This window comes from Hydrogenophaga aquatica (assembly GCF_054780915.1).
This window is the reverse complement of sequence record NZ_BAAGVK010000011.1, coordinates 56,789-113,585: the sequence shown is the minus strand read 5'-3', so window position 1 is coordinate 113,585 and position 56,797 is coordinate 56,789. Positions and strand designations below refer to the sequence as shown.

General features: G+C 64.1%; 51 protein-coding genes and 3 tRNA genes (2 of these 54 cut by a window edge). 15 read left to right on the top strand and 39 right to left on the bottom strand.

Going from position 1 to position 56,797, the window contains the following annotated elements; all coding sequences use genetic code 11:
• Positions 1–408: the end of a bifunctional methylenetetrahydrofolate dehydrogenase/methenyltetrahydrofolate cyclohydrolase FolD gene (folD, locus tag ACYVHH_RS07995; RefSeq protein WP_460564606.1), read on the top strand. 453 nt of this gene lie to the left of the window's left edge; the window shows 408 of its 861 coding nt (coding positions 454–861); its start codon lies off the left edge, out of view; the stop codon is at positions 406–408.
• 7 nt (positions 409–415) lie between these two features.
• Here the strand turns inward: folD and ACYVHH_RS07990 are convergent, their stop codons facing one another.
• From ACYVHH_RS07990 to rpsB, 21 genes are all read right to left on the bottom strand, one after another.
• A complete protein-coding gene (locus tag ACYVHH_RS07990) occupies positions 416–3,280 on the bottom strand; it encodes a sensor domain-containing protein (RefSeq protein WP_460564605.1) in 2,865 nt (954 codons plus the stop codon).
• A 341-nt stretch (positions 3,281–3,621) separates the two neighbouring features.
• Entirely contained in the window at positions 3,622–4,077 is a 456-nt protein-coding gene (locus ACYVHH_RS07985; protein ID WP_460564604.1) for a DUF4149 domain-containing protein, read from the bottom strand.
• Positions 4,078–4,088: 11 nt separating this feature from the next.
• Positions 4,089–4,565, bottom strand: coding sequence for a transcription elongation factor GreA (gene greA / locus ACYVHH_RS07980; RefSeq protein WP_460564603.1), 477 nt, complete (start codon positions 4,563–4,565; stop codon positions 4,089–4,091).
• Between the two features lie 114 nt (positions 4,566–4,679).
• Entirely contained in the window at positions 4,680–7,949 is a 3,270-nt protein-coding gene (gene carB, locus ACYVHH_RS07975; protein WP_460564602.1) for a carbamoyl-phosphate synthase large subunit, read from the bottom strand.
• 1 nt (position 7,950) lies between these two features.
• Positions 7,951–9,117: a glutamine-hydrolyzing carbamoyl-phosphate synthase small subunit gene (gene carA / locus ACYVHH_RS07970; RefSeq protein WP_460564601.1), complete on the bottom strand. Its 1,167-nt coding sequence runs from the start codon at positions 9,115–9,117 to the stop codon at positions 7,951–7,953.
• 120 nt (positions 9,118–9,237) lie between these two features.
• The gene (locus tag ACYVHH_RS07965; protein WP_460564600.1) at positions 9,238–10,008 is read right to left on the bottom strand and encodes a TrmH family RNA methyltransferase; all 771 of its coding nucleotides are present in this window, start codon (positions 10,006–10,008) and stop codon (positions 9,238–9,240) included.
• Positions 10,005–10,658 (bottom strand): ribonuclease HII, encoded by a 654-nt coding sequence (gene rnhB, locus ACYVHH_RS07960; protein ID WP_460564599.1) that lies wholly within the window; start codon positions 10,656–10,658, stop codon positions 10,005–10,007. The genes ACYVHH_RS07965 and rnhB overlap by 4 nt, the downstream gene beginning before the upstream one ends.
• A complete protein-coding gene (gene lpxB, locus ACYVHH_RS07955; RefSeq protein WP_460564598.1) occupies positions 10,630–11,799 on the bottom strand; it encodes a lipid-A-disaccharide synthase in 1,170 nt (389 codons plus the stop codon). Before lpxB ends, rnhB begins: the two co-directional genes overlap by 29 nt.
• A complete protein-coding gene (gene lpxA, locus ACYVHH_RS07950) occupies positions 11,799–12,593 on the bottom strand; it encodes an acyl-ACP--UDP-N-acetylglucosamine O-acyltransferase (RefSeq protein WP_460564597.1) in 795 nt (264 codons plus the stop codon). Before lpxA ends, lpxB begins: the two co-directional genes overlap by 1 nt.
• A gap of 16 nt (positions 12,594–12,609) precedes the next feature.
• A complete protein-coding gene (fabZ, locus tag ACYVHH_RS07945; protein WP_460564596.1) occupies positions 12,610–13,050 on the bottom strand; it encodes a 3-hydroxyacyl-ACP dehydratase FabZ in 441 nt (146 codons plus the stop codon).
• Positions 13,047–14,078 (bottom strand): UDP-3-O-(3-hydroxymyristoyl)glucosamine N-acyltransferase, encoded by a 1,032-nt coding sequence (gene lpxD, locus ACYVHH_RS07940; protein WP_460564595.1) that lies wholly within the window; start codon positions 14,076–14,078, stop codon positions 13,047–13,049. Before lpxD ends, fabZ begins: the two co-directional genes overlap by 4 nt.
• A 16-nt stretch (positions 14,079–14,094) precedes the next feature.
• A complete protein-coding gene (locus tag ACYVHH_RS07935; protein WP_460564594.1) occupies positions 14,095–14,613 on the bottom strand; it encodes an OmpH/Skp family outer membrane protein in 519 nt (172 codons plus the stop codon).
• Positions 14,613–16,934 (bottom strand): outer membrane protein assembly factor BamA, encoded by a 2,322-nt coding sequence (gene bamA / locus ACYVHH_RS07930; protein WP_460564593.1) that lies wholly within the window; start codon positions 16,932–16,934, stop codon positions 14,613–14,615. Before bamA ends, ACYVHH_RS07935 begins: the two co-directional genes overlap by 1 nt.
• Before the next feature lie 12 nt (positions 16,935–16,946).
• Positions 16,947–18,314, bottom strand: a complete 1,368-nt coding sequence (gene rseP / locus ACYVHH_RS07925; RefSeq protein WP_460564592.1) for an RIP metalloprotease RseP — start codon at positions 18,312–18,314, stop codon at positions 16,947–16,949.
• A 10-nt stretch (positions 18,315–18,324) separates the two neighbouring features.
• Positions 18,325–19,533, bottom strand: coding sequence for a 1-deoxy-D-xylulose-5-phosphate reductoisomerase (gene ispC / locus ACYVHH_RS07920; RefSeq protein WP_460564591.1), 1,209 nt, complete (start codon positions 19,531–19,533; stop codon positions 18,325–18,327).
• A gap of 19 nt (positions 19,534–19,552) precedes the next feature.
• Positions 19,553–20,374 (bottom strand): phosphatidate cytidylyltransferase, encoded by an 822-nt coding sequence (locus ACYVHH_RS07915; protein WP_460564590.1) that lies wholly within the window; start codon positions 20,372–20,374, stop codon positions 19,553–19,555.
• Entirely contained in the window at positions 20,356–21,126 is a 771-nt protein-coding gene (gene uppS, locus ACYVHH_RS07910) for a polyprenyl diphosphate synthase (protein ID WP_460564589.1), read from the bottom strand. Before uppS ends, ACYVHH_RS07915 begins: the two co-directional genes overlap by 19 nt.
• A 34-nt stretch (positions 21,127–21,160) precedes the next feature.
• Entirely contained in the window at positions 21,161–21,721 is a 561-nt protein-coding gene (gene frr, locus ACYVHH_RS07905; protein ID WP_460564588.1) for a ribosome recycling factor, read from the bottom strand.
• A 51-nt stretch (positions 21,722–21,772) separates the two neighbouring features.
• Positions 21,773–22,483 carry a UMP kinase gene (gene pyrH / locus ACYVHH_RS07900; protein ID WP_460564587.1) on the bottom strand — a complete coding sequence of 237 codons (711 nt, stop codon included), beginning with the start codon at positions 22,481–22,483 and terminating at the stop codon, positions 21,773–21,775.
• A gap of 126 nt (positions 22,484–22,609) precedes the next feature.
• A complete protein-coding gene (gene tsf / locus ACYVHH_RS07895; protein WP_460564586.1) occupies positions 22,610–23,506 on the bottom strand; it encodes a translation elongation factor Ts in 897 nt (298 codons plus the stop codon).
• A 106-nt stretch (positions 23,507–23,612) separates the two neighbouring features.
• Positions 23,613–24,356 carry a 30S ribosomal protein S2 gene (rpsB, locus tag ACYVHH_RS07890; protein WP_460564585.1) on the bottom strand — a complete coding sequence of 248 codons (744 nt, stop codon included), beginning with the start codon at positions 24,354–24,356 and terminating at the stop codon, positions 23,613–23,615.
• Positions 24,357–24,473: 117 nt separating this feature from the next.
• On the opposite strand from rpsB, the gene ACYVHH_RS07885 reads away from it, so the two are divergent.
• Complete coding sequence (locus tag ACYVHH_RS07885; RefSeq protein WP_460564584.1) at positions 24,474–26,084, top strand: NAD(P)H-hydrate dehydratase; 1,611 nt, start codon at positions 24,474–24,476, stop codon at positions 26,082–26,084.
• 22 nt (positions 26,085–26,106) lie between these two features.
• Here ACYVHH_RS07885 and ACYVHH_RS07880 read toward each other — a convergent pair whose 3' ends face one another.
• The gene (locus ACYVHH_RS07880; protein WP_460564583.1) at positions 26,107–26,655 is read right to left on the bottom strand and encodes a YggT family protein; all 549 of its coding nucleotides are present in this window, start codon (positions 26,653–26,655) and stop codon (positions 26,107–26,109) included.
• Positions 26,656–26,658: 3 nt separating this feature from the next.
• The gene (gene rnr / locus ACYVHH_RS07875; RefSeq protein WP_460564582.1) at positions 26,659–28,923 is read right to left on the bottom strand and encodes a ribonuclease R; all 2,265 of its coding nucleotides are present in this window, start codon (positions 28,921–28,923) and stop codon (positions 26,659–26,661) included.
• A 51-nt stretch (positions 28,924–28,974) separates the two neighbouring features.
• On the opposite strand from rnr, the gene ACYVHH_RS07870 reads away from it, so the two are divergent.
• Together ACYVHH_RS07870 and ACYVHH_RS07865 are read left to right on the top strand one after the other, a co-directional pair.
• Positions 28,975–29,059, top strand: a tRNA-Leu gene (locus ACYVHH_RS07870).
• A 133-nt stretch (positions 29,060–29,192) separates the two neighbouring features.
• Positions 29,193–29,277, top strand: a tRNA-Leu gene (locus ACYVHH_RS07865).
• 105 nt (positions 29,278–29,382) lie between these two features.
• Here ACYVHH_RS07865 and rimO read toward each other — a convergent pair.
• The 5 genes from rimO to ACYVHH_RS07840 form a co-directional block, all read right to left on the bottom strand.
• Positions 29,383–30,780 (bottom strand): 30S ribosomal protein S12 methylthiotransferase RimO, encoded by a 1,398-nt coding sequence (gene rimO / locus ACYVHH_RS07860; protein WP_460564581.1) that lies wholly within the window; start codon positions 30,778–30,780, stop codon positions 29,383–29,385.
• A 54-nt stretch (positions 30,781–30,834) separates the two neighbouring features.
• Positions 30,835–31,329: a polyhydroxyalkanoate synthesis repressor PhaR gene (phaR, locus tag ACYVHH_RS07855; RefSeq protein ID WP_460564580.1), complete on the bottom strand. Its 495-nt coding sequence runs from the start codon at positions 31,327–31,329 to the stop codon at positions 30,835–30,837.
• Positions 31,330–31,506: 177 nt separating this feature from the next.
• Positions 31,507–31,583, bottom strand: a tRNA-Val gene (locus ACYVHH_RS07850).
• A gap of 46 nt (positions 31,584–31,629) precedes the next feature.
• On the bottom strand, positions 31,630–33,891 hold the full coding sequence (locus ACYVHH_RS07845; protein WP_460564579.1) for a RelA/SpoT family protein: 2,262 nt from the start codon (positions 33,889–33,891) through the stop codon (positions 31,630–31,632).
• The gene (locus ACYVHH_RS07840; protein WP_460564578.1) at positions 33,888–34,829 is read right to left on the bottom strand and encodes an alpha/beta fold hydrolase; all 942 of its coding nucleotides are present in this window, start codon (positions 34,827–34,829) and stop codon (positions 33,888–33,890) included. The genes ACYVHH_RS07845 and ACYVHH_RS07840 overlap by 4 nt, the downstream gene beginning before the upstream one ends.
• A gap of 156 nt (positions 34,830–34,985) precedes the next feature.
• Between ACYVHH_RS07840 and ACYVHH_RS07835 the strand changes: the two genes are divergently transcribed.
• Positions 34,986–35,756, top strand: coding sequence for a 3-hydroxybutyrate dehydrogenase (locus ACYVHH_RS07835; RefSeq protein WP_460564577.1), 771 nt, complete (start codon positions 34,986–34,988; stop codon positions 35,754–35,756).
• Positions 35,757–35,765: 9 nt separating this feature from the next.
• Here ACYVHH_RS07835 and ACYVHH_RS07830 read toward each other — a convergent pair whose 3' ends face one another.
• Entirely contained in the window at positions 35,766–36,404 is a 639-nt protein-coding gene (locus ACYVHH_RS07830) for an SIMPL domain-containing protein (protein ID WP_460564576.1), read from the bottom strand.
• 261 nt (positions 36,405–36,665) lie between these two features.
• On the opposite strand from ACYVHH_RS07830, the gene ompR reads away from it, so the two are divergent.
• Both ompR and ACYVHH_RS07820 read left to right on the top strand, forming a co-directional pair.
• A complete protein-coding gene (gene ompR / locus ACYVHH_RS07825; RefSeq protein ID WP_460564575.1) occupies positions 36,666–37,403 on the top strand; it encodes an osmolarity response regulator transcription factor OmpR in 738 nt (245 codons plus the stop codon).
• The gene (locus ACYVHH_RS07820; protein WP_460564574.1) at positions 37,384–38,718 is read left to right on the top strand and encodes a sensor histidine kinase; all 1,335 of its coding nucleotides are present in this window, start codon (positions 37,384–37,386) and stop codon (positions 38,716–38,718) included. The genes ompR and ACYVHH_RS07820 overlap by 20 nt, the downstream gene beginning before the upstream one ends.
• Before the next feature lie 3 nt (positions 38,719–38,721).
• On the opposite strand, the gene ispF is transcribed toward ACYVHH_RS07820, so the two are convergent.
• Positions 38,722–39,228: a 2-C-methyl-D-erythritol 2,4-cyclodiphosphate synthase gene (ispF, locus tag ACYVHH_RS07815; RefSeq protein WP_460564573.1), complete on the bottom strand. Its 507-nt coding sequence runs from the start codon at positions 39,226–39,228 to the stop codon at positions 38,722–38,724.
• Complete coding sequence (gene ispD / locus ACYVHH_RS07810) at positions 39,225–39,998, bottom strand: 2-C-methyl-D-erythritol 4-phosphate cytidylyltransferase (RefSeq protein WP_460564572.1); 774 nt, start codon at positions 39,996–39,998, stop codon at positions 39,225–39,227. Before ispD ends, ispF begins: the two co-directional genes overlap by 4 nt.
• Positions 39,999–40,087: 89 nt before the next feature.
• Between ispD and mfd the strand changes: the two genes are divergently transcribed.
• The 4 genes from mfd (at position 40,088) to ACYVHH_RS07790 (ending at position 46,290) form a co-directional block, all read left to right on the top strand.
• Positions 40,088–43,570: a transcription-repair coupling factor gene (mfd, locus tag ACYVHH_RS07805; RefSeq protein ID WP_460564571.1), complete on the top strand. Its 3,483-nt coding sequence runs from the start codon at positions 40,088–40,090 to the stop codon at positions 43,568–43,570.
• Between the two features lie 88 nt (positions 43,571–43,658).
• Positions 43,659–44,177 (top strand): DUF4405 domain-containing protein, encoded by a 519-nt coding sequence (locus tag ACYVHH_RS07800; RefSeq protein ID WP_460564570.1) that lies wholly within the window; start codon positions 43,659–43,661, stop codon positions 44,175–44,177.
• An 87-nt stretch (positions 44,178–44,264) separates the two neighbouring features.
• Positions 44,265–44,987, top strand: coding sequence for a phosphoserine phosphatase SerB (serB, locus tag ACYVHH_RS07795; RefSeq protein WP_460564569.1), 723 nt, complete (start codon positions 44,265–44,267; stop codon positions 44,985–44,987).
• A 19-nt stretch (positions 44,988–45,006) separates the two neighbouring features.
• Positions 45,007–46,290 carry a DEAD/DEAH box helicase gene (locus ACYVHH_RS07790; protein WP_460564568.1) on the top strand — a complete coding sequence of 428 codons (1,284 nt, stop codon included), beginning with the start codon at positions 45,007–45,009 and terminating at the stop codon, positions 46,288–46,290.
• A 22-nt stretch (positions 46,291–46,312) separates the two neighbouring features.
• On the opposite strand, the gene ACYVHH_RS07785 is transcribed toward ACYVHH_RS07790, so the two are convergent.
• The 3 genes from ACYVHH_RS07785 to ACYVHH_RS07775 form a co-directional block, all read right to left on the bottom strand.
• Complete coding sequence (locus ACYVHH_RS07785; RefSeq protein ID WP_460564567.1) at positions 46,313–46,648, bottom strand: DUF6172 family protein; 336 nt, start codon at positions 46,646–46,648, stop codon at positions 46,313–46,315.
• A gap of 85 nt (positions 46,649–46,733) precedes the next feature.
• Positions 46,734–46,898 carry a LiaI-LiaF-like domain-containing protein gene (locus ACYVHH_RS07780; RefSeq protein ID WP_460564566.1) on the bottom strand — a complete coding sequence of 55 codons (165 nt, stop codon included), beginning with the start codon at positions 46,896–46,898 and terminating at the stop codon, positions 46,734–46,736.
• A gap of 11 nt (positions 46,899–46,909) precedes the next feature.
• The gene (locus ACYVHH_RS07775) at positions 46,910–48,100 is read right to left on the bottom strand and encodes an aminotransferase-like domain-containing protein (RefSeq protein ID WP_460565259.1); all 1,191 of its coding nucleotides are present in this window, start codon (positions 48,098–48,100) and stop codon (positions 46,910–46,912) included.
• Positions 48,101–48,133: 33 nt separating this feature from the next.
• Here ACYVHH_RS07775 and nth point away from each other — a divergent pair, with 33 nt between their 5' ends.
• From nth to ACYVHH_RS07755, 4 genes are read left to right on the top strand one after another with little or no spacing between them, the layout of a single operon-like run.
• The gene (gene nth, locus ACYVHH_RS07770) at positions 48,134–48,766 is read left to right on the top strand and encodes an endonuclease III (RefSeq protein ID WP_460564565.1); all 633 of its coding nucleotides are present in this window, start codon (positions 48,134–48,136) and stop codon (positions 48,764–48,766) included.
• A gap of 14 nt (positions 48,767–48,780) precedes the next feature.
• On the top strand, positions 48,781–49,551 hold the full coding sequence (gene aat, locus ACYVHH_RS07765) for a leucyl/phenylalanyl-tRNA--protein transferase (protein WP_460565258.1): 771 nt from the start codon (positions 48,781–48,783) through the stop codon (positions 49,549–49,551).
• A complete protein-coding gene (locus ACYVHH_RS07760; RefSeq protein WP_460564564.1) occupies positions 49,548–50,309 on the top strand; it encodes an arginyltransferase in 762 nt (253 codons plus the stop codon). Before aat ends, ACYVHH_RS07760 begins: the two co-directional genes overlap by 4 nt.
• Before the next feature lie 41 nt (positions 50,310–50,350).
• On the top strand, positions 50,351–51,145 hold the full coding sequence (locus ACYVHH_RS07755) for an IclR family transcriptional regulator (RefSeq protein WP_460564563.1): 795 nt from the start codon (positions 50,351–50,353) through the stop codon (positions 51,143–51,145).
• A gap of 45 nt (positions 51,146–51,190) precedes the next feature.
• On the opposite strand, the gene ACYVHH_RS07750 is transcribed toward ACYVHH_RS07755, so the two are convergent.
• The 5 genes from ACYVHH_RS07750 to ilvN form a co-directional block, all read right to left on the bottom strand.
• The gene (locus ACYVHH_RS07750) at positions 51,191–52,264 is read right to left on the bottom strand and encodes a D-alanyl-D-alanine carboxypeptidase family protein (RefSeq protein ID WP_460565257.1); all 1,074 of its coding nucleotides are present in this window, start codon (positions 52,262–52,264) and stop codon (positions 51,191–51,193) included.
• A gap of 260 nt (positions 52,265–52,524) precedes the next feature.
• Complete coding sequence (locus ACYVHH_RS07745) at positions 52,525–54,066, bottom strand: 2-isopropylmalate synthase (protein WP_460564562.1); 1,542 nt, start codon at positions 54,064–54,066, stop codon at positions 52,525–52,527.
• A gap of 259 nt (positions 54,067–54,325) precedes the next feature.
• Positions 54,326–55,138 (bottom strand): CDP-diacylglycerol--serine O-phosphatidyltransferase, encoded by an 813-nt coding sequence (gene pssA / locus ACYVHH_RS07740; RefSeq protein ID WP_460564561.1) that lies wholly within the window; start codon positions 55,136–55,138, stop codon positions 54,326–54,328.
• A 103-nt stretch (positions 55,139–55,241) separates the two neighbouring features.
• Positions 55,242–56,258 carry a ketol-acid reductoisomerase gene (gene ilvC / locus ACYVHH_RS07735; RefSeq protein ID WP_460564560.1) on the bottom strand — a complete coding sequence of 339 codons (1,017 nt, stop codon included), beginning with the start codon at positions 56,256–56,258 and terminating at the stop codon, positions 55,242–55,244.
• A gap of 107 nt (positions 56,259–56,365) precedes the next feature.
• Positions 56,366–56,797: the 3' portion of an acetolactate synthase small subunit gene (gene ilvN / locus ACYVHH_RS07730; RefSeq protein ID WP_460564559.1), read on the bottom strand. Its footprint extends 60 nt past the window's final position; the window shows 432 of its 492 coding nt (coding positions 61–492); its start codon lies beyond the right edge, outside the window; the stop codon is at positions 56,366–56,368.

Below are 56,797 nucleotides of genomic sequence, written 5' to 3'. Positions count from 1 at the left end.
ATCGGCTACGACCTCAGGGGCAAGCACGCCGTGGTCATCGGCCGCAGCAACATCGTGGGCAAGCCCATGGCGCTGATGCTGCTGCAGAAGAACGCCACCGTGACCGTCTGCCACAGCGCCACGAAAGACCTGAAGGCCATGACGCTGCAGGCCGATGTCATCGTGGCCGCCGTGGGCAAGCGCAACGTGCTCACCGCCGACATGGTCAAGCCAGGCGCCGTCGTCATCGACGTTGGCATGAACCGCAACGACGAAGGCAAGCTCTGTGGCGACGTGGACTTTGACGGCGTCAAGGAAGTCGCTGGCTGGATCACCCCCGTTCCGGGTGGTGTCGGGCCCATGACCATCACCATGCTGATGGTCAACACGCTCGAATCCGCCGAGCGCGGGCTGCCCCAGGCAGCCTGAAGCCCTGTCAGACCCAGCCCGCGCCAAAACGGCGCGGGAGTCTTTCCAGCTCATCCACAGGCAGTGGCCTGCTGAACAGATAGCCCTGCGCCACCTGGCACCCGTTAGCCTCCAGAAACGCGGCCTGCTCCAGCGTTTCCACCCCCTCGGCCACCACCTGCTGCTTCAGGCAACGCGCAATCGAGAGAATCGCGCGCACCAGCTCGGCGCGGTAGTGGTCCGTGGTGACGCTGTGAATGAACGAGCGGTCAATCTTCAGCGTATCGATCGGGAAACGCGTCAGGTAGCTCAAGGCCGAGTAACCGGTACCGAAGTCGTCAATCGCAATTGACACGCCCCCGGCCCGAAGCGCTTCCAGCATATCCCGTACACGGCCATCCTCGTCGAGCAGCAAGCTCTCCGTGATCTCCAGTTCTATCCATTGGGGTTTGCATCCCGCGCTGGCCAACGCGTCCATCACCGTCTCGACCAGCCCCGGGAACTGGAATTGCCTGGCCGACAGGTTGATTGCCACCTTGTGCAAGGGTTGGCCGTCGCCGTTCCACCGGGCGGCGGTGCGGCAGGCCTTCTGCAACACCCATTTACCGATGTCGACGATCAGCCCGGTGTCCTCGGCCACGGGAATGAACTGTGCCGGAGACACCATGCCTAGTTCTGGGTGCCGCCAACGCAGCAGCGCCTCTGACCCGTTCATCTCGCCGGTCGCCAGTTCAACCTTGGGCTGGAAATGCAGGGCCAGTTCGCCTCGCTCCACCGCGCGCCGCAGTTCCGACTCCATGAACAGCCGCTCCTGCGCGCTGGCTGTCAGGTCGCGGGAGTAGAAACGAAAGCCACTGCGCCCGGACCGCTTGGCGTAGTACATGGCGGAATCTGCGAACTTGAGCAGGTCGTCGGCGTCGCCGCTGTCGGCAGGATAGACCGCGATCCCGATGCTGCACGACACAAACACTTCCCGGCCTTCCAGCAGGAACCGCTCCTGAAAACGGGCCAGCATCTTGCTGGCAACGCGCCCCAGGTCCTCTGCTTCCCTGATGTCCGGCAGCAACACGGCAAATTCGTCACCCCCCAAACGGGCCACCGTGTCGTACGACCGCACGCAGCCGGTCAGACGTGACGCCGCTTCGCGCAAAAGCTCGTCACCCACGGCATGGCCCATCGTGTCGTTGACCGTCTTGAAGTGGTCCATGTCGATCATCATCACCCCTGCCTTCTGCCCGTGCCAGGACGCGTCAGTGATCATCTGCCGCAACCTGTCGTGGAGCAGCGCCCGGTTGGGCAAGCCGGTCAGCAGGTCATAGAAGGCCATCTGATGGATCTTCTGGCGCGACGCGTGAAGCTCCGTGATGTCACGTCCGACAGCCAGAACGCTGACAACCTCCTTGCCGGTCTCGTCGAACTCCGGGGTCAGGCAGATCAGGCTGCACACCTCCCGCCCTTCCTTGCAGCTCCAGCGCAGTTCGAACTCCGTCTGCCGGCCGCTGGCGAACACCTGCTCGAGCTTCTGCTCGTACAGCGTCGCGTTGTCGCCCCCCGGGCACTCCCGCGGCGTCTTGCCGAGCAAGGCCTTGGCGCCCCCTTCCGCCAGCACTGCGAGCGCCGGGTTGACGTACCTGCGCCGGTAATCGGGCCCGTAGCGGGCCACGGTGTCGCTGGAATGCTCCACCAGGGTGCGGAACTCCTGCTCACGGCGGGCCAGCTCGTTTTCCATGCGCTTGCGGTCGGTGACGTCGATCACCACGCCGTGCCAGACCAGCTCGCCGTCGAGTCCCTCCTCGCACATGGCCCGGCACTCCACCCAGCACAGGGCCCGGCCAGGCACCTGCACACGGAACTCCAGCTGGAACGGCTGCCTGGTCCGCAAACAAGCCAACTGCCTGTCCATGAACATCTGGCGGTCACCAGGGTGGATCATCGCCAGCATGACCGCCGCGTCATCGCGCACGTCTGCCGGACACAACCCAAACAAATCCGCCATACCCTTGCTCGCGAAAGGAATGCTCCATTCACCTTGCCGTGGGGTGCGTAAGGTGAATGCAAAGCCGGGCATCCCTTCAAAGTAACGGCCTGTGCTGCGCTCGACATCCTTGAGCGGTGTGACATCCCGCGCCACGCAGAAAACCGACGCCACCACCCCCTTCGCATCCAGCTCGGGAATCAGTTGTGCGTCATAGCAGATGTGCCCCCCAGCCACCGGGAAATCTATGAAGTGGTGGCCAGGCTGGCCGGTGGCGAACACGCGGCGGATGGCATCCATGTAGGCCTGGTCCTGCGCGCCAGCCTGTAGCGACTCGTTGTCTCCGGGCGTTCTACCCAGAAGCTCGGCCCGGGTATGGCCGAACAGTCTGCATACGGCAGGGTTCACATAGATCCGGCGGCACAGCCTGTCATAGCGGAAGATCAGGTCGGTGCTGCTTTCCGCGACGGTGCGGAACTCCCGCTCACGGGCGACCAGCTCTTCTTCCGCACGCTTGCGGGATGTGATGTCCAGCGCAATTCCATGCCAGAGAATGCTCCCATCTTCCTGGGGCGCAGGCGCCGCCCGCGTTTCGATCCAGAACTCACCGCTCAAAGGGTGGTACGCGCGGTACTCGACAGCCAACGGCGTCAATAGATCGGCCGAGGCGTCGAAGGCAGACTGCAGCCGGACACGGTCAGCGGGATGGTAGCGGTCCCTCAGCGGTCGAATGTCCGTGCGAACGACGTGGTGCGAAATACCGAACTTCGCCTCAAACCCCGGACTGACGAAAGGCAGGCTGTAATGCCCCGTGACGTCCCGGCGGATGATGTAGGCAAAGCCGGGAAGATTGACGGCGAAGGCCGCAAGCTGTTTCGTCTCCAGTTCGGCAGTAGCCCCCGGGTGAAGCCCTTCCATTGCTTCGTCACCGTGTACGTTCCCCACCATGTCTTGTGATCTGGCTGCTGCCCAAGGTCAAAAAATGCTTTCGAGCACGGGGTACCCGAGCTCAAACCGATCGGACATTCTTCAGGGATATGGCCTTCCGCGGGCATGGAGACACAAAAAATGTGATCTAAAAGATGCATTTCATTGATCAATGGCATGCATACATCAAATCCACAGACACATCCTGGGCATTTGGCGATGCCAATTCAAAGCCATACGGCAGGGATCAAAGGGGAGTTCAGCGCATCCGTCACACACATGACGGCGAGCTCGCCTGGACCGCAGTGGCCACAAGGCGGGCTCTCAGGGAATCAGTGATCCGTGGGCTGGGGTTCGGTGCGGCGGGCAAACCACCAGAGCACCCGCAGGGCGCAAAGCCACTGCACCAGAATGAGCGCAGAGCCCAGACTGTGCCAGAGGCGCAGATCGGCGCCAGTGGCGCGCGCCGTCAGAATGCGTTCGGCCACCGCCTGCTCCTGCAGCAGGGCGGCTATGGCCGCAGCCAGAAGCCAGGGCAGCAGCACCCAGCGCGCAGTCACCTCTTCACCGTGAACACGCTGTACGCGGCCCCACATCAGCAGGCCGATGGCGGCCAGGACGCTGAACCAGGATTGCAGCTGGAACAGCTTGGCGGCAAAAGGCCCCGCCACGGCCGGGTTACCGAAAAAGGCGAACACCATGGGTACTGCGGCAAAGCTCAGGGCACTCATGCCACCCCACCACAGGGCGGCGAGCAGCAGGGGCCAGCGTTGCAGGAAAGCGCCCATGGTCCGGTCCCTCACTGGTAGCGCACCGCCACGATCTCGAAACGCTTGACGCCACCCGGTGCCTGCACCTCGGCCACGTCGCCTTCTTCCTTGCCGATCAAAGCACGCGCGATCGGGCTGCTGATGTTGATGAGGCCCTGCTTCAGGTCAGCCTCGTCCTCGCCCACGATCTGGTAGGTCACAGGCTCGCCGCTTTTCTCGTCCTCCAGTTCGACCGTGGCACCGAAGACCACCCGGCCACCCGCGTCCAGCGCGGAAGGGTCGATGATCTGGGCGACAGAGAGCTTGCCTTCGATCTCGGCAATGCGGCCTTCGATGAAGCCCTGGCGCTCCTTGGCGGCGTCGTAGTCGGCGTTTTCGCTCAGGTCACCCTGCGCACGGGCCTCGGCAATGGCGGTGATGACGGCGGGGCGCTCGACGGTCTTGAGGCGGTGCAGCTCTTCCTTGAGCATGTCGGCACCGCGCTTGGTAACAGGAATGGTGGCCATTTGTGGTTCTCCAAAAGCAAACCGCCGATCGTTGCCGGTCGGCGGTGTGGTCTGGTCGGATTATGCACGAATCGGGCGGCCGGTGAAGGCCCCCGGTTCGTTGCCGGCCAAGCGTCAGGCAGCCAGTTGCGCGTGCATTTCCTGCACGGAGATGACCGGCAGGTTGTCCAGGTGCTTCATGCCCTCCACGGCAGCTTCCGCGCCGGAGATGGTGGTGAAGGTGGTCACCCGGTTGAGCAGCGACGACGTGCGGATGTGGCGCGAATCTGCGATGGCGTTGCGGCGCTCTTCCACCGTGTTGATGACCATGGCGATTTCGCCGTTCTTGATCATGTCCACGATGTTGGGGCGGCCCTCGGTCACCTTGTTGACGGTTTCGCAAGGCACGCCAGCAGCGGTGATGGCCGCCGCCGAACCGCGCGTGGCGATCAGTTCGAAGCCCATCGCAGCCAGCTCACGGGCCACGGCCACTGCGCGCGGCTTGTCCTGGTTCTTCACCGAAATGAAGATCTTGCGGACCGCATCTGTGGCACGCGGCAGCTTGGTGCCTGCACCCAGCTGCGACTTGACGAAGGCCTCGCCAAAGGTTTTGCCCACGCCCATGACTTCGCCGGTGGACTTCATCTCGGGGCCGAGGATGGTGTCCACACCGGGAAACTTCACGAAGGGGAACACCGCTTCCTTCACGCTGAAGTACGGCGGGGTGACTTCCTGAGTGATGCCTTGTTGTGCCAGGGTCTGGCCAGCCATGCAGCGCGCGGCCACCTTGGCCAGCTGGATACCCGTGGCCTTGGAGACGAACGGCACCGTGCGCGAAGCGCGCGGGTTCACCTCCAGCACGAAGATGACGTCCTTCTTGACGCCGCCCTCTTCCACTTCCTGGATGGCGAACTGCACGTTCATCAGGCCAACCACGTTGAGCGCGTTGGCCATGGCCGCCGTCTGGCGCTTGAGCTCGTCCACCGTGGCCTTGCCCAGGTAGTAAGGCGGCAGCGAGCAGGCAGAGTCACCCGAGTGCACGCCCGCCTGCTCGATGTGCTCCATCACGCCGCCGATCAGCACCTGGCCAGAGGCGTCACGGATGCAGTCCACGTCGCACTCGATGGCGTCGTTCAGGAAGCGGTCCAGCAGCACGGGCGAGTCGTTGCTAACCTTCACCGCCTCGCGCATGTAACGCTCCAGGTCACGCGGCTCATGCACGATCTCCATCGCGCGGCCGCCCAGCACGTAGCTGGGGCGCACCACCAGGGGGTAACCAAGCTCGGCGGCCTTTTCCATCGCCTCGGGCTCGGTGCGCGCCGTGGCGTTGGGGGGCTGGCGCAGGCCCAGTTCGTGCAGCAGCTTCTGGAAGCGCTCGCGGTCTTCGGCAGCGTCGATCATGTCGGGGGTGGTGCCGATGATGGGCACGCCCTCGCGCTCCAGGCCCAGCGCCAGCTTCAGCGGCGTCTGGCCACCGTACTGCACGATCACGCCCAGGGGCTTTTCCTTGTCCACGATTTCCAGCACATCTTCCAGCGTCAGCGGCTCGAAGTACAGGCGGTCGGAGGTGTCGTAGTCGGTAGAAACCGTCTCGGGGTTGCAGTTGACCATGATGGTCTCGTAGCCATCCTCGCGCATGGCGAGTGCCGCGTGCACGCAGCAGTAGTCAAACTCGATACCCTGGCCGATGCGGTTGGGGCCACCGCCCAGCACCATGATCTTCTTCTTGTTGCTGGGCTCGGCCTCGCACTCGTCCTCGTAGGTCGAGTACATGTAGGCGGTGTTGGTCGCGAACTCGGCGGCGCAGGTGTCCACGCGCTTGTACACGGGACGCACGTTGAGCGCGCGGCGCTGGTCGCGCACAGCCTTCTCGGTGGTCTTGAGCAGCTTGGCCAGGCGGCGGTCGCTGAAGCCCTTCTTCTTGAGGGTGCGCAGCGTGTCGGCGCTCAGCGTGGCCAAGGCGCCCTCGCCCTTTTCGGCGGTCAGCTTGTCCAGCTCAAGCTCGATTTTCACGATCTCTTCGATCTGCACCAGGAACCACTTGTCGATCTTGGTGAACTGGTGCACCTCGTCCAGCGACCAGCCGGCCGCGAAGGCGTCGCCCACGTACCAGATGCGCTCGGGGCCGGGTTCGCCCAATTCGCGCTCCAGCGTCTCGCGGTCCTGGGTCTTTTCGTTCATGCCGTCCACGCCCACTTCCAGGCCGCGCAGGGCTTTCTGGAAGCTTTCCTGGAAGGTGCGGCCCATGGCCATCACCTCGCCCACGGACTTCATCTGCGTGGTCAGGCGGCTGTCGGCTGCGGGGAACTTCTCAAACGCAAAGCGGGGAATCTTGGTGACCACGTAGTCGATCGAAGGTTCGAACGAAGCCGGGGTCGCGCCGCCGGTGATTTCGTTCTTCAGTTCGTCGAGCGTGTAGCCCACAGCCAGTTTGGCCGCCACCTTGGCGATGGGGAAACCCGTGGCCTTGGACGCCAGCGCGGACGAACGCGACACACGCGGGTTCATCTCGATGACGATCATGCGGCCGTCCTTCGGGTTGACCGAGAACTGCACGTTGGAGCCGCCCGTGTCCACACCGATCTCGCGCAGCACCGCCAGCGAGGCGTTGCGCATGATCTGGTATTCCTTGTCGGTCAGCGTCTGCGCCGGGGCCACGGTGATGGAGTCACCCGTGTGCACACCCATCGGGTCCAGGTTCTCGATCGAGCAGACGATGATGCAGTTGTCCGCCTTGTCGCGCACCACCTCCATCTCGTACTCTTTCCAGCCCACGAGCGACTCTTCGATCAGCAGCTCGTTGGTGGGCGAGGCTTCCAGGCCGCGCTTGCAGATGGTCTCGAACTCTTCCGGGTTGTAGGCAATGCCGCCGCCCGTGCCGCCCAGCGTGAAGCTGGGGCGGATCACCGTGGGAAAGCCCACGGCCTTCTGCACCGCCCAGGCTTCTTCCATGCTGTGGGCGATGCCGGAGCGCGCCGAGCCCAGGCCGATGCGAGTCATCGCGTCCTTGAACTTCAGGCGGTCTTCGGCCTTGTCGATGGCTTCGGGCGTGGCACCGATCAGTTCGCACTTGTACTTGTGCAGCACGCCATTGCGCCACAGATCCAGCGCGCAGTTCAGCGCGGTCTGGCCGCCCATGGTGGGCAGGATGGCGTCCGGGCGCTCCTTGGCGATGATCTTCTCGACCGTCTGCCAGGTGATGGGCTCGATGTAGGTGACGTCGGCCGTGGCCGGGTCGGTCATGATCGTGGCGGGGTTGCTGTTGATCAGGATGACCTTGTAGCCCTCTTCGCGCAGGGCTTTGCAGGCCTGCACGCCGGAGTAGTCGAATTCACAGGCCTGACCGATGACGATGGGGCCAGCGCCGATGATGAGGATGCTCTTGATGTCTGTGCGCTTTGGCATGTTATTTCGCCTCCATCATCTTGATGAAACGGTCGAACAGGTAGGCGATGTCGTGCGGGCCGGGCGAAGCCTCGGGGTGCCCCTGGAAGCAGAAGGCGGGCTTGTCGGTGCGAGCCAAGCCTTGCAGGGTGCCGTCGAACAGGCTCACGTGCGTGGCACGCATGTTGGCGGGCAGCGTCTTCTCGTCCACCGCGAAACCGTGGTTCTGGCTGGTGATGCTCACACGGCCGTTGTCCAGATCTTTGACCGGGTGGTTGGCGCCATGGTGGCCGAACTTCATCTTGAAGGTCTTGGCACCGCTGGCCAGGGCCATGATCTGGTGCCCCAGGCAGATGCCGAAGGTCGGGATGCCGGTCTCAATGAGTTCGCGCGCTGCGGCGATGGCGTAGTCGCAGGGCTCCGGGTCGCCGGGGCCGTTGGACAGGAAGATACCGTCAGGCTGGTGTTTCAACACTTCGGCAGCAGGGGTCTGCGCGGGCACCACGGTGACCTTGCAGCCGCGCTCGGCAAGCATGCGCAGGATGTTCTTCTTGACACCGAAGTCGTAGGCCACCACGTGGAAACGCGATGCGGTCTGCTCGCCGTAGCCGGGGGTGCCGTCTTCGCGGGCCAGTTGCCATTCGCTCTGGGTCCAGACGTAGGGCTGCTGGGTGCTGACCACCTTGGCCAGGTCTTGGCCTGCCATGCTGGGCGCGGCCTGGGCGGCGGCAATGGCCTTTTGCACCACCTCGTCGGTCACGGCCTCGCCCTGCGCCAAACCCACGATGGCGCCGTTCTGCGCCCCCTTGGAACGCAGGATGCGGGTGAGCTTGCGGGTGTCGATACCGGCAATGGCCACGGTGCCTTCGCGCTGGAGGTATTCGCTCAGGGTGGCTGACTGGCGGAAATTGGAGGCCAGCAGGGGCAGGTCTTTGATGATCAATCCGGCAGCGTGAACGCGGTTCGCTTCCACGTCTTCCTCGTTGACGCCATAGTTGCCGATGTGCGGATACGTGAGGGTCACGATCTGCTGGCAATAGCTGGGGTCGGTGAGGATTTCCTGGTAGCCGGTGATGGCGGTGTTGAAAACCACCTCGCCTACGGTCTGGCCCGTGGCGCCGATGGAAACACCTGTAAAGACCGTGCCGTCTGCGAGAGCGAGGATGGCTTTTGCGGGGACGGGGAACACGGGACTCTCCAGTATTGGACGCACCTGCCCCGGTTCAAAATGCGCGAGGATTTCGTGGGAAAGCAGCGGGCGCTGCTGCAGGTGCGTGCGGTTAGGGTAAACCTTGAAATTATAACCCGATCATCCCTTTTGCACGGCGCTGGCGTGCAGGCAGATGGCGGCAGCGGCGGCCACGTTGAGCGATTCCTCCCCCCCGGGCTGGGCAATGCGCACCGTCTGGGCGGCGCGAGCCATCAGAGCGTCGCTGACGCCTTGTCCTTCGTGCCCCATCAGCCAGGCGCAGGGCCAGGGCAATTGCGCCTGATGCAGCCAGTCGCCTTGATGGGAGCTGGTGGCCAGCAAAGGCACGCTCAGGGTGGCCAGGTCGTCGGCAGCGCAGCCTTCGACCAGGTGCAGGCCGAAATGCGCGCCCATGCCTGCCCTCAGCACCTTGGGCGCCCAGAGGGCCGCGGTGCCCTTGAGCGCCACAACCTGGCGAAAGCCGAAGGCAGCCGCGCTGCGCAGAATGGAGCCGGCGTTGCCCGGGTCCTGCAGCCGGTCCAGCACCACCGTGGGCGCATCCGGCCGCAGATGCCGGTCGGCGGGCAGGTCCAGCACGAACGCCACGCTGGCAGGCGACTCCAGACCACTGATGTGGCGCATGAGTTCGGTCGTCAACAACACGGTGCGGACACCGTTCGGCAAGCCCCAGGCCCGAACCGCCACCAGTTGATCGGGAGCGCACACCAGCATGGCCGGCACACCGCCCCTGGCCAGCAAGGCCCGGCACAGGTGGTCGCCTTCCAGCCAGACCTGCCCCTGCTTGCGGTAAGCGGCCGGGTCCTGCGCCAACTGCCGCAGGCGCTTGACCATAGGGTTGTCACGCGAGGTAATGACGTTGTCGCCGCTCATGCGCCCTGCTCTTCCATGGTCAATGTGCCGCCCGCCATACCTGCCTGCGCCACGGGCGCGAAACTGCGGCGGTGCTGCGGGCAAGGCCCGTGAGTCCGCAGGGCCTGCAGGTGCAGTTCCGTGCCATAGCCCTTGTGTTTGTCGAATCCGTAGTTTGGATAAGCCTGGTGCAATTCGGCCAGCCCCCTGTCACGCGTCACCTTGGCCAGGATGGAGGCTGCCGAAATCGCCTGGACCTTGGCGTCGCCCTTGACGATGGCCTCGGCCCGGATGTTGAGCACAGGCAGGCGGTTGCCGTCGACCAGCACCAGCGTGGGCTTCAGGCGCAAGCCCGCCACCGCTCGCTGCATGGCCAGCATCGTGGCCTGAAGGATGTTCAGGCGGTCGATTTCTTCCACCGAAGCCTCGGCCACGCAGCAGCACAGGGCCTTGGCCCGGATTTCGTCGTAAAGCTTTTCACGCCTTGCGGCAGTGAGCTTCTTGGAATCTGCCAGGCCCGCGATGGGCCGCTGCTCATCCAGGATGACGGCTGCGGCCACGACCGGCCCAGCCAACGGCCCGCGTCCGGCTTCGTCCACCCCGGCCACCAGACCGGGTACATCCCAGCAGAGGGAAGCCTGTTCAGCGTGCAAGAAGTTCCTCGATCGCATCGGTGGCCAATGTGGGAGTGTCGCGCAACAGGCTGCGGTGCATGTCGGCAAAACGCAGCTCCAGGGCGGCGACACGCTGGCGGCCAGTCTCGGAAGTGTCGAGCCAGGCAAGGGTGGCCTCTGCCATTGCGGCGGGCGTGGCACGGTCCTGCAGCAACTCCGGCACCAGGAACTCGTCGGCCAGGATGTTCGGCAGCCCCACCCAAGGCTGCAGCATCTTGCGCTGGGTCAGCTTCCAGGACAGCCAGCTCATGTGGTAGGCAATCACCATGGGCCGCTTGAACAGCGCGGCCTCCAGCGTGGCCGTTCCGCTGGCGATCAGGGTCACGTCACAGGCTGCCAGCACGGCGTGCGATTGGCCTTTTGTCACCTGTACCGCATCTGCCATGCCTGCGCGCTCAACGATGTGCTGAACAAGGCTTTGCAGCGAAGGCACGGCTGGCAACACCAGGCGCACGCCGGGCCGCGCCTTGCGCATCAGGTCTGCCGCCGCCAGGAAACGCGGCAACAGGTGCTCGATTTCCGCTTTTCGGCTACCGGGCAGCAGTGCCACCACTTCGCCATCTACCGGCAACCCAAGCGCCGTCCTCGCGCCTGCGCGGTCTGGTTCCATCGGCACCACCTGCGCCAAGGGGTGCCCCACGTAGGTTGCACGAATGCCATGGCGCTGCAGCAACTCGGGCTCGAAGGGGAAGATGCATAGCACCAGATCGACGCAGCGGCGGATTTTTTCCACTCGCTCAGGCCGCCAGGCCCACACCGCAGGGGCCACGAAATGCACGGTCGGCACGCCCGCAGCGCGCAAATTGCCTTCCAGGTCGAGGTTGAAGTCAGGCGCGTCAACGCCTATGAACACGCGCGGCGGCGCCTTCAGCAAACGTTCCTGCAACTGGCGGCGGATGCCTACGATCTCGCGGTAATGGCGCAGCACCTCCACATAGCCCCGAACCGAAAGTTTTTCGCTCGGCCACCAGGCGTCAAAACCCTGCGCCTGCATGTGCGGCCCGCCAATGCCTGCCACAACCCAATCCGGCCAGCGCGCCTTCAGGCCTCGCAGAAGCTGCGCGGCCAGCAGGTCACCCGACGCTTCGCCCGCGACCATCGCGACATGGCTGGCCGCGCCGGACTGCACAGGAACCATCAACGCGCGATCCCGCGCTGGGTGGTGACGCCTTGCAGGAAAGTGCGCATCATTCCGATGTCGTCCACCGCCTCGGGGAATTGACCGGGCATGGCAGCCATGCGCTCCTGCGCCTGTTCCAGCGTGAGGTTGTCGCGGTAGAGCGCCTTGTGCATGGCCTTGATGGCCGAAATGCGCTGGGCCGAGAAACCCCGGCGGCGCAGGCCCTCGAAGTTCATGGAGCGCCCGGCAGCGGGCTGCCCCTGTGCCATCACGAAAGGCGGCACGTCGGCGAACAGCAGCGAACACATCGCCGTCATGGCGTGTGCGCCGATGCGCACGAACTGGTGCACCACTGTGAACCCGCCCAGGATGACCCAGTCACCCACCTCCACGTGCCCCGCCAGTTGCGCGTTGTTCGCAAAAATGGTGTTGTTGCCCACAATGCAATCGTGCGCCAGGTGCGTGTAGGCCATCATCCAGTTGTCGTTGCCCAGGCGCGTCACGCCCCCGCCCTGCACCGTGCCGATGTGGTACGTGCTGTATTCGCGGATGGTATTGCGGTCGCCGATGATCAACTCGCAAGGCTCGCCCGCGTATTTCTTGTCCTGGTTGTCGGACCCGAGCGAGACGAACTGGTAGATGCGGTTGTCGCAACCTATGGTGGTGTGCCCCTCGATCACGCAATGCGGGCCGATGCGCGTGCCCGCAGCGACTTTCACATGCGGGCCAATCACCGTGTAAGGGCCGACGCTGACACCACTGTCCAGTTCCGCCTTCGGGTCCACCACTGCGGTGGGATGGATGTCCGCCATGCGACGACTCCTGGCCTCAGGCAATCGTGCGCATGGTGCACATCAGCTCGGCTTCGCAAGCCACCTCGTCGCCGACGCGGGTCACGCCCTTGAACTTGAAGATGCCGGCTTTCATGCGCTCCAGCGTCACGTCCATCACCAGTTGGTCGCCGGGCTCCACCGGGCGCTTGAATCGTGCGCCGTCGATACCCGCGAAGTAGTAGACGGTCTTGTCGTCCGGGGTGACGCCCAAGGTGTCGAATGCCAGCAGAGCCGCCGTCTGTGCCATGGCTTCGAGCATCAGCACCCCCGGGAACACCGGACGGTGCGGAAAATGCCCGGTGAACTGCGGCTCGTTCATGCTCACGTTCTTCAACGCCTTGATGGACTTGCCTTTTTCCACCTCCAGCACCCGGTCCACCAACAGAAAGGGGTAACGGTGAGGCAGTTGTTTGAGAATCTGGTGAATGTCCATCATGATCTGTTTTCCAAAGCTTTGATGCGTTGACGCAAGGTGTGCAACTGGCGCAGCGTCGCCGCGTTCTTTTCCCACTGCGAATTGTCGTCTATTGGGAACACGCCGCTGTACTGGCCGGGCTGGTGAATGGAGCGCATGACCACCGAGGCCGCCGATATATGCACATGGTCGGCCAGGCTGAGGTGCCCCAGCACCACCGCACCACCGCCAATGGTGCAGTGCGCGCCGATGCGCGCGCTGCCCGCCACACCCACGCAACCCGCCATGGCCGTGTGCCGGCCCACGTGCACGTTGTGCCCGATCTGGATCAGGTTGTCCAGCTTGACGCCGTCTTCGAGCACCGTGTCATCCAGCGCGCCCCGGTCGATGCAGCAGTTCGCACCGATCTCCACGTCGTTGCCGATGCGTACTGCACCCAGTTGCTCGATCTTGACCCATTCGCCCTGGTGCGGTGCAAAGCCGAAGCCGTCGGCGCCGATGACCACGCCCGCGTGAACGATGCAGCGTTCCCCCAATGAGCAGTCCCGCCCAACGACGACACGCGGTGCCAGCCGGGAGCCTGCACCCACGCGGGCACGGCGCTCCAGCACTGTGTGCGCGCCAATGCGCGCGCCCTTTCCCACCACCGCGCCAGCCTCGATGACCGCATAGGGCCCGACATCCACGTCGGCCTCCAGACGTGCCGCCGGGTCAACACAGGCCGTCGGATGCACAGCCGGCACGCGCACACCCTCCTGCGCCTCACGCTGCACGCGCCACCACTGCGTGAGCCGCGCGAAATACAGGTAGGGGTCGGGCGTTTCAATGCAGGCCCCACGGGCCGCCGCTTGCCCCACGAGAGCAGGCGGCACGATCAGGGCGCCCGCGCGGGTCTCGGTGATCCTGGACGCGTAACGTGCCTGTGCAACGAACGACAGCGCATCCGCCTCGGCCGTTTCCAGAGGAGCCAGCCGAGCCACGGCCATGCCCCCCTCACCATGCAAAACGCCGCCCAAGGCGGCGTGGATGTCACCCAGCGTGATGGTCACGAAAGCGTCCCGGACATCACTTGGCGTTGTTCAGGCCGCTGAGCACCTTGTCGGTGATGTCATGCCTGGGGTTGATGTAGACCGCCTCCTGGATGATCAGGTCGTACTTCTCTGCCTCGGCCACCTGCCGGATCACGCGGTTGGCACGCTCCAGCACCTGCTGCAGCTCCTCGTTCTTGCGCAGGTTCAGGTCCTCCTGGAACTCACGGCTCTTGCGCTGGAACTCGCGGTCCATGTCCACCAGTTGGCGCTGGCGGGTGGTGCGCTGCGTTTCAGACAAGGTAGGGGAGTCCTTCTCCAGCTTGTCAGAAGCCGCCTTGAGCTGGTTGCGCAGTGTCTCAACCTCGCGCTCGCGGCGGGCGAACTCCTGCTCCAGCTTGGTCTGCGCCGCCTTGGCGGCCGAAGACTCACGGAAGATACGGTCGGTGTTGACGAAACCGATCTTGAAATCCTGCGCTGCAGATGCCAGGGTAGCGCAACCGAATGCCAGGGCCACGATAGCCTGGCGGAAAAACACACGTTGAATCGATTTCATCAGAAAGAAGTCCCGATCTGGAATTGAATGCTCTGGGTCTTGTCGTTGTCGAACTTGCGCACCGGACGGGCGTAAGCGATTCTAAGCGGCCCCACCGGTGAAATCCAGCTGATGCCGATACCGACCGACGCACGCAAGTCAGTCAGCTTGGTGGACTGGCTGTAGTCATCAGACACGTTGCCCACGTCGAAGAAGCCGAACATGCGCAAGGTGCGATCGTTGCCTGCACCGGGGAACGGTGCGATGACCTCGGTGTTCAAGAGCACTTTCTTGGAACCGCCGATGTAGGACAGCGTACCGGTGGAATCACCCACCAGCGTGCTGCGCCCCCCCAGGGTGCCAGACTCGAAACCGCGAACGGACCCCAGGCCACCACCGTAAAAGTTCTTGAAAAGCGGGAACGGCTTGCCGCCCAAACCCTTGCCCCAGCCCACTTCGGCGTTGAAGGCCAGGGTGAACTTCTTGTTCAGGGGAATGTACTGCTGGAACTGGTAGTTTGCCTTCACGTACCGCGTGTCCCCAGCCACGCCCAGTTCACCGTTGACGCGCTGCAGACGGCCTTGCGAGGGCACCAGAGCGCTGTCGCGGCTGTCGCGCGCCCAACCCACGGTCAACGGCACGGACGTGGAGGATTGCCCGAAAGTATTGCTGTAATCCTTGTAGGCCTCCGGCAGGAAATTGCCCTCTTCGATGCGGGTCTGCTCAAAACCAGCGCCGAAGTACACCGTGTCGATTTCGGTGAACGGCACGCCAAAGCGTATGCTCATACCGGGGGTGACAAGCTTGTAGTCACCTTCCTGTGCCCTGGTCGGACGCGTGGTGCGGTAGTAAACGTCAAGGCTGCGGGAGATGCCGTCGGGTGTGAAATAAGGATCGGTCGTGCTCAGGACGATCTGCTTGTTGTAGTCGCTGGTGTTGACGTTCAGGCCCAGGTAGTTACCGGTGCCGAACACGTTCTCCTGCTGGATGCCTGCCATCAACGACAGCTTCTCGGACTGGGAATAACCGGCACCCAGCGTCAGGTTGCCCGTAGGCTTTTCAACAACCTTCACGACCAGATCCACCTGGTCCGGCGCATCGGGCACTTCCTGCGTGTCCACCGAAACCTCGGTGAAGAAGCCCAGCCGGTCAACGCGGTCGCGGGACAGGCGGATGCGGTCGCTGTCGTACCAGGAGGACTCCAACTGGCGGAACTCGCGGCGGATCACTTCGTCGCGCGTGCGGTTGTTGCCTTCCAGGTTGATGCGTCTGACGTAGGCGCGCCGCGAGGGCTGTGCGCGCAGCACGAACGCCACGCGTGCATTTTCGCGGTCGATCTCGGGCACGGCCTCGACCCGGGCAAAGGCAAAACCAAAACCGCCGAAGTAGTCGGTGAATGCCTTTGTCGTGTCGGCAACGTCCTCGGCGTTGTACGCCTGCCCGGGCCGGATCTTGATCAGCGACTTGAATTCCTCTTCCTTGCCCAGGTATTCGCCATCCAGCCTGACCGAAGAAACCACGTAGCGCTGGCCTTCGGTGATGTTGACGGTGATGGACATGTCGTCCTTGCCAGGAGCGATCGCCACCTGGGTGGAATCGATGCGGAACTCCAGGAAACCGCGTGTGAGGTAGTACGACCGCAGGGACTCCAGATCCGCATTCAGCTTGGCCCTGGAGTATTGGTCGGACTTGGTGTACCAGCTCAGCCAGCCGCCGGTATCCAGATCGAACAGGTCGCGCAGGGTCGACTGGCTGAATGCCTGGTTGCCAACGATCCGGATTTCCTTGATCTTGGCGACATCGCCCTCCACGACGCTGAAGTTGATGTTCACGCGGTTACGCTCAATGGGCGTGACCGTCGTGGTGACCTGGGCGGCATACATGCTGCGGCTCAGGTACTGGCGCTTGAGTTCCTGCTCGGCGCGGTCGGCCAAGGCCTTGTCGAAAGGCCGCCCATCGGTCAGGCCCACATCACGCAAAGCCTTGCGCAGGACTTCGTTGTCGAACTCCTTGACGCCTGAGAAGCTGACGTCGGCCACCGTGGGACGCTCCTCCACGATCACCACCAGCACGTCCCCGGCCACCTCAAGGCGCACATCGGAGAACAGCCCCAGACCGAACAGTGCGCGGATCGCCGCGGACCCCTTGTCGTCGCTGTACGTGTCGCCCACACGCACGGGCATGGACGCGAACACCGTGCCTGCCTCCACCCGCTGCAGGCCTTCGACGCGGATGTCTCTCACCGTGAAGGGTTCAACGGCCCAGGCGGGCAAAGCTGTCAAAAGGGTGGAGACCAGCGCGCCCCAGGCCACACCGAGCTTACGGTTGTTGGATTGTTTCATGGATACGGAAATTCAGCCCAGCAAACGGGCGACATCGTTGAACACGGCAAGCGACATGAGCACCAGCAAAATGACGATCCCGCCACGTTGCAAGCGCTCCATCCAGACGTCCGATACCGGACGGCCAGTCACCCCCTCCCAAAGATAATACATCAGGTGCCCGCCATCGAGGACGGGCAGCGGCAGCAGGTTGAGCACCCCCAGGCTGACGCTGATGAGCGCAAGGAACAGCAGGTAGGAAGTGACACCCAGGCTGGCCGATTTGCCCGCGTAGTCGGCAATGGTCAAGGGTCCACTGAGGTTCTTCAGCGAAGCCTCGCCCACCAGCATCTTGAACATCATCCGCACCGTCAACGCCGACACTTCCCACGTGCGCACCGCGCCTTTCCACAGGCTTTCGTGGGGTGCCGCGTCGACAATCACCATTTCGGGAGGCGCGCCCACATATGCACCGATCCGCCCTGTCCACCCTTCGCCCACCGGCTCGGCACGTGGAGCAACGGTGAGCTGAAGCTGGCGCCCTTCCCGCTCCAGCGACCAGGTCTGCGGCCGGGACACACCCGTTTCGGGATGGACAGCCTGGCGAATGAGCATGCGCAACTGCTGGCCATCAGAGACCGGCACGCCATCCACCGCCCGCACCAGATCCCCCTCGCGCAGGCCAGCCGCCTGCGCAGCGCCATCGGGCAGCACGGAACCGATCACCGGCGCGGACCACGGCGCGACGATGCCGATCTTCTGGAACAACTGCGCGTCAGCGTCGCTCACGCCAAGCTCGGCCAGCGGAAGGTTCACCTCGCGGCCAGCCCCTTGCGGACCGTCGGCCACCCAAAGGCGCATGTCTTGCTGCGACAACGCAGCGCGCGTCAAACCCCAGCGGAGCTCCTCGAAGGACTGGATCTCGGCAGGCTCCTCGTCGGCCGTAGCAGCCCTGACGACCCACTCCCCGCCACGCAGACCCGCACGTTCGGCCAGGGACGCAGGCACCGGACTGGACAATACCGGCCGTGGCTCCTCTACCCCTATCCAGAACACCAGCGCATACAGCAAGACCGCCAGCAACAAATTCGCGGCCGGACCTGCAGCAACGATGGCCACGCGAGAGCGCAGTGGCTGCGTGTTGAAAGCCAGGTGCCGCTGCGCAGGCGGCACAGGCGCCTCACGCTCGTCCAGCATCCGCACATAGCCGCCCAGCGGCAAGGCAGCTACCACGAACTCGGTTCCGCTGCGTGGCGATTGCCAACGCCACAACGGTTTGCCAAAACCGATCGAAAAACGCAAGACCTTCACGCCACAGGCCACAGCCACGCGGTAGTGCCCATATTCGTGAACCGCGATCAGCAGCCCCAAGGCCACCACGAACGCCACGACAGTCAACATCTGTTGTTCCTCAAGATGCGCTACGCGCCACCCAGGCAGACGCGGTCGCCCGCGCCTGGGCATCCACAGCCATCAGGTCGTCCAGGCTGTGGGGCTTGGAGGGCACGAAAGCCTCCAGAGTTGCATGGTTGACCTGATGAATCTGGTCAAAGCGCAGGCGGCCGTCGAGGAAGGCCTGCACCGCCACCTCATTAGCCGCGTTGAGCACCGCCGTGGTGCCCGGCGCGGCATTCAGTGCATCCCAGGCAAGTTGCAAGCCCGGAAAACGGCTCGCGTCGGGCGGCTCGAAAGTCAACGCTCCCAGGCGTGTGAAATCCAGGGCCTGGGCGCCGGATTCGATTCGGCCCGGCCAACTCAAACCATAGGCAATGGGCACGCGCATGTCGGGCGTGCCAAGCTGTGCCACCACGGAACGGTCGCGAAACTGCACCATGGAATGAATGACGCTCTGCGGGTGAATGACCACCTCGATGCGTTCCGGAGGCAAGCCGAACAGGTAACGCGCCTCGATCACCTCCAGCGCCTTGTTCATCATCGTGGCCGAATCGACCGAAATCTTGCGCCCCATCACCCAATTCGGGTGGGCGCACGCCTGCTCGGGCGTGACCTGGGACAGCGTTGCGGGATCGCGCTGCCTGAACGGTCCGCCAGAGGCGGTGAGGATGATCTTTTCGACCCGGGCGTCCCAGGTTGAAGCGTCTTCCGGCAGGGACTGGAACACCGCCGAGTGTTCGCTGTCGATGGGCAGCAAGGTGGCCCCGCCGGCCTTGACGGCCTCAAGGAAAAAGTCTCCACCAACAACGAGCGCCTCCTTGTTGGCGAGCAGGAGCTTCTTGCCAGCACGCACCGCGGCGAGGCATGGCGCCAAACCCGCCGCCCCGACGATGGCGGCCATCACGGTGTCGACTTCGGTGGCAGAGGCCACCTGGCACAACGCCGCCTCGCCAGCAAGCGCCTCGGTCTTGAGACCCAGCCGCTGCAGCCCCTCACGCAGTTTGCCCAGATGCTGAGCGCCGACCACCGCATACGCGGGGCGATGGCGCTCGCACTGCTTCAGCAGCAGTTCCCACTGGCTGGCTGCGGTCAGCGCAAACACTTCAAAGGCGTCGGTATGACGCTCCAGCACGTCTAGCGTGTTGGAGCCGATGGAACCGGTGGAGCCCAGCACCGTCACTCGCTGGCGAGCCCCAGATCGTGAACCAAGTGCGAAGGAATTCATGCAGGACACCCGGAGAAAATCATTGGTAAGACACCAGCATCATGGCCAATGGCATGACCGGCAGCAGCGCATCGACCCGGTCCAGCACACCACCGTGGCCGGGCAACAACTGGCTGGAATCCTTGACCCCCGCGCTGCGTTTGATCAACGACTCGATCAGATCACCCGCGACACTCATGCAGGTGAGGAACAGAATGCCCAGCACGAAAAGCGCCGGCCCCATGGCCCAGAGGCGCGAGTAGAGGCTATCGCCGGAGCCCAGCCACAGCCACCCCAGTGCCAGGAGCAGCACGCCCACGCCCCCACTGTATACGCCTTCCCAGCTTTTGCCTGGGCTGATCGCAGGCGCGAGCTTGCGCTTGCCGAAAGCCTTGCCACCAAAGTAGGCGGCAATGTCGGCCATCCAGACCAGCAGCATCATCGACAGCAGCATGCCCACGCCGAGGTAGCGCGCCTGCGCCATGGCCCACCAGGCCACCGCGATGAGCACCAGACCGATGATCAGGCGGGGCAGCCTGGGCACGTCAGCCCAGCCGGGCACCCCGCGCCGCAACAGCCAGGTCGTGAGCAAGACCCAGATCAACGCAGAGCCTTGCCACAGCCAAGGCATGGGAGCATCAAGCCCAACCGACCACCAGAGCAAGGCAAGCAACACGCCCAGCGCCGCACCGATGCCCCAGGCCTGCAAGCCGTGCACGCCATTGAGCCGCGCCCATTCCCAGCCCGCCCCGACGATCATCAAAAGGGTCAAGGCACAGAACGGCTCAGGTGAAGGATAGAACAAGGCGGGCAGAAGAAACGCCAGCAGCACCAGCGCCGTGATCACGCGTTGCTTGAGCATGCCTGGCCTCCCGGGTTTTCGGAGCCAGGCTCCCTGAGTTGTTCGGAAATGCGCCCGAAGCGGCGCTCGCGCCCGCCGTACCAGGCCAAGGCGCGGTCGAACTCCGCCTCGTCAAAATCGGGCCAAAGGCAATCAGAGAAGTAGAGTTCGCTGTAAGCCAGCTGCCAGAGCAGGAAGTTGCTGATGCGGACCTCGCCGCCCGTGCGGATGAGCAGGTCAGGATCGGGCACGTGAGCCAGCGACAGTGCGCCGGAAAGAGACGTCTCGGTGATCGGCTCACCCCGCTCTGCCAATTGGCGCGCAGCCTGGACGATGTCCCAGCGGCCGCCATAGTTGAAGCACACGTTCAACGTCAGGCGTTGGTTGGCCTGAGTTTCCTGTTCTGCCCGCAGCAAGCCTTCCCGAACCGATGGCGACAGCACGCCTCGGTCACCCGGGAAGCACAGCCGCACCCCGGCGTCGGACAGAGCAGGAACCTCGCGAGCCAGCGCCTTTGCGAGCAACCCCATCAGCCCGGAAACCTCGTCCGCTGGACGCTTCCAGTTCTCTGACGAAAAGGCAAAGACGGTAAGCACACCGACGCCCTTGGCGATCGCCCAGCGGACCGTCTGGCGCAGGGCCTCGACGCCTTGGCGGTGCCCCGCCAGGCGTGGCAGAAAACGCTTCTTCGCCCACCTGCCGTTGCCATCCATGACGATGGCCACGTGCCGGGGCACGGCCGAGGCGGGACTGTTCTTCGATGTCAAACCCATGGAGTCCAGCCCCTGAGCACAGGCAGCGCCCGGCTCAGATGGCCATCAGGTCCTGTTCCTTGGCGGCGATGAGCTTGTCGACCTCCGCGATCATACGGTCGGTCAGTTTCTGGATCTCGTCCTGCGAACGGCGCTCATCGTCCTCCGAAGCCAGCTTGTCCTTGACCAGTTTCTTGACGTGGTCGTTGGCATCGCGGCGCAGGTTGCGAATGGCCACCTTGGACTGCTCGCCCTCGGCTCGCACAACCTTGGTCAGCTCGCGGCGGCGCTCTTCCGTCATTGCAGGAATCGGCACGCGGATCAGGTCACCCTGCGAAGCGGGGTTGAGCCCCAGGTCGGATTCACGGATGGCCTTTTCGATCTTCGCCCCCATGCCCTTTTCCCAGGGCGCCACGCCAATGGTGCGGGCATCCAGCAGCGACAGGTTGGCCACCTGCGACAGCGGCAGCATGGAACCGTAGTACTCCACGTGCACGGTGTCCAGCAGCTGCGGGTTGGCGCGGCCGGTGCGCACCTTGGACAGGTTGTGCTTCAGCGCCTCCAGCGACTGATGCATTTTCTGGTCGGCATTCTTCTTGATTTCAGACAGTTCCATCTCTCACCTCTCGTTGACGGCGCGATGCAAGCCAGCCCGCGCCAGCCTGTGTCAAACGTGCACCAGCGTGCCTTCGTCGTCGCCCAGTACCACGCGGCGCAATGCGCCTGGCTTGAAGATACTGAACACGCGAACCGGCAGGTTCTGATCGCGGCACAGTGCGAACGCCGTGGCGTCCATCACCTGCAGCTGACGCGCCATGGCCTCGTCGAAGCTGATGGCCGTGTAGCGCGTGGCCTCAGGGTCCTTCTTGGGGTCTGCGGTGTAGACACCATCCACCTTCGTGGCCTTCAGGACGATCTCGGCGCCAATCTCCGCCCCGCGCAAGGCAGCGGCGGTGTCGGTGGTGAAGAAAGGGTTGCCGGTGCCAGCGGCAAAAACCACCACCTTGCCCTCTTCCAGGTACTGCAGCGCCTTGGGGCGAACGTAGGGCTCCACCACCTGCTCGATCGAAATGGCGGACATCACCCTGGCGGTCACACCAGCCTTCTGCATGGCGTCGGCCAGCGCCAGCGAGTTCATCACCGTGGCCAGCATGCCCATGTAATCGGCCGTGGCACGGTCCATGCCGACCGAGCCGCCTGCCACCCCGCGGAAGATGTTGCCGCCACCGATGACCACAGCCACCTCCACCCCCAGGCGGGTGACTTCCGCCACCTCCTCCACGATGCGCACGATGGTGGCGCGGTTGATGCCGAAGGCGTCGTCGCCCATGAGGGCTTCGCCGGACAACTTGAGGAGGATGCGCTTGAGGGCTGGCATAGGCGGCAGTATTGGCAAATTTTTCCGATTTTACGGGCTATGTTGTGACAACGGCCGACCCCGGGTGGGATCGGCCGTGTAAATTTTTGCAAGCGCGCCTGTTGGCACGCCTGCATAGAGGCGCAATCAGGCGCCCTGGGCAGCAGCTTGGGCGGCGGCCACTTCAGCGGCGAAGTCTTCCACCTTCTTCTCAATGCCTTCGCCCACCACGAACATGGTGAAGCCCTTGACGTTGGTGTTGGTGGACTTCAGGTAGGCACCCACGGTCTGCTTGCCGTCGGCAGCCTTCACGAACACCTGGTCCAGCAGAGACACTTCCTTCAGGTACTTCTGCACGGAGCCTTCCACCATCTTGGCGACGATGTCGGCGGGTTTGCCAGACTCGGCAGCCTTCTGCTCGGCCACGGAACGCTCCTTGGCGATCAGGTCGGCAGGCACGTCAGCACCAGACAGGGCCACGGGCTTCATGGCGGCGATGTGCATCGCGGAGTCCTTGGCGGCCACGGCGTCGCCTTCGAATTCGACCATCACGCCGATGCGCACACCGTGCAGGTAGGAAGCCAGCTGGCCGCCACCGCTGTAACGCTTGAAGCGGCGAATGGTCATGTTCTCGCCGATCTTGCCGATCAGACCCTTGCGAACCTCTTCCACGGTGGGGCCGAAACCTTCCATGGACAGGGGCAGCTCGGCCACTGCGGCCACGTCAGCCGGGTTGTTCTTGACGACAAGCTGGGCCACGGCATTGCAGAAAGCCAGGAACAGGTCGTTCTTGGAGACGAAGTCGGTTTCGCAGTTGACTTCCACCAGGGCGCCAGTGTTGCCCTCGATGAAAGAAGCGACCACGCCTTCGGCGGTGATGCGGCTAGCGGCTTTGCCGGCCTTGTTGCCCAGCTTGACGCGCAGAATCTCTTCCGCCTTCTCCATGTTGCCGTCGGCCTCGGTCAGGGCCTTCTTGCATTCCATCATGGGGGCGTCGGTCTTGGCGCGCAGTTCGGCGACCATGCTTGCGGTGATTGCAGCCATCTTGTTACTCCGTCTGAGCCTTGCAGCTCGATGATTCAATGTCTGGGTGAAATTGCGGTGGCAAAAAAGGGGCTACTCGAGCCCCTTCTTGCACGGGCACGGCCGCTCAGGCGGCGTCTTGCACTTCGACGAACTCGTCGCTGCCCTGGGCAGCCTTGACGACGTCGGTCACGGCGGCGTTGCGGCCTTCCAGGATCGCGTCGGCGATACCACGGGCGTACAGGGCCACGGCCTTGGCGGAGTCGTCGTTGCCGGGGATCACGTAGTCGATGCCTTCAGGGGAGTGGTTGGTGTCAACCACGCCGATCAGGGGAATACCCAGCTTCTGGGCTTCGGCCACGGCAATCTTGTGGTAACCCACGTCGATCACGAAGATGGCATCGGGCAGTGCGTTCATGTCCTGAATGCCGCCGATGTCCTTCTCCAGCTTTTCGATCTGGCGATTGAAGGTCAGCTGCTCTTTCTTGGACATGCTGTCCAGACCGGCTTCCTTCTGGGCCTGCATGTCTTTCAGACGCTTGATGGAGGTCTTGACCGTCTTGAAGTTGGTCAGCATGCCGCCCAGCCAGCGCTGCTCGACGAAAGGCACGCCTGCGCGACGGGCTTCCTGGGCCACGAGGTCGCGAGACTGGCGCTTGGTACCCACCATCAGCACGGTACCGCCGTTGGCGGTCAGCTGGCGCACGAACTTGGCAGCCTCCTCGAACATCGGGAGGGTCTTTTCCAGATTGACGATGTGGATCTTGTTGCGATGGCCGAAGATGAAGGGGGCCATCTTGGGGTTCCAGAAGCGGGTTTGGTGACCGAAGTGGACACCTGCTTCCAGCATTTCGCGCATGGAAATGGACATGATTGCTATCTTTCCTGAGGTTTGGACTGAAATCAGACCCCGATCACCAGCAAAAACGCCAGCGACACCCGGGTGGGCCTGTTTGCGATTGACTTTGCCCCGCATACCGCCACATTCATGACGGACCACGAACAGCAAAGCCTTGGGATTGTAACACCTTTGCGCATCGCGAGCTCGTGCGACACTTCCGCCATGCGGCATATCCTTCCAGCCTCACTACAGAACCCGCTCCCGCTCCATGGCAGCGACAGCACGCGCCACATCGAACAGGCGGTCCAGGCCGGGCTGCCTCCGCACACCTTGATGGACAGGGCAGCCCAAGCCGTCTTCAGGCTGGGTCGGGCGCTGTACCCGCACGCCCGGCATATCTGGGTCGCCTGTGGCCCGGGCAACAACGGAGGGGACGGACTCCTTGCCGCCGCCGCCTTGCAGCGCGAGGGCCTGCGTGACGTGACCGTGACTTGGCGGGGGGACGAATCCAGGCTTCCCGATGACGCCCGCTACGCGTTGGCGCAGGCTCGGGCCGCCGGCGTCACCTTTGCCGACACCCCTCCAGCACACCCCGATCTGGCGATAGATGCCCTGCTGGGATTGGGGGTGCGTGCCGCGCCGCAAGGCGCCATTGCGCAAGACGTTGAGCGGCTTCGTATGCTGAACTGCCCGGTCCTGAGCGTGGACCTGCCCAGCGGCCTTCACCCAGACACAGGTCAATGGCTTGCAGGCAACACCAGCCGGTCGACCGCACCCCGCCACACATTGACACTGCTGACCTTGAAACCCGGCCTCTTCACAGCCGAGGGACGGGACGTCGCGGGCGACATCTGGCTGGACGACTTGGGCGCCGACGCCAGCACCGCCGCGCCGGATGCATTCCTGAACGCGGCTGCACCGGACCCTACCACACGCGGGCAACGCCACGGCGCACACAAAGGCCTGCATGGTGACCTGTTCATCCTTGGCGGACAGAACGTGGCCTCAACCGGCCAAGGCATGACCGGTGCAGCGCTCCTTGCCGCACGCGCCGGCCTGTTCGCTGGCGCGGGCCGCGTCTATGTCGGCCTGCTGGACAACACCGGCCCCGGGAACGTGAGCGTCGACCCCGTCTGCCCGGAACTGATGTTCCGCGAGGCCAACGAACTTGCGCAAGGCCCCCTGGCGGCGACCGGCACGACAGTGTGCGGCTGTGGCGGCGGCACGGCCGTGCGTAGCGTGTTGCCTCACGTACTGGAACAAAGCCCCCGACTGGTGCTTGACGCCGACGCCCTAAACGCCGTCGCTGGCGAACCTGGCTGGCAGCAGGCGCTGAAGGCAAGGAGCGGCCGCAACCAGCTCACCGTGCTCACGCCTCACCCTCTGGAGGCGGCACGCCTGCTGGGAACAGAAACATCCTCAATACAGGCCAACCGGCTCGCGGCCTGCAGGCAATTGAGCGAACGGTTCGGGTGCATCACCGTCCTCAAGGGGTCGGGGAGCATTGTCTGCGCGCCGGGCTTCAAGCCCGCCATCAACGCCACCGGCAACGCACTGTTGGCCACGGCTGGCACGGGCGACGTACTGGCTGGATTGATCGGTGCCAGTCTGGCAATCCAGCCGCCCACAGGCGGCATCAGGCAGGCTTTTGAACTGTGCTGTGATGCCGTGTACCGGCACGGCCTGGCTGCGACACTCTGGCCTGCCGACCGCCCGTTCAGCGCCAGCCTGCTGGCAGCAGCCACCGTACCCAGGTGACCGCCCGGCCCCCAGGCGCGAATCAGGTGATGAGCATCAACGCAACCTGAAGCAGGATGATGAGCACCAGCACCGACAGGTCCACTCCACCTACCTGAGGAACGATGCGCCGGATCGGCCGGAGCACCGGCTCGACCAGGCGCCCCAGTGCGCCATGCATGGGGGACATCGGTTGAATCCACGAGATGACCGCATACACCAGCGCCAGGAGCATCAAACCCTGCAGCACGGTGCGCAACAGGAACAGGATGGCCTGAACCGGCACGGTCACTGTCCAACCCAGGCTGAGAACCCCGGGCAGACGGCCACCGAAAAGCATGTGCACGACGGCCGAATAGCACAGGGCCAGCAACAAGGCCGCCAGGAAGCTGCCCCAATCCAGATTGGACTGGGCCCAGCGGCGCGGCAGCGTTTTACGAAGCGGCACGACGATCCAGTCGGTCAACGCCATCACGAAGATGCCGGGCTGCTGCGTCATGCGCATGCGCATGGTGTTCATCCAGCCGCGCAGCAGCGCAGCCCCAACCAGGAAAAAAAACAGGGTATCGACGAGAAACAACAGTACACGCATGGATCAACGCTTGCCTTTTCTGGATTTTCCGGTACCGGTGCCCTTGCCTGGCTGCCTTGCACCACGGCTGCCGCGGGAAGAGCGCTGAGCATCTGCCGGCTGGCGGCCAGCTGCCGGGTAGGCCTGACCTCGTGGCTTCTTGCCGCCATTGCGCCGCGACGCAGACGATGTTTCGTCGGCCCCCGTTTTGTCGCGCATCGCCCGCACGACCAGATCGGCTTCGTCCCGGACCAGCCTGAAGTCTATGCGGCGGCCGTCCAGGTCGACCCGGCTCACCTGCACCCGGACTTTGGAGCCCAGCGCGTAGCGGATGCCGGTGCGCTCACCCCGCAGCTCCTGACGGGCCTCGTCGTACCGGAAGTACTCACCACCCAGCTCGGTGATGTGCACGAGCCCTTCGACATAAAGACTGTCGAGCGTGACGAACAACCCGAAGGTGGTGACCGCGGTGACAACACCACCGTACTCCTCGCCCAAGCGCTCGCGCATGTACTTGCATTTCAGCCAAGCCTCGACGTCGCGGCTGGCCTCGTCGGCGCGGCGTTCGTTGGCACTGCAGTGCAGACCAGCCGCCTGCCAGCCCAGCGTGTCGGCAGACGGTTTGCCCTTTCGGGCCTTGTCGGCCACTCCGGAGCCGCGCGTCGCCAGCCGTTTTGCAAGCTTGGCGTGAGCCTCCCCTGGGGTAGGCAGCACGGGCAATTGGTATTTGCCTCCCGCCAGCACCGCCTTGATCACCCGGTGCACCAGCAGATCGGGGTAGCGCCGAATGGGGCTGGTGAAGTGGGTGTAGGCCTCGAACGCCAGGCCGAAGTGCCCCATGTTCTCGGGGGTGTAGATGGCCTGCTGCATGGAACGCAGCAGCATCTGGTGAATCTGCTGGGCATCCGGACGGTCCTGGGTGGCATGCGCCAGCTCCTGGAACTCCGACGGACGCGGCTCGTCGCTCACGTTGTGATGCACACCCAGCGCCTTCAAATATTGCCGCAGCGTCTCCAGCTTCTCGGGCGTGGGGCCCTCGTGCACCCGGAACAGCCCGTGGTGCTTGCTCTGGGCGATGAACTCTGCCGAACAGACGTTGGCCGCGAGCATGGACTCTTCGATCAAGCGGTGCGCCTCGTTGCGCGTACGCGGCACGATCTTCTCGATACGCCCCGACTCATCGCAAACGATCTGCGTCTCGGTTGTCTCGAAGTCCACGGCACCGCGCCGTTCACGGGCCGCCAACAAGGCGCGGTAGGCGTCGTGCAGATTGAGCAGATGCGGCACCAGCGGCTGGCGCTGCTGCGCTTCAGGCCCACGGGTGTTTTGCAATATGGCGGCGACGTCGGTGTAGGTCAGCCGCCCATGGCTGAACATCACCGCCGGGTAGAACTGGTAGGCGTGGATGTCACCCTTGGCGGTGATGAGCATGTCGCACACCATGCACAGGCGCTCCACCTCCGGGTTCAGCGAACACAGCCCGTTGGACAACTTCTCGGGCAGCATGGGAATGACCCGGCGCGGGAAGTAGACACTGGTGGCACGGTCGTAGGCATCGATGTCGATGGCCGAACCGGTTTCGACATAGTGGCTCACGTCGGCAATCGCCACAAGCAGGCGCCACCCTTTGCCACGCCCGACCTTCGCAGGTTCGCAATACACCGCGTCGTCAAAGTCGCGGGCATCTTCACCGTCAATGGTGACGAGCGGCACGTCGGTAAGGTCGACACGCTGGCGCTTGTCCACCGGCCGCACCTTGTCGGGCAAGGCGCGCGACTGCGCCATGGCCGCGTCTGAGAACTCGTGGGGCACGCCATACTTGCGTACCGCGATCTCGATCTCCATGCCGGGGTCGTCAATGTCGCCCAGCACCTCCTTGACACGCCCCACAGGCTGGCCGTACAAGGCCGGCGGCTCGGTCAGCTCAACCACCACCACCTGCCCGGGCTTTGCCGAACCCGTCGCCCCTTTGGGAATGAGCACGTCCTGGCCGTAGCGCTTGTCTTCAGGCGCGACCAGCCACACGCCCCCCTCCTGCAACAGGCGCCCGATGATGGGCGTGGCGGAGCGCTCGATGATTTCGGTCACCCGCCCCTCGGGGCGGCCCCGGCGATCCTGCCTGACCACTCGGGCCTTGACGCGGTCCTTGTGAAGAACCGCGCGCATTTCATTGGGGGGAAGGTAGACGTCGGGCTGGCCGTCGTCGCGCAAGATGAAGCCGTGTCCATCGCGGTGGCCGGAGACGACCCCCTCAAACTCGGCCAGCAGGTTTTGGTATTTTTCTTTCACGCAATCTTTCGCACTCTCAAAATCTCATGCTAGAATAGCAGCTTCTGAGACGCCCAGGTGGCGGAATTGGTAGACGCACTAGTTTCAGGTACTAGCGCCGCGAGGCGTGGAGGTTCGAGTCCTCTCTTGGGCACCAATCATAAAGAGTAAAGCTTGCAGATTTCGGTCCGCAAGCTTTTTTCTTTTCCGGCATTCAAATTCTTTACGTCATGAATCGGCGCCGGAAAAATGCAAGAAAAACCGTGCTAGAATTCAAGGATTCCTGAGATGCCCAGGTGGCGGAATTGGTAGACGCACTAGTTTCAGGTACTAGCGCCGAGAGGCGTGGAGGTTCGAGTCCTCTCCTGGGCACCAAATATTGAAAAAGGCTTGCAGCAATGCAAGCCTTTTTTCTTTCTCCGCAAGTGCCAGACAGCAATGCGGGCCGGTCAAGCAGAGAGGCACGAAGCCTCTCTTGCATCAAACCGGCACGCCGACCAGATCGTGCCCCTGGGCCGACACGATGCGCGCCTTCACAAAGTCGCCCACCTTGTAGGTCTTGCTGATCTTTTCCGGCGGCAGCAGCCGCACCACACCGTCGATTTCCGGCGCGTCTGCGTAGCTGCGGCCCACGCCACCCTTCTTGCCAAGCCCGCTGGCCTGATCGACCAGCACCTGCATGGTGGCGCCCACGCGCTGCTCCAGCCGGGCAGCCGACACACGCTCGGCCACTTCCATGAATCGTGCGCGGCGCTCCTCACGGACCTCATCGGGAACCGCCCCCGGGAGTTCGTTGGCAGCCGCCCCGCTCACGGGCGAGTAGGCAAAGCAGCCTGCCCGGTCGATCTGCGCCTCCTCCACGAAGTCCAGCAGGTGCTGGAACTCCTCCTCCGTCTCGCCGGGAAAGCCTGCGATGAAGGTACTGCGCACAACGATGTCGGGACACAGCTCGCGCCAACGTTGAATGCGCTCCAGATTCTTTTCGCCGCTGGCTGGCCGCTTCATGCGCCGCAAGACGTCCGGGTGACTGTGCTGCAGCGGAACATCCAGGTAAGGCAGACACAAACCTTCATTCATCAGCGGAACGATTTCGTCCACGTGCGGGTACGGGTAAACGTAGTGCAGGCGCACCCAGGCGCCATGCTCTCGCGCCAGCTCGCCCAAGGCTCGCACCAGGTCGAACATGCGCGTCTTCACCGGCTTGCCGTCCCAGAATCCGGTGCGGTACTTCACATCAACGCCATAAGCGGAAGTGTCCTGGCTCACCACCAGCAACTCCTTCACACCCGCCTCGAACAATTTGCGCGCCTCGGTCAGCACGTCACCCACGGGGCGGCTGACCAGATCACCGCGCATGGACGGGATGATGCAGAACGTGCAACGGTGGTTGCAACCCTCGCTGATCTTGAGATAGGCGTAGTGACGCGGCGTGAGCTTCACGCCCTGCGGCGGCACCAGGTCCACGAACGGGTCATGCGGCTTGGGCAGGTGCTTGTGCACCGCCTCCATCACTTCGTGCGTGGCATGCGGCCCGGTAACCGCAAGCACCGAAGGATGCACCTGCTGAACCAGGTTGGCGCCGTCCGCGCCCGAGCGCGCACCCAGGCAGCCCGTGACGATGACCTTGCCGTTGTCGGCCAGGGCCTCACCGATGGTGTCCAGGCTCTCCTTGACAGCATCGTCGATGAAGCCGCAGGTGTTGACGATGACGAGATCGGCACCCTGAAAGGTCTTGCTCGTCTGGTAACCCTCGGCGCTGAGTTGCGTGAGGATGAGTTCGGAATCGGTCAGCGCCTTTGGACAACCAAGGCTGACGAAGCCCACCTTGGGGGCAGATACCCCCGAAACAGGCGATTGAGAAGAAAGAATATCGGTCATGGGCCCCGATTGTCTCAGGTCGGGGCCGAGCCGTCAGCCTGGGCCGAAAGGCCGTCAGCGCTTGACGCCCATGGCCTCCAGCATCTTCTCCTGCATTTGCGTGAGGGCGGCCATGCCGGGCACGACAGGCGACTGCATGCCCATGAACTGCTGCCAGAGCTCAGGCGTCCACCCCTTGGCGGGGTCTGCCATCGATTTCTGCAGATCCATGAAGAGCTGCAGGTTCTTCTCAAGGTAAGACCCCATGTAACCCTGCATTGCATGGCCGTAGAAACGGATGATGTTGGCCAGCATGTTCTCCGAGAACAGCGGCACGCCGGCAGTCTCCTCTTCAAGAATGATCTGCAACAGGATGCTGCGGGTCAGGTCATCGCCACTCTTGGCGTCACGCACAACAAAGGGCGTGGCCTTCATCACCAGCGCCTTGATTTCGGCCAGCGTGATGTAGGAGGAGGTGTCGGTATCGTAGAGACGGCGGTTGGGGTATTTCTTGATCACGCGAACGGGGGACGGACGCGTGGCCGAGGCATCAGCCTGGTCGTTCTGCACTGGGCGGACTCCTGTCGAGAAAATCGGCGCCCTCCCCCTCGACGGGGGCTGGCGGCATTCTTCTCATTCTAGAAACATTTGCCGGGGATGCGGCGCAGGATTTACCCTGCCATGTTGCAAGGCAGCATACAGAAGCGAAAAAGCCCTGCTTCCGTGTGGAAAGCAGGGCTTTTGAATTGGTAGGCGCGATTGGACTCGAACCAACGACCCCCACCATGTCAAGGTGGTGCTCTAACCAGCTGAGCTACGCGCCTGGGTCGGTTGCAAGCCTTGCATTGTAGCACGGCTTTTTCGGTTTTTTCAACGCCTCCTCACAACCTGCACACCTGGCACATCGGACACCGCCGACATGACTCGGGCCACACGCATGGCGTCGGGCACTTCCACCGTGAAGGTCATCCAGGCGATGCCTTTGACGGACTGCGTCTGCACACCGATGACGTTGATTTTTTCGCGCGCGAAGGCGTCCGAGATGTCACGCAGCAAACCTTGCCGGTCCACTGCCTCCACCGCCACGTCGACCGGGTAGAACGCGAGTTCCCCCCCCTTGGGCTTGGCTCCGCTCCACTGCACGTCGATCACCCGGCCCGGCTGCCTTTTGGCCAGATGGGCGAAATCGGGGCAATCTGCCCGGTGGATGCTGACGCCCTTGCCCCGCGTGACAAAGCCGCGTATGTCGTCCGGCGGCGCGGGCTTGCAGCACTTGGCCAGCTGTGTCATCAGCGAGTCGACCCCCACCACCAGCACGCTACCCTGTGGGGCGCGCTCCTCGGAACGGGCCTTCTTGAGGATGACCTCGTCTGGTGTGGGCAACGCCTCCACCGGATTGAGCTGCTGCTCGATGGCGCGCAAAGACAGTTCTTCCTTGCCCACCGACTCGAACATCGCCTGCGGGGTAACGAAGCCCAAAGCCGATGCCAGGTCCTCCAGCGCGATGGACGTCTTGCCCTCGCGTTGCAACAGCTTCTCCACGGCCTCCCGGCCGCGCGCGGCATTGTCTTCAGCCGCCAGGGCGTTGAACCATGCACGCACCTTGCTCTTGGCCCGGTGGCTGACGAGGTAGCCCTGCTCGGGGTTGAGCCAGTCACGCGAAGGCCCCCCCTCCTTGGCAGCAACGATCTCCACCGTCTGGCCGTTCTGCAGCGTGGTGTTCAACGGCACCATGGCGCCGTCTACGCGCGCACCGCGGCAGCGGTGGCCCAGATCGGTATGCACGGTGTAGGCGAAATCCACCGGCGTGGCACCCTGGGGCAGTTCCACGATGGCGGCATTGGGCGTGAGCACGTAGATGCAGTCGTCAAACAGGCCTTGCGCCGTCCCGCCCAGGTCACGCTGCCAGGCCAGCAGCTGGCGCAGCACGGCGATCTTGGCGTCGTATTCGGAACCAGCGGTGACACCGGCGTACCCCTTGCTGCCAGCCTCCTTGTAGGCCCAGTGGGCGGCCACGCCATGCTCGGCATGGTCGTGCATGGCCTGCGTACGGATCTGGATTTCGAACGCACGGCCCTGCGCATCGCGAACGACAGTGTGCAACGACTGGTAGCCGTTCGGTTTGGGTTTGGCGATGTAGTCGTCAAACTCCTCGGGAACAGGGCTGAAATGTGCGTGAACGTAGGCCAGTACCCGGTAGCAGTCGTCCACCTCGGGCACCACAACGCGCAGGGCGCGGATGTCGAAGACCTGTTCGAAATCCAGCGACTTGCCCCGCATCTTCTTGATGATGCTGTAGATGTGCTTGGGCCGGCCCTGAACGGAGGCGTCGATGCCCTGGGCGCGCAGCGTCTCTTCAAGCCCCAGACGCACCTGTTCGACATGGCTCTCGCGTTCGACGCGCTTCTCGTCAAGCAGACGGGCGATCTGCTTGTAGGTGTCGGGCTCCAGGAAGCGGAAGGAAAGGTCTTCCATCTCCCATTTGACCTGCCAGATGCCCAGCCGGTTGGCCAGCGGAGCAAAGATGTGCAGCGACTCGCTGGCCAGCCCCTCGTCAGGCAGGGTCTTCGTGGCAGCGTGGTAGCGCAGCGTCTGCAGACGCGATGCCAGCCGCAGCAGAACGACGCGCAGATCGCGCGAAAACGCCAGCAGCATCTTGCGGACGTTCTCTGTCTGGCTCGCATCCAACTCCGACGCCGGTGCCTTGGCCGAGACCGCGGGCAAACCCGTCTGCTCCTGCTGGACCTGCCGCTGGGCACGCACCTGTGCCGCCTTCAGGCGCGCCTGCCGCTGCAGCTGCACCAGCTTGGTGGTTTCCACGGCAACGGTGGCGTAATCGTTGCCAAAAGCCTTGGCAATGACTTCCTGCGGGCGGTTGAGGTACTGGCAGGCATAGACCAGGTAGGCACAGGCCTGCATGTCCGTAGAGCCCCCCATGAGCGCCAGAATGGCGGCCACGGCATCGGCATGGGCCAGGGTGTTTTCCCCGCTGTCGAGGGTCTCACCCGCCAGCAGTGGCTCGGCAAAGGCGCGAGCGCGCGCCAAAGCTGCGTGACCGGCACCCGCTTGCACGGACAGCGCCGTGGCAATGGCCGTGCGGCTTTCGTTGGATTCGCGGACTTCGGCGTTCATGGCTCTAGCAGGAAATCTCGCACTGCGGCCACCTGGTCGGCGGCCACGAGCGTGGGCGCGTGCCCCACACCGGCGAATTCAACGCACCTTGCCTGGGGGCCGCGGCCGGTCATGGCCTGGGCGGTGGCAGGGGACAAAAGGTCGGAGTCGGCGCCACGCAACAACAGCGTTCGCGCCGTGATGGCGTCGTACATTCGCCAGAGCATGGCCTCGCCCTCCCGCGCGGCCTGCTGCGCTGCCTGCGGGTCGGCCGCCAACATGGCCCGGAACGGCACGGCGATGGCAGGGTCGTAATGCAGAGTCCAGCCCTCGTGCAGCGGACGCAGCATGGGACGCGAAAGCGCCAGCCACTGCTCTGGGGTGTGCGGCCCGAACCCCTGGGAGACCGCCCACATGGCGTCGGCGGCAGCCTGTTCGGTGGGGTACACCGGTTGCACACCCAGGTAGGTGCCGATGCGCTGCAGCGCATCCCATTGGATCACCGGCCCCACGTCGTTGAGCACCAGCCTGGAGATACCCACGGCCGGTTGCGACGCCAGTGTGATGCCAATGAGCCCGCCCATGCTGGTGCCCACCCAGTCGATGCGCAGTGCCGGCCCAAGGTTGCCATGCGCGGCGGCATGGCGCCCGCGCAGGTGTGCCAGCAGGACCGCCAGGTCGGTGGCATAGGTGGGAATCTGGTAGGCCATGGGATCGGCCAGCCAGTCGCTGTGGCCACGGCCTGCCACGTCCACGCAGACCACACAGGCATGGGGCGCCAGCGCCTGCGCCAGAACATCAAAATCGCGCGACTGGCGGCTCAGGCCATGCACGCAGACCACCACGTGCGCGGGGTACGCCTCGCCGGTGGCATTCCATTCCCACCATGCGATGCGGCGCTCTGCGCTGTTGCGTCCCCTGGGACCGGGCACGTCTAGGTAGTGCAATACGGGTTCCATCTGTCTGTTCCCTTCGGAAGCGGGCCATTCGGCACTGCGGGCTTCCGTGATAATGGCCGCCAAAGCCTTGCGGGGCAGTTCCTGACTCCCCTGCTGACTGGCCATGCGGCTGGTGCTTGCTGTGATCGTAATGGAAACGTCAACGGAGAATCCAACATGTTGAAAAACAAAACCGCACTCGTTACCGGCTCCACCAGCGGCATCGGGCTGGGCATTGCCAAGGCACTGGCGCGGCAAGGTGCCAATATCGTGCTCAATGGCTTTGGCGACGTGGAAGCCGCCAAGGCCGAGGTGGCTGGGCTGGGCGTCCAGGTGCTCTACCACGGCGCCGACATGAGCAAGCCCGCCGAGATCGAGGACATGATGGCCAGCGCCGCGAAAGCGTTCGGCCAGGTGGATGTGCTGGTCAACAACGCCGGCATCCAGCACGTCTCGAACATCGAGGACTTTCCCGCAGAACGCTGGGACGCCATCATCTCCATCAACCTGAGCAGCGCCTTCCACACCACCCGCCTTGCCCTGCCCGCCATGAAGGCATCGAACTGGGGGCGCATCATCAACGTTGCATCGGTGCATGGGCTGGTGGCTTCGGCACAGAAGTCGGCCTACGTGGCGGCCAAACACGGTGTTGTGGGCCTGACCAAGGTGACGGCGCTGGAAACCGCCACCACAGGCGTGACGTGCAATGCCATCTGCCCGGGCTGGGTGCTGACGCCTCTGGTGCAGAAACAGGTGGACGCGAAAGCTGCCGCGCTGGGGCTGAGCAACGAGGAGGCCACCAAGCTTCTGCTGGGCGAGAAAGAGCCTTCGATGCAGTTCACCACCCCCGAGGAACTGGGCGAACTGGCCGTATTCTTCTGCTCGCCCGCCGCCAACAACGTGCGCGGCGTGGCCTGGAACATGGACGGCGGCTGGGCCGCCCAGTGAGCCGCCACCTTACTTGAGCTGCACGCTGCCCGAGACAGTGACCTGCACCGTGCTCTTGCCAGGCTCCACGGGCACTGGGGCAGCGCCGGCGGCGGCCATGTCCGCCATGGCGGCCACGCGCAGGCGGGGCTGCATGACCGCCACATCGCCGGAACTCACCGACACCTCGCGCAGCTCGTAGCCGCTGAAGCCGAAGCCCTTGGCCACACTGGCAGCGTTGGACCTGAACTGGCTGATCGCCTCTTGGCGGACCTCATCCTCGAGGCTGCGGCTAGCCTCCCGGCTGAGAGAGAAGGACATCTGGGAGATCGTCATGCCAGGGATGCGCCCTGCCAATGCCGACACCTTGGCCACGTCGCGCCCCTGGAGCAAAAGCTCTGCGCTCCCCTGCCAGCCTGCGATCTGGCCCTCGCGGCCATAACGGGGTTGAACGGTGAAACCGCCGCTGCTGACTTCAACGGCACCGGCCTGCGCTCCGGCACGGGCCTGCACAAGGGCCTGTTCGAGCGCCACCTTCAGCTGGTTCTGCACCGTGGCGGCATCTCCGGCTTGATGGCGCGCCACGAGCACCACGGTCAGCCAGTCTTGCACGGCTTCGCGCTGCGCACTGGCACTCAATTGCACAACCTGCCGGGGCTCTGGCAGCATCTGAGCTTGCGCAACACTTGCCCCGGCCATGCCGGTCACCAGTAGAAAAGAAGACAACAGGTTCGTACGCATGGCAAGATTCAAAAAATTGAACAGGCGCACAGTTTGCCCGGATTCGGCCACAAATCCGATGCCTGCCCGGCATACGTCAAGGAAACCACGGCAACAACTGTAACCAGCTGTCATACACCGGTCTGCCGCCGTCTTCAACCGGGGGCTTGCCTGTCACAATGCTTTCTGTCACTTATCCAGAGCAAAAAGATGATCCAGCTTCCTCACCGACCTGATCGAATACTGGTGGTGGATGATGATGCCCGCATCCGCGACCTGCTGTACCGTTACCTGACCCAGGAGGGTTTCGACGTGCTGCTCGCGGAAGACGGGCGCGCCCTGAGCCGGGTGTTGTTGCGCGACTCGGTGGACCTCATCGTGCTCGACCTGATGCTGCCCGGGGAGGATGGCCTGAGCATCTGCCGCCGCTTGCGCGCGCAGAACGACCGCACCCCGATCATCATGCTGACCGCCAAGGGGGAAGACATCGACCGCATCGTCGGCCTGGAGGTCGGTGCGGACGACTACCTGGGCAAACCCTTCAATCCCCGCGAACTGCTCGCGCGTATCCACGCCGTTCTGCGCAGGCGCCCGCCCCCGGAGGTACCTGGCGCGCCTTCGAACGACATGGAGGTCGTGCGCTTCGGCCCCTTTGAACTGGACCTGGGAAAACGCACACTGAGCAAGAACGGCGAAGACCTGCCGCTGACGACCGGCGAGTTCGCCATGCTGAAGGCACTGGTGCGTCACCCGCGTCAGCCCCTGTCGCGTGACAAGCTGGCTCAGCTGGCCCGCGGACGAGAGTTCGAACCGTTCGATCGCAGCCTGGATGTGCAGGTGTCCCGCCTGCGCAAGATCATCGAAACCGACCCTTCCTCGCCGCGCTACCTGCAGACGGTCTGGGGTGTGGGTTACGTCTTCGTGCCGGATGATCCCAGCGAACAGTAACAGCCGGGGCATCAGCCTTTTCTGGCGGACGTTCCTGTTCCTGAGCGCGCTGCTGTTCGGCTGCATCCTTGCCTGGTTCCAGACCTTCCGTGCGCTGGAAGAGGAGCCCCGTGCGCTGCAGAGCGCCCGGCAGCTCGCTTCGCTCGTGAACCTGACGCGGGCAGCCTTGATGCACGCAGACGCCATTGCCCGCGTGTCCCTGGTCAAGACCCTGGTCGACCAGGAAAACGTGCGCATTGCCGTGCGCGAACCCAGCGACACCTTCTCGCCCTACGACCGCGACACGCTGAGCCGTCACATACAGGAAGCGCTGGCCTCCCGCCTGGGTGGGGACACGATCGTCGCGCGGGAGGTGAACGGGTTTCCGGGCTTGTGGATCGGCTTCAATATCGGAGAGGAAACATACTGGCTGCTGGCCGACCCGGAGCGGATCGGCTCTGTGGAAGGCACGACCTGGCTGGTCTGGCTGGCGATAGCGGCCAACCTATCGCTGGTGGGCGCGGTGCTGATGGCGCGCCTGATCAACCGCCCGCTCAAGAAGCTGTCGATTGCCGCTGCGCGTGTCCGCGAAGGCGATTTTCAGGCCAGCCATCTGGACGAGCACGTTCCCACGAGCGAGATCCGCGAGGTCAACATAGGCTTCAACCGGATGGCAGAGCGCCTGCACAAGGCCGAGGCGGAACGTGCACTGATGCTGGCGGGCATCTCCCACGACCTGCGCACGCCCCTGGCGCGCCTTCGGCTGGAAACCGAAATGAGCGTCAGTGACGAGACGGCAAGGACAAACATGGCCGCGGACATTGAACAGGTCACGGCCATCATCGACAAGTTTCTGGACTATGCCCGCGCGGACCACGCCAAGCTTGAGGACATCCCCTTGGCGCCGGTCCTGGAAGCTGCGCTGCAACGCCAGCCCCCAGACGAGCTGATCGTGACGATGGAGAAGACAGCCCAGGATGCGCGCGTTCGGGCCGACCCTGTGGAACTGCGCCGTGTGATTGTCAACCTGCTCGAGAACGCGCGCCGCTACGCCCGCACTGGCACCGAGCCTGCACGGATCAACATCGCCACCGCCCGGCAGGGGCAATGGGTTGAAGTGACTCTGCGGGACTATGGCCCCGGCGTGCCCGAGGAACAGGTCAAGCGCCTGACGGAGCCCTTCTTCCGTGGCGACGAGGCCCGTACCGCTGCCACAGGGTCTGGTCTGGGTCTGGCCATCGTCAGCAAGACCATTGCCCACATGGGCGGCGAGTTCGAACTGGCGAACCACCCCGAAGGTGGCCTGATCGCGCGCCTGCACCTGCGCGCGGTCTGAGCGTCAGGCGGCCACCAGCAGCGCCACGGCGCGCGCCTCGATGCTCAAGCCCTGCCCCACGGGGCCGAGACGTTCAGCGGTCTTGGCCTTGACGTTCACACGCTCCACCGGCACTTGCAGCAGCTGCGCAATGCGTTCGCGCATGGCGGCCTTGTAGGGTGCCAGCTTGGGAGCCTGTGCCACCACGGTGGCGTCCACGTTGCCTACAACAAAGCCCTCTGCCTGCACCGCGCGCAGGGCCTCGGCCAGCAATACGCCCGAATCGGCCCCGGCAAAGCGTTCATCGGTATCAGGGAAGTGGGTGCCGATGTCGCCCAGGCCTGCCGCACCCAGCAGGGCGTCTGTGATGGCGTGCAGCAGGGCGTCCGCGTCGGAATGCCCCAGCAGGCCGCGGTGGTGAGGCACAGGCACTCCACCGAGGACGAGCGCCCGGCCGGGCACCAGCGCATGGACATCCCAACCCTCCCCTATGCGAAAGGGAACGGTGTGTTTAGACGAAGAAGCAGTCATGACGTTTGCCCGCGCAGCTGGAGCAGAGCCTCGGCCAACGCGAAATCCTCCGGGTAGGTAACCTTGAAATTCTGGGCACTGCCGCGAACGAGCAAAGGGTGCCCACCCTGCGCCTCAATGGCGCTGGCCTCGTCTGTGATGCCGGCAAAGCCACTAGGCTCTGTCCGCTGCAACGCGCGCCGCAGGTTGCCCATACGGAACATCTGCGGCGTCTGGGCAAGCCATTTGTCTGCCCGGTCAACCGTGGCAGTGGCACGCATCCCCCCGGAATCCGCCGTGGCCGCCTTGAGAGTATCCGGCAACGGCAGTGCAAGCAATCCGCCCACGGGGTCGTCCACGCACGCACCAATCAGGCTCTGTATCTGCGCCGGTGTCACAAGGCAGCGTGCCGCGTCGTGCACCAGCACCCAGTCGGACTCACGGGCGCCAGCGGCGTGCAACGCCTGCAGGCCGTTGAAAACGCTGTGGGCTCGCGTGGCTCCACCCACTTGCCAAACCCGCACCCTGGGGTCGGGTGAGGCCATGATCTGGTCGTCCGGTGCCACCACCACCACCACGCCGGCCAGCTCCGGCACGGCCAGAAAGGCACGCAGCGTGTGGTCGATGATGCGCGAGCCAGCAAGCACTTCGTACTGCTTGGGCCGGTCAAGCCCAGCCCGGCTGCCGCTGCCCGCGCAGGGAATCAGCGCGTAACAGCGCGCGACGGCGTCAGGCGCCTGTGGCAGTTCCACGGACTGGAGCGGGTCAAAAGGCTGTGCGGATGTGGTCATCGTTGCGCCGATTCTAAAATCACTGCCTTACCAAACCCCGCCCACGCCTGGAGCGGGGTATTCGTTTTTGCCTTGCGAGCCCCGCCCCGATGGACCTGCCCAGACTCACCCCCGGAAAACGCTACGCCCTGCCTCAACCCATCGGATCGGCGGACGCCTTGCTGCTGGCACGGCTGGGCCTGCGCGAGAAGGCTGCCGGACGGCCTGTGGCCATCGTCACTGCCGACGCGAGCGACGCCCAGCGCCTGCTGGACGAACTGCCCTTCTTCGCACCGGAGCTGCGCTGCGCCCTCTTCCCCGACTGGGAGACACTGCCTTACGATAGCTTCTCTCCGCACCAGGACCTGATCTCGGAACGGCTGGCCACGCTGTGGCGCATACAGCAACGCGACCAGAAACAAGGCGCCGACGTGGTGCTGGTACCCGCCACCACGGCGCTTTACCGGCTGGCGCCGCCCTCCTTCCTGGCAGGCTACACCTTCGAATTCAAGGTGAAGCAGAAGCTCGACGAGGCCAAGCTCAAGGCCCAGTTGACGCTGGCGGGCTACCAGCACGTCACCCAGGTGGTCAGCCCCGGCGAATACGCCGTGCGCGGCGGGTTGATCGACCTCTTTCCCATGGGCTCGCCCGTGCCCTACCGGGTGGACCTGTTCGACGACGAGATCGACTCCATCCGCACCTTCGACCCCGACAGCCAGCGCAGCCTCTACCCTGTGCCGGAAGTGCGCCTGCTGCCGGGCCGCGAATTCCCCATGGACGACACCGGGCGTGCCAAGTTCCGCGCCCGCTGGCGCGAACTGCTCGAAGGCGACCCGACCAAGAGCCGCATCTACAAGGACATGGGCAACGGCGTTGCCACGGCGGGTATCGAGTACTACCTGCCGCTGTTCTTCGACAGCACCGCCACCGTGTTCGACTACCTGGGCAACGACGCCACGCTGGTGCTGCACGGTGACCTGGAACCGGCTTTCCAGCGCTTCTGGCAGGACACGCGCGAACGCTACCGTCTGGTGCAGGGCGACCCTGACCGCCCCGCCCTGCCGCCTGAGACGCTGTTCCTGGACGCGGAAGGTTTCTATGCCGTGGCCAAGCCCCACATGCAGCTGGCCCTGCGCGCCGGAACGCAGGATGTGGAAGACAGTGCCTGGGTACAGGCCCTGCCCGAGCTGACCGCCCAGCGCGGCGCGGACGACCCGCTGGCCAAACTGCAAGCCCACCTGCGCAACACCCGCCAGCGCGTTCTGGTGCTGGCGGAAAGTGAAGGCCGCCGCGAAAGCCTGCTCGACTTCATCCGCGCCAGCGGCGTGAACCCACCCGTGTTCGACAGCCTGGCGGAATTCCAGAGCAGCGACGAAACCATAGGCATGGCCACGGCTGCGCTGGCCAAGGGTTTTTCCTGGCTCGAAGGCGGTATCGACTTTGTTACCGAGACCGAGCTGTTTGCCGCGGGCCCCACCACGCGCCGACGCAAGAAGCAGGAACAGGTCAGCGACGTCGATGCGCTCATCAAGGACCTGAGCGAGCTGAACGTCGGCGACCCCGTGGTGCACAGCCAGCATGGCATTGGCCGCTACCATGGCCTCATCAACATGGACCTGGGCGAGAAGAACCCCGACGGCTCACCCGCCTTGCAGGAGTTCCTGCACCTGGAGTACGCCAACGACGCCGTGCTCTACGTGCCGGTGAGCCAGTTGCAGCTCATCAGCCGCTACACCGGCGTGAGCGCCGAAGAGGCACCGCTGCACAGACTGGGCTCCGGCCAGTGGGAAAAGGCCAAACGCAAGGCCGCCGAGCAGGTGCGCGACGCTGCTGCGGAGTTGCTCAACATCTACGCCCGACGCGCCGCGCGCGAAGGGCATGCCTTCCGCTACTCCCCGCACGACTACGAGCAGTTCGCCAACGACTTTGGTTTTGAGGAAACGCCCGATCAGAAAGCGGCCATCCACGCCGTCGTGCAGGACATGATCAGCCCGCGCCCCATGGACCGCCTGGTGTGCGGCGACGTGGGCTTTGGCAAGACCGAGGTGGCCCTGCGCGCTGCCTTCGTGGCGGTGACGGGCGGCAAGCAGGTGGCCTTCCTGGCGCCCACCACGCTGCTGGCCGAACAGCACTACCAGACGCTGGTGGACCGCTTTGCCAAGTGGCCAGTGAAGATCGCCGAGATGAGCCGCTTCCGCACCACCAAGGAAATCAACGCTGCCATGAAAGGCATTGCCGACGGCACGGTGGACATCGTCGTGGGCACGCACAAGCTGCTCAGCGAAAAGGCCCAGTTCAAGAACCTCGGCCTGCTCATCATCGACGAGGAACACCGCTTTGGCGTGCGCCACAAGGAGGCGATGAAGGAGCTGCGCGCCGAGGTGGATGTGCTCACGCTCACTGCTACGCCCATTCCCCGCACGCTGGGCATGGCGCTGGAAGGGCTGCGCGACCTGAGCGTGATTGCCACCGCGCCGCAGCGCCGCCTGGCCATCAAGACCTTTGTGCGCAACGAAGGCAACGGCGTGATCCGCGAAGCGGTGCTGCGCGAACTCAAGCGTGGCGGGCAGGTGTACTTCCTGCACAACGAGGTGGAAACCATCGAGAACCGCAAACAGAAGCTGGAGGAAATACTGCCCGAGGCGCGCATTGCCATCGCCCACGGGCAGATGCCCGAGCGCGAACTGGAACGCGTCATGCGCGACTTCGTGGCACAGCGCTTCAACGTGCTGCTGTGCTCCACCATCATCGAAACCGGCATCGACGTGCCCACGGCCAACACCATCATCATGGCGCGGGCCGACAAGTTCGGCCTGGCGCAGCTGCACCAGTTGCGCGGGCGCGTGGGCCGCAGCCACCACCAGGCCTACGCCTACCTGCTGGTACCCGACATGGACGGCCTGACCAAGCAGGCCCAGCAGCGGCTGGAGGCCATTCAGGCCATGGAGGAACTGGGCAGCGGCTTCTACCTGGCCATGCACGACCTGGAAATCCGCGGCGCAGGCGAGGTGCTGGGTGAAAACCAGAGCGGCAACATGCTGGAAGTGGGCTTCCAGCTTTACAACGAGATGCTGAGCGAGGCCGTGGCATCGCTGAAGGCCGGGCGCGAGCCCGACCTGCTGGCCCCCTTGAGCGTGACCACAGACATCAACCTGCACGCCCCCGCGCTGCTGCCCAACGACTACTGCGGCGACGTGCACCTGCGCCTGAGCTTCTACAAAAAGCTGGCCACCGCCAAGACGAACGACCAGATCGACACGCTGCTGGAAGAGATCGTGGACCGCTTCGGCAAACTGCCGCCGCAGGCCCAGACCCTTATCGATGTGCACCGCCTGCGTGTGCTCAGCCAGCCCTACGGCGTGGCCAAGGTTGACGCCACCCCGGGCGTGATCGTCATCAGCTTCCGGCCCAACCCTCCGGTGGACCCGATGCGCATCATCGAACTGATCCAGAAGAACCGGCACATCAAGCTGGCGGGCAACGACAAGCTGCGCATCGAACGCGAGCTGCCCGAGCCCCACGCACGCGCCCAGATGGTGCGCGACGTGCTGCGTTCGCTGGGGCAACCCGCTGCAGCCAAGGCCACGGCCTGAGCAGCTTTACCGCCGGTTCACACAGGGCACACAATGACTTGAAGCGGGAGCGGGAGACTGCAGGCATTCAACAACCGGAGGAAACCCGATGAACCTGCAACGCCAACGCCCCTGGATCACGCCCCTGGTGATCGGCTCCTTTCTGCTGCTCACCGTCACCGGTGTGCTGATGTTCTTCCACCTGGACAGCGGCCTGAACAAGACCGTGCACGAATGGCTAAGCTGGGTGATGGTGGCCGGGGTAGCGCTGCACATCGGGCTGAACCTGCCCGCCTTCAAACGCTACCTCACGCAGCGTACCGCGCGCTGGGTCATCGGGGTGTTCGTGGCGGTGCTGGCGCTGAGCTTCGTCCGCCTGCCGGGGGCCTCGTCAGAACCGCCCTTTATCGCCCCTGCCAAGGCCCTGGCTGCCGCGCCACTGCCAGTGCTGGCCCAGGTGGCTGGCGTGTCCACCGAAGAAATCAAACACCGGCTTGAAGCACAGCACGTCACCATAGACAACGAGCAACAGAGTGTCAGCGACATCATCGGCCCGGACGTGCGCAAGCAGATGAGCGTGCTCAAAGGCGTGCTATCGCCTGCCACCTCCCCTGCTGCTGGCAGCTGACCCCTGCCACCGGACGAAGCGGCTCCGGACCCGGCACAATACGGGCTTGGCCACCAGGCCCGTTTTTTTGTCCGCACCTACCCGCCCATGACTCCCCAGGAAATCGCCCCCGGCCTCGTCGTCCAACGCTTCACCCCGCCCCTGAAGCTGAGCGACTTCAAGCTCATCGCCTTCGACATGGACTCCACGCTCATCAACATCGAATGCGTGGACGAGATCGCCGACGCCGTGGGCCGCAAGGCCGAGGTGGCCGCCATCACCGAAGCGTCCATGCGCGGCGAGATCGCCGACTTCAAGGAAAGCCTGCGCCGCCGCGTGGCCCTGCTCAGGGGCGTGACCGTGGCTGACATGGAGCGCGTCTACGCCGAGCGCCTGCGAATCAACCCTGGCGCGGCGGAACTCATCCAGGCCTGCAAGGCCGCTGGCATGAAGGTGCTGCTGGTGTCAGGCGGCTTCACCTACTTCGCCAACCGCGTCAAGGAACGCCTGGGCATCGACTTCGCCCGCTCCAACGTGCTGGAGATTGAAAGCGGCCCGAACTGCGGCACCCTCACCGGCCGCATGGTGGACCAGTCCTGGGGCGACATCTGCGATGGCGCCGAGAAGCGCCGCACCCTGTTGGAAGTAGCCAGCCTGCTGGGCATAGAGCCGCACCAGTGCATTGCCATGGGCGACGGCGCCAACGACCTGCCCATGATGGCTGAAGCAGGCCTGTCGGTGGCCTACCATGCCAAACCCAAGGTGCGCGAGCAGGCCATGGTGGCGATCAACGAAGGCGGCCTGGACCGCCTGCTGGAAGTCCTGCGCTGAATCCCACCCAAGGAACCCCGTGCCCTTTGCAGCCCTAGGCCTCACACCCGCACTCGCACAAGCAACCCAACGGCTTGGCTTTGCCGAGCCTACGCCCATACAAGCTGCGGCCATTCCCGCCATCTTGCGCGGTGCCGACGTGCAAGGCCAGGCACAAACCGGCTCCGGTAAAACCGCTGCCTACGTCTTGCCGCTGCTGCAGCACTTGCTCGAAAAACCGCAGCCAAATGGCCCCAGGGATGTTCGTGCCCTGGTGCTGGTACCCACACGCGAGCTGGCCCAACAGGCCGGGGATCTGCTGCGCGACGTGGTCCGCCACCTGCCAGCACGGACTGAAGGGTACCTGGGCCGAGGCCTGCCGAAGGTCGCTGTGGTGTTCGGGGGTGTTTCCATCAACCCGCAGATGATGGCCCTGCGCGGTGGCGCGGACCTGATCGTTGCCACCCCAGGCCGCCTGCTCGACCTCGTTGGCAACAACGCCCTCCGGCTTTCATCGGTAAAGCTACTGGTGCTGGACGAAGCCGACCGGCTGCTCGACCTCGGGTTTGCAGATGAACTGCAGCAAGTGCTGGCGCTGCTGCCGCGCCGCCGACAGAACTTGCTGTTCTCGGCCACCTTTCCCGCGGCTGTGCAGGGCTTGGCCAACACCCTGCTGCATGACGCCTTGCACATTCACATACCCGATGCGCCCGAAGACCTGAGCCGCATCGAGCAACGTGCCTATCATGTGGACGCGAACCGCCGCGTGCCGCTGCTGCGCCACCTCATCGAAGCTCACCACTGGAAGCAGGTGCTGGTGTTCGTGGCCACCCAGTACGCCGCCGAGCACATCGCCTTCAAGCTCAACAACAAGGGGCTGCGCGCCGTGGCCTTTCACGGCGGCTTGGCCCAAGGGGCTCGCCGCGAAGTGCTGGCAGGTTTCAAGAACGGGCAATGCGACGTGCTGGTGACCACCGACCTGGCGGCCAGGGGCATCGACATCACGCGCTTGCCTGTGGTGGTGAACTTCGACCTGCCACGCTCAGCCGTGGACTATGTCCACCGCATCGGGCGCACCGGGCGGGCGGGTGAAAAGGGCGTGGCGATCAGCCTGGTCAGCGCCGCGAGCTTGGCCCACTGGCGCTTGATTCAGAAACGACAGGGATTGGACATTCCTCTGACCATTGAAACAGGCTTTGCACCTGTGGAAACAGAGCCACCCGCCAACCAGGTTCAGGAAAGCACAGGCGGCGTCAAGGGCAAACGCCCCAGCAAGAAAGACAAACTTCGGGCAGCGGCGGCACAAGCCACCACCAAACCCTGAATCCTGCCTTGCCCGAGCAGACTCACTCCTGCTCGGGCGCCAAGTCACCCGCTGCGGAGGCATCCGCACCAGCCACCCTGGCCTGACGCACACCGGGCACCGCCAGGATTTCCACGTACACCTGTGTGGCCCCCGCCTGCGCCGCAGCGTCCAGGCGCGTACCCAGTTCATTGAGATGCGCCGCCTCTGCATTGTCAGGCTGTGTGCCGAACTTGCAGGCAAAGTCCAAGAAGTCCGCTCCATCTGGCAAGGGGCGGCGGCGTTCACGCTTCACGTACTTGTGCAACTCGTGCCTGATCGCGTCCAGCACGCGGGCGGGTTGCTTGCCCTCGGCATGCAGCAGAAATGTCTTTTTCATGTAGATCCTGTCCACGCCGGGCGGGGCCGACATGGCGCCCTGGCGGGAGCGCGATTATGCGCCCACCGGGCCTTGAGCGAATGCGTCAGCGCTTGGACGAGATCAGCCAGCTCACGCCCACCGCAATCAGCACCAGCGGCCACCAGACACCAATGATCTCCCGAATGCTGACTGTGATGAACCCGAGGTTGGACAACAGAAAGTACGTCCCCAGCAGGATCAGCGCGATCGCGGTGGTCTGGTTTTTCATGCGGCGGACTTTCAGAGCGCCTTGGCCAGGCGCTTGACGCCTTCGCGGATCTTCTCCACGTCAGACGTGGCAAAGCTCAGGCGCAGCGCAGCTGCATCAGGCTGATCGCAGTAGAAAGGAACCCCTGGGACAAAGGCAACGCCCTGATCGATGGCGCGCAGCGAATAGGCCTTGGCGTCGGTCTCGCGGCCACCCGCGCCCGTCAGGCGCGCCCACACGAACAAGCCGCCCTTGGGCTGCACGAAGTCAATCGCATCGCCCAGCTCTGCACGCAGGCTGTCGCACATGGTCTGCGCACGCTCGGCATACACGGCACGGGCACGCGCCAGGTTGGCATCCATGCGGCCAGCCTTCAGGTATTGCGCTGCCGTGGCCTGGGCAAAGGTGCTGGAGTTCGCGTCGCTGAACTGCTTGCACATCACGGCCTTGGCTTGCAACTCGGTCGGCGCAATCATCCAGCCCAGACGGAAACCTGCCGACAGCGTCTTGCTCAATGAGCCGCAGTGCACCAGCCAGTCACGGCTGCCTGGCACCTGTGCGCTCAACGCCAGCAGGCTGGGCGGCGGCGCCTCGCCAAAGTACAGGTCGCCGTAGGGGTCGTCCTCAACAAACAGCGTCTGGTACTTCACCGCCAGCTCCAGAATGCGCTTGCGGCGCTCCAGCGTCAGCGTGGCACCACTCGGGTTGCCGAAGGTGGGGATGAGGTAGACGAACTTGGGCCGGTGTTCGACGATCAGTTGCTCCAGCCGGTCCACCTGCACGCCCTCGCCGTCGATGGGCGCACTCACCAACTGTGCACCGTACAGGCGGAAGCACTGGATCGTGGCCAGGAAGGTAGGGCCCTCAACGATCACCTTGTCGCCGGGCGACACCAGCGTCTTGCCCAGCAGGTCCAGCGCCTGCTGGCTGCCGGTGGTCACCATCAATTGCTCGGGGGCCAGCTGGCTCACGCCCTTGGCTGCCATGAAGGCGGCCAACTGCTCGCGCAGCGGCTGGTAGCCCTCCGTGGCACCGTACTGCAAGGCACCGCCCGGCTCGTTGGCCAGCGCCGCCAGCGTGGCTTCGCGAATGCCGTCCACGTCCACCAGCGCGACATCCGGAAACCCGCCCGCGAAGCTGATGATGCCGGGCTTGCCCAGCAGCTTGAACAGATCGCGGATGGCGGAGGTTTCGACGTTGTTCAGGCGGTCGGCGAAACGGATCGCGGAAGGAGCACTCATGGGAGAATCGTCGGCATGAAAAAGGAAAACATCGAGCTGTTTTTCGCCACCCTGCAAGCGGCCAACCCACAGCCCAACACCGAGCTGGAGTATACGAGCGTGTTCGAGGTGCTGGCCGCGGTGCTGCTGAGCGCCCAGGCCACGGACGTGGGCGTCAACAAGGCCACGCGGCGGCTGTTCCCGGTGGCGAACACGCCCGCCCAGATCCTGGCGCTGGGTCAGGCCGGGCTGGAGGGTTACATCAAGACCATAGGCCTGTACCGCAGCAAGGCCAAGCACCTGCTGGAAGCCTGCCGCATCCTGGTGGAAAAACACGGTGGCCAGGTGCCGCGCGACCGTGAGGCACTGGAAGCCCTGCCGGGCGTGGGCCGCAAGACCGCGAACGTGGTGCTCAACGTGGCCTTTGGTGAGCCGACCATGGCCGTGGACACCCACATCTTCCGCCTGGGCAACCGCACCGGCCTGGCCCCGGGCAAGACGCCGCTGGAAGTGGAGAAAAAGCTGCTGCAACGCGTGCCTGCCAAATACCTGGAAGACGCCCACCACTGGCTCATCCTGCACGGGCGCTACGTGTGCCTGGCACGCAAACCCCAGTGCGGCCGCTGTGCTGTGGCCGCCTATTGCGATTACCCTGACAAGACACCTTGAGCCGCCACACCCCCATGCTGCCCTGGCTAGCGCCAGGAGAAGCGTTTCCACCACCTGAACAGGCCTGGGGCGCTGACGCCCCCATCCCCGGCCTGCTGGCCGCAGGCGGCGTGCTGGACGTACCCACCCTGCTGCGCGCCTATGCGGAGGGCATTTTCCCCTGGTACAGCAACGACCAGCCCGTGCTCTGGTGGAGCCCTGATCCCCGCATGGTGCTGCGTACGGGCAACTTCCGGCTCCACCCCTCCCTGCGCAAGGAAATACGCGCCGGGCTGCGCAGCGGCAAGCTGGAAATCCGGGTGGACACGGCATTCGAAACCGTCATACAGGCGTGCGCACAGATGCCACGCGCGGGGCAAAGCGGCACATGGATCGTGCCCGACATGGTGCAGGCCTACACCAGCCTGCACCAGGCAGGCCACGCCCACAGCGTGGAAACCTGGTGGGACGGCCAGCTGGCGGGCGGCCTCTACTGCGTCAACCTGGGCTGCATGGTGTTTGGCGAGTCCATGTTCAGCCGCCGAAGCAACGCGTCCAAGATGGCCCTGGCAGCGCTCGTCGCGTGCTGCCGGGCGTGGCACATACCAGCCATCGACTGCCAGCAGAACACCGCCCATCTGGCCAGCCTGGGCGCAACAGAGGAACCGCGCAGCCGTTTTCTGCTGACGGTGCGCGAGGCCATTCGCACACATGCCCCGGTGTGGCATTTCGACCCTCTATACTGGAATGCGTTGCTGGACCGCCCCATGCCACGCCACGGCACGACCGTACCGAACGCACCGTGACCCACCTCAAGGAACTACCGCTACACGCCCTGCAGTTCTATGCCACGGCGCCCTACCCTTGCAGTTACCTGCCGGGGCGGCTGGCGCGCTCCCAGGTGGCCACGCCCAGCCACCTCATCCACAGCGACACCTACTCTGAACTGGTGACCCACGGCTTTCGCCGCAGCGGCATGTTCACCTACCGCCCCCATTGCGACGGATGCCAGGCCTGCGTGCCCCTGCGCGTGAACGTGACGGCCTTTTCACCCAGCCGCAGCCAGCGGCGGGCCCACGCCAGGCATGCCAGCCTGCAGGCACGGGTGCTCAGCCTGGGGTTCGTGCAGGAGCACTACGAGCTTTACCTTCGCTACCAGCACAGCCGCCACCCCGGTGGCGGCATGGACCACGACAACGTCGACCAGTACAGCCAGTTTCTGCTGCAAAGCCGGACCAACTCCCGACTCGTCGAATTCGTGCAACCAGCCACCGCAGAACACGACGAGCGCGTGGTCATGGTGTCGGTGGTGGACATCCTCAGCGACGGCCTTTCTGCGGTCTATACGTTCTACGAACCCGACCCCAAAGCCAGTTACGGCACCTTCAACGTGCTCTGGCAGATCGAACAGGCGCGAGCGCTGCGCCTGCCCTACGTGTACCTGGGCTACTGGATCGCCGAAAGCCCGAAGATGAACTACAAAAGCCATTTCCAGCCATGCGAAGTGCTGGTGGACGGCCGTTGGCGCGCTTGGATACCCACTGACGGTATGCCACAAACTTGAATTTCATCTTGTAAAATTGCGTTGCCAACTTTGGGAACGCCATGACCAGACGCCAAGATACCCTGCCCAGTCAGCCCAGCGTGCAAGTGATTGAACGCATGTTCAATCTTCTGGAGGTCCTCTCCTCGCGTGAAGAGCCGGTTTCGCTCAAGGAAATCAGCGAGAAGACGGGCCTGCATCCCTCCACGGCACACCGCATCCTGAACGATCTGGCCATTGGCCGTTTTGTCGACCGCCCCGAAGCGGGCAGCTACCGTCTGGGCATGCGGCTGCTGGAACTCGGCAATCTGGTCAAGGCACGCCTGAACGTGCGGGATGCCGCCATGGGCCCCATGCGTGAGCTGCACAAGCAGATCCAGCAGCCCGTCAACCTGAGCGTGCGCCAGGGCGACGAGATCGTGTACGTGGAACGCGCCTACAGCGAACGCTCCGGCATGCAGGTCGTCCGTGCCATAGGCGGACGGGCGCCTTTGCACCTGACCTCCGTGGGCAAGCTCTTCCTGGCAGCCGACGACCCGCAACGGGTCAGGGCCTACGCCACCCGGACCGGACTCATGGGGAACACACGCAACAGCCTCACCCAACTGCCGCAACTGGAACGCGAACTGGCACAGTCCCGCCGCCTGGGCGTGGCACGCGACAACGAGGAACTGGAATTGGGTGTGCGATGCATGGCCGCTGGCATCTATGACGACCAGGGCAAGCTGGTGGCGGGGCTGTCGATCTCGGCACCGTCAGACCGTCTGGACGAGAACTGGCTGCCCAAGCTCCGGGCGACCGCAGACCAGATCAGCCGCTCCCTGGGATACCAGGGAGATGACTCGAGTCTGCACTGAAAACCCTGGGGCTCCACCTGGAAGCCCAAGGCATTGCTGCGTGGCTCAGATGCCCTTGCCAGCGTGGCCCGAAACGGTGGCTCCGCCGCCGAAAGAGGATTCGACCCAGCGGCGCAGACGCTCGGCGTCACCGACCCGGGCTGCCGGACCGGCTGCGTCCAGCAGAACCATGATCAACTGGCGCCCTGCGACACTCACCTGCATCACCAGGCACCGGCCAGCCTCACGGATGTAACCCGTCTTCTGCAAACCGATGTCCCAGTTGCCGCTGGCGACCAGCCGGTTGCTGTTGCGGTACTGGAGCACACGGCGCCCGTCGAGCGCCACCTCGTAGCTGGGCGACGTGGACAGGTCACGCAACATCGGGCGCTCGTAGGCCGCAGCCACCAGCACGGCCAGATCGCGGGCACTGGACTGGTTGGAGCTGGACAAACCGGTGGGGTCGACAAAACGCGTGTCCCTCATGCCGAGCTGCGCCGCCTTGTCGTTCATCATGCGCACGAAATGCTCCACACCGCCCGGGTAGGTGCGGCCCAACGCGTGGGCAGCGCGGTTTTCGCTGGACATCAAGGCAAGGTGAAGCGCCTCTTCGCGGGTCAGGCGAGCCCCAACCACCAGACGCGAGCCACTGTTCTTCAGCCGGTCGACATCGTCACTGGTAATGACGATGGTCTCGTCCATCGGCAGGTGGGATTCGGCGATCAGCAGACCGGTCATCAACTTGGTGAGAGACGCGATCGGCAGCACGGCCGTGTCGTTCTTGCGCAGCAGCACTTCGTTGGTATGCTGATCCATGACAAATGCGACCGTCGAGCTCAGATTCAGGGGATCGTCGGAGTGGCGCAGACCAAGTTGCTCGCCAAAAGACTCTGGCGTCGCAGCGGGCACGCTGCGCGCGGCAGTTGGTACCAGCGATGCCTTGTCGGTCTTGTAGGTGCGCTTGACGGCGACCTGAGCCTGGGTCTTCGCCTTGCTGGTCTTCCGGGCCACGACGACGGCCTTCTTGGGCCGCTTGGCAGACTGGGCCACTGCCGTCTTCTTCACCGCCTTGGAGCGCTGCTCAGCCACCCGCTTCTTGCTGGGTTCCGGTTGCGCAGACCAGGCTGCCGTGGAAACCATGCCGCAAAGAGACACCAGCAACACCGCCTTGGCGATGCCCCGGCTGATCGAAGAAAAACGGTTGCGCGACATAGCAATGTCCTCCATACCCAAGACCGACGCCTCAAAGTATAGAAGGAAAATCACAAAAAACAAGGAATATCAAAAGGTTGCGGCGACTTTTTAAGTCTGTATCGCAACAGCGCAACGTTCAGCAGCCCCAAAGACATGAAAAAGGGGCGGAAAAGCCGCCCCAATACTCCAACCTGTATACGGAAGGATCAACCCTGGGCAGCCACCCGGTCTGCCTTGCTGTGCAGCTTGGTCAGGGCACTCAGGTAGGCCTTGGCAGAAGCCACCACGATGTCGGGATCGGACCCGACGCCGTTGACGATGCGGCCGCCATGCTGCAGACGCACGGTCACTTCGCCCTGGCTCTCGGTCGAGCCGCTGGTGATGGCGTTCACGGAGTACAGCAGCATCTCCGCCCCGCTCTTCACGTGGCTCTCGATGGCCTTGAGCGAAGCGTCCACAGGACCATTGCCGTCCGATTCGCCTACATGCTCCTTGCCGTCGATGGTGAACACGACCTTGGCACGGGGACGCTCACCCGTCTCGCTGTGCTGCGCCAAGGAAACCAGGCCGTACTGCTCCTTCTCGGGCGTCACGCTTTCATCGCTGACGAGGGCAAGGATGTCCTCGTCGAAGATCTCGGCTTTGCGGTCGGCCAGTTCCTTGAACTTGGCGAAAGCGGCGTTGATCTCGCTCTCGGACTCCATCTCGATGCCCAGATCCTCCAGGCGCTGCTTGAAGGCGTTGCGCCCGCTGAGCTTGCCCAGCACGATCTTGTTGGCGCTCCAGCCCACGTCCTCGGCGCGCATGATCTCGTAGGTGTCGCGGGCCTTCAGCACGCCATCCTGGTGGATGCCGCTGGCATGGGCAAAGGCGTTCGCCCCCACCACGGCCTTGTTGGGCTGCACCACAAAACCGGTGGTCTGGCTGACCATGCGACTGGCGGGCACGATCTGGGATGTGTCAATGCCAACATCCAACCCGAAATAGTCGCGGCGCGTCTTGACCGCCATGACAATTTCTTCGAGCGAGCAGTTGCCCGCGCGCTCACCCAGGCCGTTGATGGTGCACTCCACCTGACGGGCCCCGCCGATCTTCACGCCAGCCAGGGAGTTGGCCACGGCCATGCCCAGGTCGTTGTGGCAGTGCACGCTCCAGATCGCCTTGTCGGCGTTGGGCACCTTCTCGCGCAGAGTCTTGATGAAGTTGCCGTAGAGCTCAGGGACGGCGTAACCCACCGTGTCAGGGATGTTGATGGTGGTGGCGCCTTCGGCGATCACCGCTTCCACCACACGGGCGAGGAAGTCGATCTCGCTGCGGTAACCGTCTTCAGCGCTGAACTCGATGTCGGCCACGAGGTTACGCGCAAAACGCACGGACTGACGGGCCTGTTCCAGCACCTGCTCGGGCGTCATGCGCAGCTTCTTCTCCATGTGGAGCGGGCTGGTCGCGATGAACGTGTGGATGCGCGCGCGCTCCGCGCCCTTGAGGGCTTCGGCCGCACGGGAAATGTCACGGTCGTTGGCACGGGCCAGGGAGCAGACCGTCGATTCCTTGATGTGGTCGGCTATGGCCTTGACCGACTCGAAGTCACCGTTGGAGCTGGCGGCAAAACCGGCCTCGATCACGTCCACCTTCAGGCGTTCCAGCTGCCGCGCAATGCGCAGTTTTTCGTCCTTGGTCATGGACGCGCCGGGCGACTGCTCGCCGTCACGCAAGGTGGTGTCGAAAATGATGAGTTTGTCGGTCATTCCAGTTCTCCGAGGGGCCGCCTCGTGGGCGGCGCTGACAAAACCCCGCAGTGTCGATGTCCAAAACAAACGGCCCGCTGCGGGTGCATACGGGCCGTTGGTTTTGAAAATGCGCGCGTTATACCATCTGCCCGTGAACGGTCAGAGCTAGTAGCAGGGAAGCGCGTGCGAAGTTCATGGGCTTCAATGTATCACAAAGACAGGCGATTGCCGATCGCAAATAACCATGTCGTTCCATCAATCAAAGCTATCGGTGGCGTCAGTCGTCGTGCAGGCCGCGCTCATCGGGCTCGTCGGTGGACGTGCTGATCACGCTGGTGGGCCTGCCCTTGGCCTTGCGCCAACCATAGACGGCGTAACCTGACAGGCCATAAAGCACAAACAGGCCAAACAGGACGGTGGGCGGGTGGATGTTGATGATGGCAATGCCCAGGGCCACCAGCACGATGGCAGCAAAGGGCACGCTCCTCTTCAGGCTGAGGTCCTTGAAGCTGTAGAACGGCACATTGGTGACCATGGTCAGACCGGCGTACAGCGTGATGACGAACATGGGCCATTCCAGATCGGTTCCCGCGTACTCCGCGTCGGTCATGAGCCAGATGAAGCCAGCCACCAGTGCAGCGGCGGCTGGCGACGGCAGGCCCTGGAAGTAGCGCTTGTCGACCACGCTGGTGTTGACGTTGAACCGTGCCAGGCGCAGTGCCGCGCAGGCGCAGTAAACGAACGCGGCGATCCAGCCCCAGCGCCCCAGGTCGCGCAGCGCCCACTCGTAGGCGATGAGCGCGGGCGCGGCACCGAAGGAAACCATGTCGGACAGCGAGTCCATCTGCTCACCGAAGGCGCTCTGGGTGTGGGTCAGGCGTGCCACGCGCCCGTCCAGACTGTCGAGCACCATGGCCACGAAGATGCCCACGGTGGCCAGATCGAAGCGGCCATTCATGGCCATGACCACGGCATAGAAGCCGCCAAAAAGCGCCGCCAGCGTGATCATGTTCGGCAAGACGTAGATGCCCTTGTGGGGCCGGTGCAGCTGGCGTTCGGGCGAATGCTGGGGGTCGTTACCTTCGTACATGGCAGGGAGTGTAAGGCAGCCTAGGCGCACGCCATGAAAAAAGCCGCCCGAAAGGGCGGCCGGATGCATGCGGAAGGGCGACTGCGGCCGCCAATCCGGATGATCAGTTGCGGGTCTGGTCGACCAGCTTGTTCTTGGCAATCCAGGGCATCATGGCGCGCAGCTGGGCACCCACCACTTCGATCTGGTGATCGGCGGTGTTGCGGCGGCGAGCAGTCATGCTCGGGTAGTTCAGGCGGCCTTCCTGGATGAACATCTTGGCGTAGTCACCGTTCTGGATGCGCTTCAGAGCGTTGCGCATGGCGGCACGGGACTCGTCGTTGATGACTTCGGGGCCGGTCACGTACTCGCCGAACTCCGCGTTGTTGGAGATCGAGTAGTTCATGTTGGCAATGCCGCCTTCGTAGATCAGGTCCACGATCAGCTTAAGCTCGTGCAGGCACTCGAAGTAGGCCATTTCGGGGGCGTAGCCAGCTTCCACCAGGGTTTCGAAGCCCATCTTGATCAGCTCGACGGCGCCACCGCACAGCACGGCCTGCTCGCCGAACAGGTCGGTCTCGGTCTCTTCCTTGAAGTTGGTCTCGATGATGCCAGCCTTGCCGCCGCCGTTGGCCATGGCGTAGCTCAGGGCCAGGTCACGGGCCTTGCCGGACTTGTCCTGGTGCACGGCCACCAGGTGGGGCACGCCGCCGCCCTGGGTGTAGGTGGAACGCACGGTGTGGCCGGGGGCCTTGGGGGCGACCATCCACACGTCCAGATCAGCGCGGGGCACGACCTGGTTGTAGTGCACGTTGAAGCCATGGGCGAAGGCCAGCGAAGCGCCTGCCTTGATGTTGGGCTCGACGTTGTTCTTGTAAACCTCGGCGATCTGCTCGTCGGGCAGCAGGATCATGACGACGTCTGCAGCCTTGACGGCGTCGTTGACTTCCATCACGGTCAGGCCGGCCTTGCCAACCTTGTCCCAGGAAGCGCCGCCCTTGCGCAGGCCGACCACGACCTTCACGCCGCTGTCGTTCAGGTTCTGGGCGTGGGCGTGGCCCTGCGAGCCGTAGCCGATGATGGCAACCGTCTTGCCCTTGATCAGGCTCAGGTCACAGTCTTTGTCGTAGAAAACTTTCATGGTTGGTCCTCGTTGGTATGTGTTGCCGCTCGTGGAAGAGCCCGTCGAAGGGCTTCGACAGACCCAGCCCGAGCGGCGGCTTGGCTGAGCCCGAAAAACATGGAATGTTAAACGCGAAGTATGCGTTCGCCGCGTCCGATGCCGCTGGCGCCGGTGCGCACCGTCTCCAGGATGGCGGTGCGGTCAATGGCTTCCAGGAAGGCGTCGTTCTTGGACTGGTCGCCGGTGAGCTCGATGGTGTAGCTCTTTTCGGTCACGTCGATGATGCGGCCACGGAAGATGTCGGCCATGCGCTTCATCTCCTCGCGTTCCTTGCCCACGGCTCGGACCTTCACCATCATGAGCTCACGCTCGGTGTAGGCGCCTTCCGTCAGGTCCACCACCTTGACCACTTCGATGAGGCGGTTGAGGTGCTTGGTGATCTGCTCGATGACGTCGTCGGAACCGGTGGTCTGGATCGTCATGCGCGACAGCGACGGGTCTTCCGTGGGGGCCACGGTGAGCGACTCGATGTTGTAGCCACGGGCCGAGAACAGGCC

Bases quoted from the DNA above. Each gene is read 5' to 3' on its own strand.
- ACYVHH_RS07755 (WP_460564563.1), top strand. From the start codon at position 50,351: ATGACCAGACGCCAAGATACCCTGCCCAGTCAGCCCAGCGTGCAAGTG.
- ACYVHH_RS07830 (WP_460564576.1), bottom strand. From the start codon at position 36,404: ATGCTGCCAGAGCCCCGGCAGGTTGTGCAATTGAGTGCCAGTGCGCAG.
- ispC (WP_460564591.1), bottom strand. From the start codon at position 19,533: ATGAATTCCTTCGCACTTGGTTCACGATCTGGGGCTCGCCAGCGAGTG.
- ACYVHH_RS07840 (WP_460564578.1), bottom strand. From the start codon at position 34,829: ATGGAACCCGTATTGCACTACCTAGACGTGCCCGGTCCCAGGGGACGC.
- serB (WP_460564569.1), top strand. From the start codon at position 44,265: ATGACTCCCCAGGAAATCGCCCCCGGCCTCGTCGTCCAACGCTTCACC.
- ACYVHH_RS07880 (WP_460564583.1), bottom strand. From the start codon at position 26,655: ATGCGTGTACTGTTGTTTCTCGTCGATACCCTGTTTTTTTTCCTGGTT.
- rseP (WP_460564592.1), bottom strand. From the start codon at position 18,314: ATGTTGACTGTCGTGGCGTTCGTGGTGGCCTTGGGGCTGCTGATCGCG.
- ACYVHH_RS07835 (WP_460564577.1), top strand. From the start codon at position 34,986: ATGTTGAAAAACAAAACCGCACTCGTTACCGGCTCCACCAGCGGCATC.
- nth (WP_460564565.1), top strand. From the start codon at position 48,134: ATGAAAAAGGAAAACATCGAGCTGTTTTTCGCCACCCTGCAAGCGGCC.
- ACYVHH_RS07990 (WP_460564605.1), bottom strand. From the start codon at position 3,280: ATGGAAGGGCTTCACCCGGGGGCTACTGCCGAACTGGAGACGAAACAG.
- ACYVHH_RS07750 (WP_460565257.1), bottom strand. From the start codon at position 52,264: ATGGTTTCCACGGCAGCCTGGTCTGCGCAACCGGAACCCAGCAAGAAG.
- ACYVHH_RS07885 (WP_460564584.1), top strand. From the start codon at position 24,474: ATGACGGACCACGAACAGCAAAGCCTTGGGATTGTAACACCTTTGCGC.
- ACYVHH_RS07785 (WP_460564567.1), bottom strand. From the start codon at position 46,648: ATGAAAAAGACATTTCTGCTGCATGCCGAGGGCAAGCAACCCGCCCGC.
- fabZ (WP_460564596.1), bottom strand. From the start codon at position 13,050: ATGATGGACATTCACCAGATTCTCAAACAACTGCCTCACCGTTACCCC.
- rpsB (WP_460564585.1), bottom strand. From the start codon at position 24,356: ATGTCCATTTCCATGCGCGAAATGCTGGAAGCAGGTGTCCACTTCGGT.
- ACYVHH_RS07935 (WP_460564594.1), bottom strand. From the start codon at position 14,613: ATGAAATCGATTCAACGTGTGTTTTTCCGCCAGGCTATCGTGGCCCTG.
- ompR (WP_460564575.1), top strand. From the start codon at position 36,666: ATGATCCAGCTTCCTCACCGACCTGATCGAATACTGGTGGTGGATGAT.
- ACYVHH_RS07985 (WP_460564604.1), bottom strand. From the start codon at position 4,077: ATGGGCGCTTTCCTGCAACGCTGGCCCCTGCTGCTCGCCGCCCTGTGG.
- tsf (WP_460564586.1), bottom strand. From the start codon at position 23,506: ATGGCTGCAATCACCGCAAGCATGGTCGCCGAACTGCGCGCCAAGACC.
- uppS (WP_460564589.1), bottom strand. From the start codon at position 21,126: ATGGGTTTGACATCGAAGAACAGTCCCGCCTCGGCCGTGCCCCGGCAC.
- ilvC (WP_460564560.1), bottom strand. From the start codon at position 56,258: ATGAAAGTTTTCTACGACAAAGACTGTGACCTGAGCCTGATCAAGGGC.
- ACYVHH_RS07800 (WP_460564570.1), top strand. From the start codon at position 43,659: ATGAACCTGCAACGCCAACGCCCCTGGATCACGCCCCTGGTGATCGGC.
- bamA (WP_460564593.1), bottom strand. From the start codon at position 16,934: ATGAAACAATCCAACAACCGTAAGCTCGGTGTGGCCTGGGGCGCGCTG.
- frr (WP_460564588.1), bottom strand. From the start codon at position 21,721: ATGGAACTGTCTGAAATCAAGAAGAATGCCGACCAGAAAATGCATCAG.
- rimO (WP_460564581.1), bottom strand. From the start codon at position 30,780: ATGACCGATATTCTTTCTTCTCAATCGCCTGTTTCGGGGGTATCTGCC.
- greA (WP_460564603.1), bottom strand. From the start codon at position 4,565: ATGGCCACCATTCCTGTTACCAAGCGCGGTGCCGACATGCTCAAGGAA.
- ACYVHH_RS07820 (WP_460564574.1), top strand. From the start codon at position 37,384: ATGATCCCAGCGAACAGTAACAGCCGGGGCATCAGCCTTTTCTGGCGG.
- aat (WP_460565258.1), top strand. From the start codon at position 48,781: ATGCTGCCCTGGCTAGCGCCAGGAGAAGCGTTTCCACCACCTGAACAG.
- ispF (WP_460564573.1), bottom strand. From the start codon at position 39,228: ATGACTGCTTCTTCGTCTAAACACACCGTTCCCTTTCGCATAGGGGAG.
- ACYVHH_RS07745 (WP_460564562.1), bottom strand. From the start codon at position 54,066: ATGACCGACAAACTCATCATTTTCGACACCACCTTGCGTGACGGCGAG.
- carB (WP_460564602.1), bottom strand. From the start codon at position 7,949: ATGCCAAAGCGCACAGACATCAAGAGCATCCTCATCATCGGCGCTGGC.
- ACYVHH_RS07965 (WP_460564600.1), bottom strand. From the start codon at position 10,008: ATGAGCGGCGACAACGTCATTACCTCGCGTGACAACCCTATGGTCAAG.
- pssA (WP_460564561.1), bottom strand. From the start codon at position 55,138: ATGTACGAAGGTAACGACCCCCAGCATTCGCCCGAACGCCAGCTGCAC.
- mfd (WP_460564571.1), top strand. From the start codon at position 40,088: ATGGACCTGCCCAGACTCACCCCCGGAAAACGCTACGCCCTGCCTCAA.
- rnhB (WP_460564599.1), bottom strand. From the start codon at position 10,658: ATGCGATCGAGGAACTTCTTGCACGCTGAACAGGCTTCCCTCTGCTGG.
- ACYVHH_RS07915 (WP_460564590.1), bottom strand. From the start codon at position 20,374: ATGCTCAAGCAACGCGTGATCACGGCGCTGGTGCTGCTGGCGTTTCTT.
- lpxA (WP_460564597.1), bottom strand. From the start codon at position 12,593: ATGGCGGACATCCATCCCACCGCAGTGGTGGACCCGAAGGCGGAACTG.
- ACYVHH_RS07845 (WP_460564579.1), bottom strand. From the start codon at position 33,891: ATGAACGCCGAAGTCCGCGAATCCAACGAAAGCCGCACGGCCATTGCC.
- ACYVHH_RS07780 (WP_460564566.1), bottom strand. From the start codon at position 46,898: ATGAAAAACCAGACCACCGCGATCGCGCTGATCCTGCTGGGGACGTAC.
- ispD (WP_460564572.1), bottom strand. From the start codon at position 39,998: ATGACCACATCCGCACAGCCTTTTGACCCGCTCCAGTCCGTGGAACTG.
- pyrH (WP_460564587.1), bottom strand. From the start codon at position 22,483: ATGCCAGCCCTCAAGCGCATCCTCCTCAAGTTGTCCGGCGAAGCCCTC.
- lpxB (WP_460564598.1), bottom strand. From the start codon at position 11,799: ATGGTTCCTGTGCAGTCCGGCGCGGCCAGCCATGTCGCGATGGTCGCG.